Origin of the sequence: Micromonospora sp. NPDC050686, assembly GCF_040654475.1 — a bacterium.
Taxonomy (GTDB): domain Bacteria; phylum Actinomycetota; class Actinomycetes; order Mycobacteriales; family Micromonosporaceae; genus Micromonospora.
The window spans coordinates 1-56,599 of sequence record NZ_JBFAID010000042.1 but is presented as its reverse complement, the minus strand read 5'-3'; the positions used below and the strand labels follow the sequence as shown (position 1 = coordinate 56,599).

Below are 56,599 nucleotides of genomic sequence, written 5' to 3'. Positions count from 1 at the left end.
TTCCAGGTGCTCGCCGGGCGCCGGGTCGAGAAGCTGGTCCCGCCGCCGCGGCTGCGGGTGGGCGTCTCGCTGCGCTCCCCGGTCCGCGGCGTCACCCCGGACGAGCCCAACCGGGAGGCGGTGGCCGCCGCCGGGCGGCTGCTCGCCGCTGCCGGGCACGACACCGTGCCCGCCGACCCGGTCTACTCCACCGCGCTCGGCCTGCAGGGAATGGCCACCTGGTTCGCTGCGGCGGCTGCCGACGTCCGGGCCGCCGGGCTGGACCCGCGGGCGTTGCAGCGGCGCAGCCGCCGGCACGTGGCCATGGGCGAGTGGGCGCAGCGGCGCGGGTACGTCCGGGAGGCCGACCGGGCCGCCTGGCGGGAGCGGGCGGTGGGCTTCTTCGCCGACCACTCGGTGGACCTGCTGCTCACCCCGGCGCTGGCCGGCGCCCCGCCCGAGGCGGCGGCCTGGTCGGCGCGCTCCTGGCGGTCCAACGTCGCGGTCAACGTCCGGTACGCCCCGTACGCCGCCCCGTGGAACGTGGCCGGCCTCCCGGCCATCGTGGTGCCGGTCGGGCGCCGCCCGGACGGCCTGCCGGTCGCCGCGCAACTGGTCGGCCCGCCCGGCTCGGAGCTGCTGCTGCTCGGCGTGGCCGGGCAGTTCGAGATGCAGGCCCCGTGGCAGCGGCACGCCCAGGGCTACCCGCGCGTCGGCAGCGGCTCCGCGGCCACCACCTGACCGTCCGCGACGACGAACGCCGGTACCGCCTCGAACGGGGTATCCGATCGGCGGGTGATCGTCTAGCGTGTGCGCTCGCCCCTGCCGCACCCGCCTCCTGGACGGTCGCCATGCTCTGCCGGACCTGCGGGGACACCCTGTCCCCGGTCGCGCCCGAGTGCCCGCGCTGCGACGGCCCACAGGACCGGCGGGCGGTGCTCCCGGGGTTGCCGACGTACCGGGTGCGGGGCATCGGGCTGGCCGCCTCGATCGCGGTGGGCGCGACCGCCGGGGTTTTTCTGCTCACCGCCCTGCTTCCCCTGCTGGGGTGGGCACTGGCCGAGCGGGCCGCCGCCGAGCGACGCTTCGAGCCGCTGCTCGGCCAGGTGCTGGCCGAGCTGGTGGGCAGCCTGCTGTTCGTGCTGGCCTACGTCACGGCGGCCGTCCTGGTGATCATCTGGAGCTGGCGGGCGCGGAAGAACACCGACGCCTTCCCGGGCGCCCTGCCGACGCTGGGCGCGGGCTGGGCAATCGCCGGCTGGCTGGTGCCGTTCGCCAACTTCGTGGTACCGGCCCGGGTGGTGGCCGGCATCGCCCGGGACAGCCTGCCGCGCCGGCGGGCCCCCGCGCTGGTCGCCGTCTGGTGGGCGGCGTGGCTGCTGTTCAGCTTCGGCGAACGGATCGTCGCCCAGGTCGAGCAGCGGCGCAGCGCCGGGCTGGCCGAGGATCCGGTGACCAGCGCCGACTTCCAGGCGTACGCCGACCACTACCGGGACATCCTGGCCGTGCGGCTGGCACCGGCGGTCGCGGGCCTGGTCGCCGCCGTCGCGTTCGCCGTACTGGTCCGGCGGATCTCGGTGGCCCAGCAGGACCGGATCGGCCGGGGCACGCCGGCCTGGCCGGTCATCCCAGGGATGACGCTCCCGCCCGGGGCCGCCGGCCACCCGTTGCCGGTGGTCACGCCGTCGCCGCAGGTGACGGCACCGCACACCCCGGTGTCGCCGCCGGTCCCGCCGGTGGCGGGTGGCACGATCGGGGCATGACGGAACTGGTCGGCCTCGCCGACGTACGGGCCGCGCGGGAGTTGCTCGCCGGGGTCACCCGGACCACCCCGCTGGAGCCCTCCCGGCCGTTGAGCGCGGCCCTCGGCGGGCCGGTGTGGCTGAAGTGCGAGAACCTGCAGCGGGCCGGGTCGTACAAGGTGCGCGGGGCGTACGTGCGGATCTGCCGGCTGTCGGACGAGGAGCGGGGCCGCGGCGTGGTGGCGGCGAGCGCGGGCAACCACGCCCAGGGGGTGGCGCTGGCCGCCGGGCTGGTCGGCACCCACGCCACCGTGTTCATGCCGGTCAACGCGCCGCTGCCCAAGGTGGCCGCCACCAAGGGGTACGGCGCGCAGGTCGAGCTGGTCGGCAACACCGTGGACGAGTCCCTGGTGGCGGCGCAGACGTTCGCCGAGCGGACCGGGGCGGTGCTGATCCACCCGTTCGACCACCGGGACGTGATCGCCGGGCAGGGCACCGTGGCGCTGGAGATCCTCGAACAGTGCCCGGAGGTGCGCACGATCGTCACCGGGGTCGGTGGCGGTGGCCTGGTCTCGGGGATGGCGGTGGCCGCGAAGGCGCTGCGGCCGGACGTACGGGTGATCGGGGTGCAGGCGGCGACCGCGGCGGCCTTCCCGCCCTCGCTGGTGGCCGGCGAACCGGTCCGGCTGCCGGCCTTCTCGACGATCGCCGACGGCATCGCGGTGGGCCGGCCGGGCGACGTCACCTTCACCCATGTGCGGAAGCTGGTCGACGAGATCGTCACCGTCTCCGAGGAGGACATCTCGCGGGCGCTGCTGATGCTGCTGGAGCGCGGCAAGCAGGTGGTGGAGCCGGCCGGGGCGGTCGGGGTGGCCGCGCTGCTGGCCGGGGCGGTGACGGTGGACACGCCGGTGGTGGCGGTGCTCTCCGGCGGCAACATCGACCCGCTGCTCATGCTGCGGGTGATCGAGCACGGACTGGCGGCGGCCGGCCGGTACCTGCGGATCACGGTGCGCTGCTCGGACCGCCCGGGTCAGCTGGCGTCGCTGCTGACCCAGATCGCCGAGCACCGGGCCAACGTGGTCGACGTCGAGCACCAGCGGGCCAACCCGCATCTGCGGCTGGGGGAGGTGGAGGTGGCGCTCTCGGTGGAGACCCGCGGCGTGGAGCACTCCGACACGCTGATCGGTGCCCTGCGGGCCAGCGGCTACCAGGTCTTCGCCGCGCCGGACTGAGCCCGGCCGGGGGGTGTGGTCGCGGCGGTGTGCAGCAGGTGGCGGTGTCCGGGGCTCGGGAAGGCCCGACATGCCGCAAGCTGTCGGAGAGCCACCCTTGACGAAGCGGCGACCGCCCCGGCCGGGAACGGCCGGGGCGGTCGGAAGGTCGCTCAGGGGGCCGACCGGGTCGGTCGTCGGACCCGGGCCTGGGCGCGGGTCCGGGGTGGATCGTCAGCCGGCGAACGGCTCGAACTTGACGATGGTCACCTTGATGTCGGCGCCGCTCGGGGCGGTGTAGGTGCAGGTCTGGCCGGCGCGTCCACCGAGGATCGCCTTGCCCAGCGCCGATTCGGGGCTGTAGACGGTGAGGTCGGTGGTGGACGAGATCTCCCGGGAGCCGAGCAGGAACGTCTCGGTGTCCTCGGTGTCGTCGTCGAAGTAGATGGTCACCACCGTGCCGGGCGCCACCGCGTCGGCGTTCGGCGCCTCGCCCACCTGCGCCGTGCGGAGCAGCTCCTTCAGGTAGAGGATGCGGCCCTCGGCCTTGCCCTGCTCCTCCCGGGCGGCGTGGTATCCGCCGTTCTCGCGCAGGTCGCCCTCCTCGCGGCGGGCGTTGATCTCGGCGGCGATGACGGGCCGGTTGGCGATCAGCTCGTCGAGCTCGCCCTGGAGGCGGTCGTATGCGTCCTGGGACAGCCAGGTGGCGGGCGCCTCGTTGTCATTGGTGGACACCGGCGATCTCCTCGGTAGTACGGACTGGCTGACAGGTGAATCTCCAACCTTACCAGCGCGGACCAGGCCGGGGTGTCGTCGATCACCTCGGGGCGCGGCCCCGCCGGGCCGGTTCGCCGGCCTCCGGAGCGCCGGTCGGTGCGGGGGTCAGTCCGCCGGGCGGCAGCGCAGCACCTCGCCGATGAACGGGCGGGCGGTGGTGGCCACCCGGTGCCGGGTGGTGACGTGGGTGTCGCCGGGGCGGGCTGCCACCGTCACCTCGTCGCGGCCCACCTCGGCGCCGTCGCGGTCGCGGGCGCGCAGCTGGCAGGTCGCCGAGCCACCGGCCGGAACGGTCACCCGGAAGGTCACCTGCACCTGGGAGTCCGTGATGTCGGTGTACGTGATGAGCTGGGGGTCGTAGGCCGGGTCGCCGTACTTCGCGTAGAGCTGCCAGGCGGCCAGCACCAGCCCGGCCAGCAGAGCCACCGCCAGTAGCGCGACGGTCAGCGGGCGGCGGCGGCCGGGTTCCCGGCGGCGGCCGTACCGGCCGGGCGGGAACACCGGCGCGCCCGGGGCAACTGTGGCGTGCGTCTCGTTCACCGGCGGGTATCTCCTGGCGTCGTTGTCGGTGGCATCGGCAAGAATGGCAGAGTCCATCTTCCCAGCCCGGTTCCGTGCCGAGGATGGCAGGTCGGCGTCCCCGCCGACCTGTCACACCGGCAGCCGGGCACCACGGGGGGAGATTCCGGCAGGTCAGCCGGTCGACCCGTACGGGCCTGCCGGCGGGCACAGACGAGGAGCGCCGAAGGTGGCAGAGCAGCTGCGTCTCATGGCGGTGCACGCCCATCCCGACGACGAGTCGAGCAAGGGTGCGGCGACCATGGCGAAATACGTCGCCGAGGGCGTCGACGTCCTGGTCGTCACGTGCACCGGCGGCGAACGGGGCAGCGTGCTCAACCCCAAGATGGACCGGCCGGACGTCTGGGCGAACATCGCCGAGATCCGCCGGGCCGAGATGGACGCCGCCCGGGCGATCCTCGGCGTCGAGCAGGCCTGGCTGGGTTTCGTGGACTCCGGGCTGCCCGAGGGCGACCCGCTGCCGCCGCTGCCCGACGGGTGCTTCGCGCTCCAGGACGTCGAGGTGGCCGCCGCCCCGCTGGTGCGGCTGATGCGCCAGTTCCGCCCGCACGTCGTCACCACGTACGACGAGGAGGGCGGCTACCCGCACCCGGACCACATCATGACCCACAAGGTCAGCGTCGCGGCCTTCGAGGCAGCCGGCGACCCGGAGCGCCACCCCGAGCTGGGTGAGCCGTGGCAGCCGCTCAAGCTCTACTACGACATCGGCTTCTCCCGCGGCAAGATCATGGCGCTGCACGAGGCGATGCTCGCGGCCGGCGGCGAGTCGCCGTACGAAGACTGGCTCAAGCGCTGGGACGACCGCCCGGACAAGGGCCCCCGGATCACCACCCGGGTCGAGTGCGCGGAGTACTTCCCGGTCCGCGACGACGCGCTGCGCGCGCACGCCACCCAGATCGACCCGGACGGCTTCTGGTTCCACGTGCCGATGGAGTTGCAGCGGCGGGCCTGGCCCACGGAGGACTTCCAGCTCGCCCGCTCGGTGGTCGACAGCCCGCTGCCCGAGTCGGATCTCTTCGCCGGGGTGCGCGAGACGGCCCATGCCCGCTGATCCGGGCAAGGGCTACGCTGAAAGCCCACCGCACATCGGAGAACCACCATGCTGACCGCCGCCCAGGTGCTCGCGCAGAACAACTTCGGCGACACCCGTACGGGTGGTCTGGCCGGGCCGATGGGGCTGTTCCTCATCATTCTCCTGGCCACCGCCACCGTCCTGCTGATCCGCAACATGAACGCGCGGCTGCGTCGGCTGCCCGACCGGTTCCCGGCGTCGGGACGGCCGACCGGTGCCGGCGGGGCCGACCTGGAGGCCACCGATCCGACGGACGGGACGTTCACGCAGGAATCCGCGCCGAACGGGCCCAACGGCCCCCAGCAGCGCCGAAACGGGTAGTCGGCGCGTGATTCACGCTGATCCCGGTCGTTGCCCCCTGTTGCGGCCACCGGGATTGGCTTAGCCTTCCGCCGGGGGGACCAAAAGTCCTCGGGCCGTGCGCGGAAGGGGGCGCCGATGAACGGCACAGCTTCGGCCGTCCCGCGGCCGACGGGCGGAGTGGCCCGGTGACGTCCGGCAGCACGGGCGACGAGCCCGGCCCGGTGACGTCCGGCGATGCCGGCGACCCGCCCGATCGGCTCGACGAGGGCGGGGTCCAGGCGCGAGCGCACCTGCTGACCCTCGCCGTCGCCCTGACCGCCCTGGCCGCCACGGTGGTGGGGCTGACCGTGCCGGCGTCCCTCCCGCCCGACGACCCGATCCCGGCGGTCGCCCGCTTCGGCCTCGCGGTGGGGGCCTTCGCGCTGGCCCAGCTCGCCCGGCTGCGGTTCCGCACCGCCGCCGGGATGGTGAGCATCACCTGGGGCGAGGCGGCCCTGATCGTCTGCCTCTACCTGGTGCCCGCCGGCTGGCTGCCGGCGGCGGCGCTGCTCGGCACCGGCCTGGCCTGGACGGCGATGTCGGTGCTGGCCGACCGCCGACCGGCCGTGGAGATCGTGCGCATCACGGCCTCGCTCACCGCCGCCACCGCGCTGGCCGCGACGGTCGCCACCGCCCTGGGCCAACCGCTGCTGGCCGCGCCCACCCCCGGGCTGGCCCTCGCCCTGGCCGCCGGATCGGTGACGTACCTGCTGGTCACGGCGTGGCTGGGCGGGGCCCAGCTCGCGTTGCGGCACGGCGTGCCGATGGGCCCGCCGCTGCTCGTCGCGCTGCGCGGCAAGCTGCTGATGTTCGTCGGCAACGTCGCCGTCGGCCTGGTCGTGGTGGCCCTGCTGGAGATCGACCCCCGCTGGCTGCTGCTCCTGCCGCCGCCGCTGTGGCTGCTGCAGCAGACCTACCGGCACCGGCTCCGGGCGGACCAGGAACGCCGGACCTGGCGGGCCTTCGCCGACGCCACCGCCGCCCTCAACCAGCTCGACGAGCGGGGGGTGGCCGGCGCCGCGGTGGCCGGCGCGCTCGGCCTGTTCGGCGCGGAGACGGTCGACGTGGCGGTGGCCCGGGTCGACGGCAGCTGGTGGCGCTACCGGATGGACGCCAGCGGCCGGCTGCGCGACCGGGCGATCGACCCGCCCGGCCGCGCCGAGCCGGGGCCGCACGAGCTGGTCCGGGCGCTCGTCGTGGGAGACACCACGGTCGGCGCGCTGCGGGTCCGGTTCCCCCGCTCGGGGCCGCCGGGCGAGCGGGAGCGGGACGCGCTGGCCGCGTTCGGGGACGCCCTCGCCGCCGCGCTGCACGACGCCGCCACCCACGCCGAGCTGCGCCTGGTCACCGCGCAGTCGTCGTACGACGCGGTGCACGATCCGCTGACCGGGCTGGTGAACCGGCGGGCCATGCTGGAGCGGGGCGACGAGGCGCTGCGCCGGCTCGCCCACGGCCAGCCGGTGGCCCTGCTGCTGCTGGACGTGAACCAGTTCAAGGAGGTCAACGACACCCTCGGCCACGCGGCCGGCGACCAGCTGCTGCGGTTGACCGCCGCCCGGCTGGGCGCCATCGCCCGCCCCGGCGACCTGCTCGGCCGGCTCGGCGGCGACGAGTTCGCCCTGCTGGTGACCTCGGTGCCGGCGGTCGGGGACCGGGCCGCCCCGCTGACGTACGCGCTGCGCACGGCCCGCGAGATCGCCGAGCGACTGGCCGCGCCGACCGAGGTGGCCGGGCTGCGGATGTCGGTCGAGGTCGCCGTCGGGGTGGTGGTCGCCGACGCCGGCGCCGCCGACCTGACCGAGCTGCTGCGCCGGGCCGACATCGCCATGTACCAGGCCAAGGAGGGCGGTGGCAGCGTCGCCGCGTACGACAGCGCCCGGGACGACGCCAGCACCGACCAGCTCGCGCTGCTGGCCGAGCTGCGCGAGGCGCTGGCGGCCGACGACCAGCTGGTGCTGGCCCTGCAACCCGCCGTCGACCTGGCCACCGGCGCGCCGACCGGGGTGGAGGCGCTGATCCGGTGGCGGCATCCCAGGCGGGGCCTGCTCAACCCGGCCGACTTCATCCGGCCGGTGGAGAACAGCGAACAGCTCGGCGCCTTCACCCGGTACGTGCTGGACAAGGCGCTGTCGGTGGCCGCCGAGTGGGCCCGGCAGGGGCTCGACGTGCCGATCTCGGTGAACCTGTCGGCGCGCAGCCTGCTCGACCGGTCCCTGCCCGCCGAGATCGCCGACGCGCTGCGCCGGCACCAGGTGCCGCCGCGCCGGCTGGTCCTGGAGATCACCGAGACGGTGGTGATGAGCGAGCTGGAGGTCATCGACGAGGTGCTGGCCACGCTCCGGTCGATGGGCGTGCAACTGGCCGTGGACGACTTCGGGACCGGCTTCTCGTCGTTGACGTTCCTCACCCGGATCGCGGTCGACGAGTTGAAGGTCGACCGCTCCTTCGTGATCCGGATGGCCGACTCGCCGGAGGCGGCGGCGATCGTCCGGACCACCGTGGGCCTCGCCCACGAGCTGGGGTTGCGGGTGGTGGCCGAGGGGGTGGAGACGGCCGAGCAGCGGCTCACCCTGGCCGAGCTGGGCTGCACGGCGGCCCAGGGGTACCACTTCTTCAAGCCGATGCCGGCCGACAAGATCGGCGCGGTGCTGGGCACGCTGCGCGACTCGGCGGCGTCCAACGTGTTTCCGCTGCGCGCAGACGGCGCCTGAGCCGGGTCCGGTCCCACCGGCGGCGGGCCGCCCGCCTGGATATGGTCGTCGGGTGAACCGACTCGCCGACGCCACCTCGCCGTACCTCCTTCAGCACGCGGACAACCCGGTCGACTGGTGGCCGTGGTGCGCGGAGGCGTTCGCCGAGGCGAAGCGCCGGGACGTGCCGGTGCTCATCTCGGTCGGCTACGCCGCCTGCCACTGGTGCCACGTGATGGCCCACGAGTCGTTCGAGCACGAGCAGGTCGGCGCGGTGCTGAACGACAACTTCGTCTCGATCAAGGTGGACCGGGAGGAGCGGCCGGACGTCGACGCGGTGTACATGACCGCGACCCAGGCGATGACCGGGCAGGGCGGCTGGCCGATGACGGTCTTCGCCACCCCGGACGGCACCCCGTTCTTCTGCGGCACGTACTTTCCCCGGCCGAACTTCCTGCGGCTGCTGGAGTCGGTCACCGCCGCCTGGCGGGACCAGCGGGAGGCGGTGCTGCGCCAGGGCGCCGCGGTGGTCGAGGCGATCGGCGGCGCGCAGGCCGTGGGCGGCCCCACCGCCCCGCTCACCGCCGAACTGCTCGATGCCGCCGCCGACCAGCTCGCCGGGGAGTACGACGAGACGAACGGCGGCTTCGGCGGCGACCCGAAGTTCCCACCGCACATGAACCTGCTGTTCCTGCTGCGCCACCACCGGCGCACCGGTTCGGCGCGCAGCCTGGAGATCGTCCGGCACACCGCCGAGGCGATGGCCCGCGGCGGCATCTACGACCAGCTGGCCAGCGGTTTCGCCCGCTACTCCGTGGACGGGCACTGGACCGTGCCGCACTTCGAGAAGATGCTCTACGACAACGCCCTGCTGCTGCGGGTCTACACCCAGCTGTGGCGGCTCACCGGCGACCGGCTGGCCCGCCGGGTGGCCCGGGACGTCGTCCGGTTCCTCGCCGACGAGCTGCACCGGGCGGGGGAGGGCTTCGCCTCGGCGTTGGACGCCGACACCGAGGGCGTGGAGGGGCTCACCTACTCGTGGACCCCGGCGCAGCTGGTCGAGGCGCTCGGCGAGGAGGACGGCCGCTGGGCCGCCGACCTGTTCGGGGTGACCGACCAGGGCACCTTTGAGCACGGCACCAGCGTGCTCCGGCTGGCCCGGGACGTCGACGACGCCGACCCGGCGGTCCGGGCCCGCTGGCAGGACGTGGTCGGCCGGCTGCTGGCCGCCCGGGACGCCCGCCCCCAGCCGGCCCGCGACGACAAGGTGGTGGCCGCCTGGAACGGCCTGGCGATCACCGCGATCGCCGAGTTCCTCCAGGTCGCCGCGCTCTACGAGGATCCGGCGGCGGAGGACGCCAACCTGATGGACGGGGTCGCCATCGTCGCCGACGGGGCGATGCGGGACGCCGCCGAGCACCTGGCCCGGGTGCACCTGGTGGACGGGCGGCTGCGCCGGGCCTCCCGGGACGGGCAGGTCGGCGAGCCGGCCGGGGTGCTGGAGGACCACGGGGACGTGGCGGAGGCGTTCTGCGCCCTGCACCAGCTCACCGGCGAGGGGCGCTGGCTGGAGCTGGCCGGGCAGCTGCTGGACACCGCGCTGGCCCGGTTCGCCGCCCCGGGCGGCGGCTTCTACGACACCGCCGACGACGCGGAGCAACTGGTGGCCCGGCCGGCCGACCCGACGGACAACGCCACCCCGTCCGGCCGGTCGGCGATCGCGGCGGCGCTGGTGGCGTACGCGGCGCTGACCGGTGAGACGCGCTACCGGGAGGCTGCGGAGGCCGCCCTGTCGACCGTCGCGCCGATCGTCGGGCGGCACGCCCGGTTCACCGGGTACGCGGCCATGGTCGGCGAGGCGCTGCTCTCCGGGCCGTACGAGATCGCGGTGGCCACCGACGGCGACCCGGCGGCGGATCCGCTGGTCGCCGCCGCGCACCGGCACGCCCCGCCCGGCGCGGTGGTGGTGGCCGGCCGCCCGGACCAGCCCGGCGTGCCGCTGCTGGCCGACCGGCCGCTGGTCGACGGGCGGCCCACCGCGTACGTCTGCCGGGGTTTCGTCTGCCAGCGGCCGGTGACCTCGGTCGACGACCTGGTGGCCCAGTTGCGCTGACCGCCCGCGGCCGCGTCCCGGGGCGTGGACCTCGCGGCCGGGCCGGCCCGCGGCCCGGATAGGCTGGCGGCGCTATGGATTCCCGTACCGGTCTGCCCGTCGTCGGCATGGTGGGCGGGGGCCAGCTGGCCCGGATGACCCACCAGGCCGCCATCGCCCTCGGCCAGTCACTGCGCGTGCTGGCGCTCGCCCCCGACGACGGCGCCGCCCTGGTCGCCGCCGACGTGCAGTACGGCGACCACACCGACCTGGCCGCCCTGCGCACCTTCGCCAAGGGCTGTGACGTGGTCACCTTCGACCACGAGCAGGTGCCGAACGCGCACATCCGAGCGCTCGCCGAGGAGGGCGTGCGGCTCTTCCCACCGGCCGAGGCGCTGGTGCACGCGCAGGACAAGCGGGTCATGCGGGAGCGGCTGGGCGAGCTGGGCGCGCCGATCCCGGCCTGGCGTCCGGTGGAGCGCCCCGCCGACCTGGTCGCCTTCGGTGACGAGACCGGCTGGCCGGTGGTGCTCAAGGCGGCCCGGGGTGGCTACGACGGCCGGGGTGTGTGGCTGGTTGGCGACGCGGGGCAGGCCGCCGAGCTGGCCGGCACGCTGCTCGCCGGCGGCAGCTCGCTGATCGTCGAGGAGCGGGTGGCGCTGCGCCGGGAGCTGGCCGTGCAGGTGGCCCGCTCGCCGTTCGGGCAGGTCGCGGCGTACCCGGTGGTGGAGACCGTGCAGCGGGACGGCATCTGCGTCGAGGTGCTGGCCCCCGCGCCCGACCTGCCGGAGGAGTTGGCGGTCGCCGCCCAGCAGCTCGCCATCGACCTGGCCACCGGGCTCGGCGTGGTCGGCCTGCTGGCCGTGGAGCTGTTCGAGACGCCAGCCGGGCTGGTGGTGAACGAGCTGGCCATGCGCCCGCACAACTCCGGGCACTGGACCATCGAGGGGGCCCGGACCTCGCAGTTCGAGCAGCACCTGCGGGCGGTGCTCGACTACCCGATGGGGGACACCGCGCTGACCGCGCCGGTGGTGGTGATGGCGAACGTCCTCGGCGGCGAGCCCGGCGGGATGTCCATCGACGAGCGGCTGCACCACCTGTTCGCCGCCGAGCCGGGCGCCAAGGTCCACCTGTACGGCAAGCAGGTGCGCCCCGGCCGGAAGATCGGGCACGTGACGGTGCTCGGTGACGACCTGGACGACGTACGGGCGCGGGCCGCGCGGGCCGCCCGCTGGCTGCGTGAGGGGCACGAGTGACGGACCGGGCTGGCACGGACGGGCGGCGGGCCGGCACGGCCACCGTCGGGCTGATCATGGGCAGCGACTCGGACTGGCCGACCATGCGGGCGGCCGCCGGGGCGCTCGACGAGTTCGACGTCTCCTACGAGGTCCAGGTGATCTCCGCGCACCGGACCCCGGTCAAGATGATCGAGTACGGTCGGGCCGCCGCCGGCCGAGGCCTGAAGGTGATCATTGCCGGCGCCGGTGGCGCCGCCGCGCTGCCCGGCATGGTCGCCTCGGTCACGCCACTGCCGGTGATCGGCGTACCGGTGCCGCTGAAGCACCTGGATGGCATGGATTCGCTGCTGTCCATCGTGCAGATGCCGGCCGGGGTGCCGGTGGCCACCGTCTCCATCGGCAACGCCCGCAACGCCGGGCTGCTGGCGGTCCGGATCCTGGCCGCCGCCGACCCGGAACTGCTGGACCGGATGACGGCCTACCAGGCCGACCTGGAGGAACTCGTCGCCGAAAAGGATGCCGCCCTCCGCGCCTCCCTGACGTGACCGGTCCGGCGCGCCCGAGCGGCGCGGTGACCACGCGGCGCGGTGACCACGCGGCGCGGTGACCAAGGGGCACGGCGGCACGGCGCCGCGATGACCAGGCGGTCCGCTGATTGCGGTGAGTGAAGGTGGCAGCCCGCCATCGCCGCCAGCACTGAATGTAATCACGCTCCGGCGTAGCGGTCCTGCATTGCTTCCCTTTGCTCTGCTTCCCCCGGCGCAACACCGGCTTGAACTGCTATTCCTGTAGAGGCGGGCGCCCCGGCCGGCACCGGCTCCGCAACCTTCCGTAACTGTTGCGTGGGTTGTAGCAGAGCAAAGCGGCGGAGGGGCCTCGTCGGTCGGTGCCGCCCCACCACGGAGAGTGGCCACGATGGGCCGTTCCGCCGCGTGGTTTGCCCCCGCCGACCGGAAGCGGAGCGGCGTGGCGTCGGGGCGGAGTCGGGGGCGGAGCGGGGCGGATCAGCGCATGCCGCGCAGTGCCGTCTGGAGCCGCTCCTGCGCCCGGCGGCGGCGCTCGTTGCTCGCGCCGAGCACCAGCAGCACGAACCCGACGGGGATCATGACCAGCCACGGGCCGAGGCTGAACAGCGCGTGTACCGCGGCGATCGCGGTCACCGCGGCGCCCACGATCACCGGCGCCTGCTGCCGGCTGACCGATCCGAAGATCAGCACGGCGACGGCGCCGAGCAGCAGCAGCACCTGCCGCAGCATGCTGGAGTCGGTGGCCAGCACGATCGCCAGCGTGGGCACGAACGCGGTGACCAGGGCCGGGCCGTACGCCGCCCAGCTGCTCAGGTCGGGGCGGTGCCGCAGCTCGAGCACGCCGACCAGCAGGGCGAGCGCCGCGAACGGCAGGGTGTACGCCTCCGGCAGCGCCACGTCGGCGACCCGCATCAGGATCCACCACGCGCTGATCTCGCAGAACACCACCGACCAGAAGAGGACCCGCCGCTCCACGGGCCGGCGGCCGGGCCGGGTCGCCGCCACCCCGAGCACCGCACCCCAGGCGGCGAGCAGGGCGGCGATGTGCCGGGGTGAGTCGAAGGCCAACGCCAGCGCGATGAGCGCGGCGGCGTACCCGCTCCACTCGACGGTGGCGGCCTCCCGCTGCGCCTCGGGACGCCGCAGCCGGGGCAGGGTCGCCGCGAAGACCTGGAGTACGGCGCCGACCGCCAGCACCCCGAACGCCGACCAGACGGCCGCCAGGCCGGCGACCAGGCCGAGGGTGAGCACGAACAGTTGGGCCATCAGCGAGGCGAACAGCCAGCCCAGGATGCGGGCCCGCTGGGTGGTGCCGAAGAGCGCGGCGACGGTGCCGACGCCGACCGCGCCGCCGAGGGTGAACAGGGTCAGCTCCCGGGTGGCGAGGCTGCCGGCCAGACCGGCGCCCCCGGCGGCCAGCCCGATCCCGAAGACCAGCACCCGGGCCAGCCGTACCGCCCGGGCCGGTTCCACCAGGGGCGGCGGGAAGGTCAGCGCCAGCCCCAGCATCGCGATGGTGAAGACGGCGAGCCCGGCCAGCGCGCTGTCCGGCCAGCCGTGGCCCAACGCGATCGGGGTGATCAGCAGCGTCACCGCCGCCCCGGGCAGCACCACCGGCACGGCCCGGGACCGCCGGCCGCCGCTGAACCCGGTGGCCGCCAGCGCGGCGGTGACCGTCAACAGCAGAGCGGTCAGCACATGGGTGGCGTCCACCGCCCCGGCCGGCGGGGTGAGCAGCTGCGGGGGTGGCCCCTGCCAGACCCGGGTCAGGCACCGGTACGGGTCGACCAGCGCGACGACCAGCGCCGGCGCGATCGAGGCCAGGGCGAGCGCGGTCGGCGCCACGGCCGCGGCGAGCGCGCCGGCGGCGGGGCTGACCCGCCAGCGCCGCCCGGAGCCGTCGTCGGGCAGCCGGCGCAGCGCCCCGTCCCACAGCACCGACCAGCGGCGGACCGGTTGCGCCGAGCCGACCGGTGGTTCGGTGGCGCCGCGGACCAGCTCGGCGAGCACCCCGAGCAGCGCGGCGGCGGCCGCGTAGACGCCGGCGGGCAGGCCGGTGAAGATCGCGGCGACCGCGCTGATCGTCGCGGCGCCCACCACGCCGACGCTGGCGTACCCCAGGTATTGCGGGACCCGCTGGCGGACCGCGGCGATCCCGGCCAGGCCCAGGCTGGAGGCGGCGAGCGCGGCGGTCAGCAGCACCGACGGTGGGTGGCCGAACTGGGCCGCCAGGGCCGCCACCGCGCCCGGGAAGGCGAGGATCGCGGCGCCGGTGGCCGCCCCGCCGATCTGCACGAGGTGCGGCGGCATTCCGTCGGTCTCCACGTCCTCGACCAGCGGGACGGCCAGGGACCGGGCCAGCGCGGCGACCGCCGCGCCGATCAGGGCGATGCTGCCGAGCGCCAGCGCGGTGGTCCACGGCCGGACCAGGCCGGCTCCGGCCGCGTGCAGGGCGACCGCGCCGGCCACCACGGCCCGGGAGAGCCCGGCCCGGGCGTCGACCGAGGCCGCCGCGGCCGTACCGAAGGCGGTGGCCACCGCCGCGCCCAGCAGCACCGGCGACCACCAGGGCAGGTCGAACGCGGCCGGCGCGCCGATGGTGGCGAGCACCACGGCCACCCCGGCGACGTCGTACCGCCAGGGCGCGGGCAGCAGGATGCCCGCGGTGAGCGCGAGCAACGCCAGCGCGACCGGCGCCTGCCAGGTCGACCCGCCGGTCGGCGCGGACGGCCAGCCGCTGAGGTCGCCGCCCCAGATCGGGCCGGGGGTGGCCAGCACCCCGAGACCGCCGCGCAGCGCCGGCCAGGCGGCCAGCAGGCCGATCAGCACGCCACCGGCGGCGATGCCGAGGGTCGGCCCGCGCCGCCACTCCTCCGGCAGCGCGCGGGCGGCCACCCCCACCACGAGGACCAGCGCGGCGGCCACCGCCAGCTGCCCGCCGGGGGTGAGCACGGCGGCGACTCGGGCCAGGGTGGCGATGAGGGCGGCGGTGGCCGCCGCGGCAGCCAGGTCGGAGCCGTCGAGGGTCAGGTCCGAGCGGCGGCCCGCGTCGATCGACGGGGCGAAGACGAGCAGTACCGCCGCGACCAGGATCAGCGCGCCCACCCAGGCGTCGGCGACTGTGGCTCCCGGGGCGCCGAAGGCGGCGGCGGTGACGGCCAGCGCGCCGAGGGCGGTGCCCGTGGTCAGCGGCGGGCTGACGTGCCGCTGCGACACCTGCACGAGCGTCGTGTAGCCGAGGGTGGCGCAGACGGCCAGGAAGCTGGCCGCCAGGATCGGGACGGTCAGCTCGCGGAGGCCGGCCGGCGTCGACGCCGGACCGGCCGGCATGGTCGCGGCCACGAACGCGGCGACGGCGCCGGGGAGCGCGAACGCGGCGCCGCCGGCCGCCCAGGCGGCCAGGGTGTCCGCCCCGGCCGGGGCGAGGCGGATCCGCGGGGCGACCGCCACCAGCATCCCGGCGGCGCAGAGGACCAGCAGCACCGCGCAGGCCAGCGCCGGGCGGGCGGCGGCCGCGCCGGCGCCGATCAGCCCCACCGCGGTGGCGCTGAGCGCGTGCGCCCGAGCGGCCCGGACGGTCGGCGCGGAGAGCCCGGCCGCGCCGATGCCGACCGCGGCCAGCACCATGGGCCACGGCGCCGCCGCCCAGCCGAGCGCGAACGACGCCGGTACGGCCAGCGCCGTCAACGCGGCGCCCACCACCGCGAACTCGCGCCGCATCTCGGCCGGCAGGGCCAGCACCGCGGCGACGGTGAGCAGGAAGGCGCTGGCGGCTAGCTGCCACGCGGCGGGGCCCACCGCGGCGGCCAGCTCGGCCGGGTAGCGGTCCAGGTCCGCCGTCCACGCCGGCAGCGCGGCCCGGGCCGGGGCGAGGCCGGCGCGCAGCGCCCCACCGGCCACCACCAGGCCGCTGACCGTCAGCGCGGCGGCCGAGGCGAGCTGGGGCCCGCGCCGGGCCGCCGGCGGCACCGCCCGCACGGCCAGGCCGACGACGGTGATCACCGCGGCGATGAGCACCAGGGCGCGGCCGGGGAAGGCCACCGAGGCGACCCGGCCCAGCGCGCCGATCACGGCGAGGGTGAGGATGCCGGCGCCGACGTCCGGCAGTGGCGGCTGGCGCAGCGTCAGCGTGCCGGCCAGGGTCACCCCGGCGGCCAGCAGCAGGACCGCGCCGGCGCCGGTCGCGTCGGGGACGGTGGCCGCGCGGAGCAGCGCGGTGACCGCGTACGCGAGGGCGACGGCCACCGCGACGCCGTGCAGCAGGAAGGTCAGCTCGCGCAGCCAGGGCACCGGGCGGGGCGACTGGCCAGCCGCCGGCCTGGCGGCCTGCCCGGCGAGGACCTCGCCGGCCTCCTCCGGGGCGCTCTCCGGGCGGCCCGCGTCGTCTCGCCGGGGCGCGGGCCGCGCTGCGGCGGGCGGGCCGTCCGGCAGGTCCCGCCGGACCGGTCGCTCGACCATGAGACCGGTACGGGCCAGCGCGAGGTCCAGCACGGCCACCGCGGTCAGCACCAGGGCCCAGCCGGTCGGGCCGGTGATCCGGTCGTGGGCGAGCAGGGGCAGCACCGGCTGGGCGGCGAGCACGGCGGCGAACCGGGGTGCCCGCAGCCCGGTGAACAGGGCGTATCCGACGGCGACCACGGCGGTGACGGCGAAGATGGAGCCGGCGAACACGGCGCCGGAGGCGCCACCCCCGCCGATCCGGTCCACCGCCCAGAGCGCGTACCCGGCCAGCGGCACCAGCAGCAGGCCGACCGCGGCGATCGTCTCGGCGGTGGAGGTCAGCCCCCGGCGGGCCAGCGCCGGTGGGACGACCAGCATCAGCGCCGTGGCGACGAGCAGCACCGCGAGCCGGGCCAGCGCGTCCAGCGAGCTGGTGGCGACGGCGGCGAACACCACGGCCGCCACGGCCAGCAGCAGCGCGCCGAGCCCGAGCGGGATGTTCTGCACCTCGCGGGACGAGGCCTCCGGCGGGTGCTCGGGGTCGTCCGCGTCGAGCCAGGTCGCCGACCGCGGCGGCGGGGGTGGTGGCTGCGGCGGGGTGTTCTGCCGGGGGACCCGGGGCGGCGCGCCGGTGGCGGCGGTCGGCGGGCGCCGGCCGGGCCTACGGCGCAGCACCCGGCGGGGCCGGGTGGCCTGCCCGACCCGTTCCTCGCCGGCGTGCGCGAGGATGTCCCGCTGGAAGAGCGCGGCCTGCATCTTGGCGGCGATCTGCCGCTGCTCCTTGGCGATGGCGGCGTCGCGCGCCTTCATCTCCGCGATCGAGCGCTCGATCTCCGCCAGTTGCTCGGCCCACTGTGGCTGCGCGGCGCCGCAGTGTGGGCACGTGGGGGCGGGGTTGATGCCCCGGCCGCACGAGGAGCAATGAAAGCTCTCCACCAAACCCCTCCACCCGGCTGGACCGCACTGTGGACTTCCACTGTCGAAGCATGCCCAATGCCGGCGCGGATTTCGACCGTTGGCACTCTCCGGACACCGACCAATAGGAAACGGCCGGCCGCGGAGCAGTTCCGCGGCCGGCCGTCGCCGGTGGTTCGCCGGGGTCAGGGGCGGCCCATGCCGCGGAACTCCCAGCCGGCCTGGGCCCAGAGGGTGGCGTCGAGGCAGTTGCGGCCGTCGACCACCCGGCGTCCGGCGACCAGTTCGCCGAGGGCGACCGGGTCGGCGTTGCGGAAGTCGGCCCACTCGGTCAGCACGCAGACCAGGTCGGCGCCGGTGACCGCGTCGGTCATGCTCTCCTCGTAGGTCAGCTCCGGCATCGCCCGCCGCGCGTTCCCGGTGCCCTCCGGGTCGAAGACGTGGACGTCGGCGCCGGCCTTGTGCAGCAGGCCGGCGACGGCGAGGGCCGGGGCGTCGCGTACGTCGTCGGTGTTCGGCTTGAAGGTGGCGCCCAGCACGGCGATCCGGGTGCCGGAGAAGTCCGGGCCGGCCGGGCCGGCGCGGCGGCCGAGCAGGTCGGCGGCGAGCTGGACCACCCGGGTACGCCGGCGGAGGTTGATCAGGTCGACCTCGTGCAGGAAGCGCAGCGCCTCGCCGGCGCCCAGCTCCTGGGCGCGGGCCTGGAAGGCGCGGATGTCCTTGGGCAGGCAGGCGCCGCCGAAGCCGAGGCCGGCCTGGAGGAACCGGTTGCCGATGCGCGGGTCGTAGCCGATGGCCCGGGCGAGCTGGGTGACGTCGCCCCCGGCGGCCTCGCAGACCTCGGCCATCGCGTTGATGAACGAGATCTTGGTGGCCAGGAAGGCGTTCGCGGCGACCTTGACCAGTTCGGCGGTGGCGAAGTCGGTCACCACGAGCGGGACCTCGCGGTCCTCGGTGGCGGCGAGGTCGAACACGCCCTTGTGGGCGGCGTACAGCATGCCGTTGGCCCACTCGCTCTTGACGCCGACGACGATGCGGTTCGGCCGCAGCACGTCGTCGACGGCGAAGCCCTCCTGGAGGAACTCCGGGCTCCAGGCCACCTCGACGCCCAGGTCGGCCGGGGTGTGCTTGCCGACCAGCTGCTCGACCCACTCGGCGGTGCCGACCGGCACGGTGGACTTACCGACGATCAGGGCCTTGCGGGTCAGGTGCTGGGCCAGCCCGGTGACGGACGCCTCGACGTACGACAGGTCGGCGCCCATCCCGTCGGCCCGCTGGGGGGTGCCGACGCAGATGAAGTGCACGTCACCGAAGTCGGCGGTCTCCTTGATGTCGGTGCTGAACCGCAGCCGGCCGGCGGCCAGGTTGCGCCGCAGCAGCTCGTCCAGGCCCGGCTCGTGGATCGGCACCTCGCCGGCGTTCAGCTTGGCGATCTTCTCGGCGTCGACGTCGAAACCGAGGACGTCGTAGCCGAGCTCGGCGTAGCAGATGGCGTACGTCGCGCCAAGGTATCCGGTGCCGAGGAAGGTCACCCGGGGCCGTTGCGCGCCCGAAGGCGGGCTCACCGCGGCGATGGCCGGTACCGGCTGGCTGTTCGGGTACGGGATCGTCACGCCTGTTTTCTCCGCTCGCGCTGGCGGCGCCTCGTCGCGTCGCAATCGGCCCCGTCGTCTGGCTGGACGCCGAGGGGGGATTCCTGTCCTTCTGATGATCGCCGGTCGGCTTCGACGCTTATCATGCACGAGCCTACGCGGCGGTAAGGGCCGCCTGAACGCTGGTCGCTATCCTTCATCTGCGCGGTCAGCGGTCAGGTGACGCCTTCAGACTGCGCATGATAGCGGTGAAGGGGAGGGGCCAGATGCCCGCAGAGGAGTCGTTCGACGTCTACCGACTGCCGGAGGAGCACGAAGCGATCCGGGAGGCGGTCCGGGAGGTCTGCACGGCGAAGGTTGCCCCGAACGCCGCCGAGGCGGACGAGACCGGTGAGTTCCCCAAGGCGTCGTACGACGCCCTGCGGGCCGCCGACTTCCACGCCCCGCACGTTCCCGTCGAGTACGGCGGCGCGGGCGCGGACGCCCTGGCCACGGCCATCGTGATCGAGGAGGTGGCCCGGGCCTGCGCCTCGTCCTCGCTGATCCCGGCGGTGAACAAGCTGGGCACGATGCCGCTGATCCTGGCCGGCTCGGCGGAGCTCAAGCGCCGGTACCTGACCCCGGTGGCGTCCGGCGACGCGATGTTCTCGTACTGCCTGTCGGAGCCCGAGGCGGGCAGCGACGCCGCCTCGATGACCACCCGGGCGGTGCGGGACGGCGACCACTGGGTGCTCAACGGCGTCAAACGGTGGATCACAAATGCCGGGGTGTCGGAGTACTACACGGTTTTCGCTGTGACCGATTCCACAGCCCGGTCCCGGGGGATCTCGGCTTTCGTGGTGGAGAAGTCCGACCCGGGGGTCAGCTTCGGCGCGCCGGAGAAGAAGCTCGGCATCAAGGGCTCACCGACCCGCGAGGTCTACCTCGACAACGTGCGGATCCCGGCCGACCGGATGATCGGCGCCGAGGGCAGCGGCTTCGCCACCGCGATGCGGACCCTGGACCACACCCGGGTCACCATCGCCGCGCAGGCGATCGGCATCGCGCAGGGCGCGCTGGACTACGCCAAGGGGTACATCCAGGAGCGCAAGCAGTTCGGCAAGCCGGTCGCCGAGTTCCAGGGCGTGCAGTTCATGCTGGCCGACATGGGCATGAAGCTGGAGGCGGCCCGGCAGCTGACGTACGCGGCGGCCGGGAAGTCCGAGCGCGGCGACGCCGACCTGACCTACTTCGGCGCCGCGGCGAAGTGCTTCGCCTCGGACGCCGCGATGGAGATCACCACCGACGCCGTGCAGTTGCTCGGTGGCTACGGCTACACCCGGGACTACCCGGTCGAGCGGATGATGCGGGACGCGAAGATCACCCAGATCTACGAGGGCACCAACCAGGTGCAGCGCATCGTGATGGCGCGTCAGTTGCTCAAGGGCTGACCCGGTAGGGGGCGGGCCGGTCGGTCCGGCCCGCCCGCGGGGCAACCGGATCTAGAGGGTGCCGTCCGACCTGGTCGTGGAGCGTGGGGGCGCGGTCCACGGCGACTCGCCGGTGCGGCGGGGCAGGGGCTCGGTGGGGGTCGTCGGGTCCGGGTAGCCGAGGGTCGGCGGCGGGGTCTCCCGGTCGGCCGTGCCGGTGGACGGCGGCCAGTCGCTCAGCGAGAAGGTGTTCTCGATCGGCTCGTCGTTCGCCGGGGTCAGCTCCGCCCCGGCGGTCGCCGCCGGCCACTGCCGCCACCGCTGCCCGCTGAACGCGGCGAGCAGCAGCAGGACGCCGATCAGGAACAGGGTGCCGTTCTCGACCGGCAGGAGCAGCGGCAGGGGGTCGCCGAGCACCTTCCAGCCCTCCGGGACGCGGTCGCGCACGGTGAACGGCGCGAGGAACATCCCGACGTACGGAACGATGAGCAGCAGCCCGGCGACGACCGGCCCGGCGGGGGAGACCCGCAGGCTGGCGATCAGACCGAGCAGGAGGCCGGCGACGGCGAGGTACACGGCCGGCTCGATGAGATTGGCCGTGTTGAACGTGCCGATCTCCACCCAGCGGGTGATGGTGTGGCTCGACCCATCCTGTCCGAGGGTGATCAGCACCCACGTGAGCGGCGCCACCACCAACCCGGTGAGGAAGCTCCAGAGATGTCGCATCCGCGCACCGTACCGTTTTCCTCATGACCGAGCACCCCTCGACCTCGCTCCCCGGCAAGCCGACGTCCTACTCGCGCGTCACGTTGAGCCGCATCATGACCGCTGTTGACGTCAATCTGTACGGCACCGTGCACGGCGGGGTGTTGATGAAGTTCGTCGACGACGTGGCGGGCGCCGCGGCGGCCCGGCACAGTGGCGGTACGGCGGTCACCGCGTCGATCGACGAGATCGTCTTTTCCGAGCCCGTCCGGGTCGGCGACCTGGTGCACGCGCACGCGCAGGTGAACTGGACCGGCCGGACCTCGATGGAGGTCGGGGTGCGGGTGGTCGCCGAGCGCTGGGACTCGGCGGAGGACGAGCCGGTCGGGGTGGCCACCGCCTACCTGGTCTTCGTCGGGGTGGACGTGGGCGGCTCCCCGCGGGCGGTCCGGCCGGTGCTGCCGGAGACCGCGGAGGACGAGCGCCGCTACCGGGAGGCGGAGATCCGCCGCGCCCACCGGCTCGCCAGGCGCCGCGCCATCCAGGCCCACCGCGCGGCCTGAGCCGATCCCACACCAGGAGGGGGTGGGGGGTGTGGGGTGGGCACGCCCCTTCCCCGGGCCCGGCTGCGGAGAATGGCGTCGCGAGGTAGGGCAAGATGGCGCCACGGCCCATTTCACAGTGCGTGCGCGGGCCGGGGGGAGGGTGGAACTGTGGGTGACGTGCTGTGGACGCCGCCGGCGGACGTGCGCGAGCGGTCCCGCATCGGCGACTACCTGCGCTGGCTGGCCGAGCACCGGGGGCTGGAGTTCGCCGACTACGACGCGCTGTGGCGCTGGTCGGTGACGGACCTGGACGGGTTCTGGCGGTCGATCTGGGACCACTTCGGGGTGGTGGCGCACACCCCGCCGACGGCGACCCTGGCGGATCCCGCCATGCCGGGCACCCGGTGGTTCCCCGGCGCCACCCTCAACTACGCCGAGAACGTGCTGCGGATGCCGGGGTTGGGTGACGACGATCCGGCGGTGATCGCGCACGGGCAGACCCGCGCGCCGCAGACGCTGTCCGCGGCCGAGCTGCGCGAGCAGGTCCGCCGGGTGGCGGCCGGGCTGCGCCGGCTCGGCGTCGGCGCCGGCGACCGGGTGGCCGCGTACGCGCCGAACATCCCCGAGACGTACGTGCTGCTGCTGGCCACCGCCAGCCTCGGCGCGATCTTCTCCTCCTGCGCGCCCGAGTTCGGCACCCGTAGCGTCACCGACCGTTGGCGGCAGACCGAGCCGAAGGTGCTGGTCGCCGTGGACGGCTACCGGTACGGCGACAAGCCGGTGGACCGGCGTGGTGAGGTGGCCGCGATCCGGGCCGCCCTGCCGTCGCTGGCCCACACCGTCGGCATCGGCTACCTGGACCCGGTGGGCGGGCCAGCGGAGGGCGGGATCTCCTGGGCGGAGTTGGCGGCGGAGACCGACGAGCCGCTCACCTTCACCCCGGTGCCGTTCGACCACCCGCTCTACGTGCTCTACTCCTCCGGCACCACCGGCCTGCCCAAGCCGATCGTGCACGGCCACGGCGGCATCCTGCTGGAGCACCTGAAGATGCTGGCCCTGCACCACGACCTGGGCCCGGCGGACCGGTTCTTCTGGTTCACCACCACCGGCTGGATGATGTGGAACTTCCTGGTCTCCGGGCCGGCGGTGGGCGCGGCGATCGTGCTCTTCGACGGCAACCCGGGTCATCCGGACCTGGGCGCGCTGTGGCGGCTGGCGGCGGAGACCGGCACCACGTACTTCGGCACCTCGGCGCCGTTCCTGCTGGCCTGCCGCAAGGCCGGCCTGGTGCCGCGCGAGATCGCCGACCTGTCCGCGCTGCGCGGGCTCGGCTCGACCGGCGCGCCGCTGCCCGTCGAGGGCTTCACCTGGGTTTACGAGAACGTCAGCGACAGCGTCCAGCTCCAGTCGCTCTCCGGCGGCACGGACGTCTGCACGGGTTTCGTCGGCGGGGTCCCGCTGCTGCCGGTGTACGCCGGTGAGATCGCGTGCCGGGCGCTCGGCGCGAAGGTCGAGGCCCGCTCGGCCGACGGCACCCCGGTCATCGGCCAGCTCGGCGAGCTGGTGATCACCGAACCGATGCCGAGCATGCCGGTCGGCTTCTGGAACGACCCGGAGGGCGCCCGCTACCGGGAGGCGTACTTCGAGGTCTACCCGGGGGTGTGGCGACACGGTGACTGGATCACGATCAACGAGCGGGGCGGCTGCGTGATCACCGGCCGGTCCGACGCCACCCTCAACCGGGGCGGGGTGCGGCTGGGCACCGCCGAGTTCTACTCGGTGGTGGAGGGGCTCGACGAGGTGGTCGACTCGGTGGTGGTGCACCTGGAGGACGACGAGGGCGGGGCCGGCGAGCTGCTGCTCTTCGTGGTGCTCGCCGACGGCCTGGAGCTGGACGACGAGCTGCGGCGCAAGATCTGCCGGGAGCTGCGTACCGCGCTGTCCCCGCGGCACGTGCCCGACGAGATCCACCAGGTCCGGTCGGTGCCCCGCACGCTGTCGGCGAAGAAGCTCGAGGTCCCGGTCAAGAAGATCCTCACCGGCACCCCGGTCGACTCGGCCGCCGCCAAGGGCGCCCTGGCCAACCCCGAATCCCTCACGGCCTTCGCCGCCTTCGCCCACCGCCGCACCGCCGCCACAACTCCCACGACCTGACCCCCCACGGCCCTGCCGATCATGGAGTTGTGGCCCCTCGCGGATCGGGCTAAACGCCTTCTTCCGGGTGCCACAACTCCATGATCGACGCTAGGTCAGGGTGCGGGTGACCTTCTCCGTCTCGGTGCGGGCGGGCAGGCGGGAGTGGTCGAGGTTGCCGCAGGCGACGATGCTGGCTCGGGCGGCCAGCGGGGCGAGCAGCCAGTCGACCGGGTCCGGGTAGGCCGCGACATCGACCAGAAGCCGGTCGCCGGGCTCGATGCCCGCGGCCCGGGACTCCGCGCGGGCCAGCAGGGCCGCGTCCGCCTCGCCACCCGCCGGGTACGGGGTGAAGTGGTCGCCGTGCCCACGTACCGCCGACACGAAGTCGGTGCACCCGGCCGGCACCTGCCGCATCGGCAAGGCGAACGGGTCCAGCGCCAGGGCGTACCGCTCGCCGGCCGGCCACTCGGCCGCCTCGTCGACCCGGTCGACGGCGGTGAACAGCACGTCCACCGGAGCCGGGGCGTCGACCACGGTCAGTTTCGCCGACCAGCAGCCGAGCAGGACCGCGGCGGTCTGCCAGTGCGGCGGCAGCAGCACCCCAACCGGGTCGCCGGGCGCGCAGCCGGCCTCGTCCACGAGCAGGTTGGCCGTCTTGGCCACCCAGTTTCCGAGTGTCGCGCCGGAGAGCTCGGTGCGTTCGCCGGTGGCGTCGTCGTACCAGGTCAGCAGCGGTCGGGTGGGATCGGCGGCGGACGCGTCGGCGAACACCCGGGCAATGTTGTCGGCCATCGGCGCGAACGATACGCGCTCGAGTCCCGTACTCGATGCCGAGGACAAGTCGGCGTACCGTCGGGTCGCAGTCAGCGACCGGAGCGGGGTCCGGCGTAGGCTTGCCCCCGGAGTGTTCCTGACCACAAACCCGCCACCCTTCCTGACCACAAACCCGCCACCGCAAGGAGTCGCCCCGTGACCGCCGGTCGCCCGCCCCGCGTGCTCATCGACGCCACGAGTGTCCCCGCCGACCGTGGCGGCGTCGGTAGATACGTCGACGGCCTGCTCGGCGCTCTCGGCAAGGTGTGCGGCGAGGGGTTGGACCTCGCCGTGGTCAGCCTGCGCACCGACCTGGAGCGCTACACCCGGATGCTGCCCGGCGCCGAGATCATCCCGGCCCCCGCGGCGGTCGCCCACCGGCCGGCCCGGCTCGCCTGGGAGCAGACCGGCCTGCCGCTGCTCGCCCAGCAGACGGGCGCGGAGGTCCTGCACTCACCGTTCTACACCTGTCCGCTTCGGGCGGGTTGCCCGGTGACGGTGACCGTGCACGACGCGACCTTCTTCACCGAGCCGGAGCACTACGACAAGTCCCGACGGACGTTCTTCCGCAGCGCGATCAAGACCTCGCTGCGCCGTGCCGACCGGGTGATCGTGCCGAGCAAGGCCACCCGGGACGAGCTGATTCGGCTGCTCGACGCCGACCCGACCCGGATCGACGTGGCGTACCACGGCGTCGACCAGGCCGCCTTCCACGCGCCAGGCGAGGAGGAGAAGGCCCGCGTCCGGGCCCGGCTCGGCCTGGGTTCGAGCACCTACATCGCCTTCCTCGGCGCCAAGGAGCCGCGCAAGAACGTGCCCAACCTGATCCGGGGCTGGGCGCGGGCGGTCGCCGACCGGGAGAACCCGCCGGCCCTGGTGATCGCCGGGGGCCAGGGGCACGACGACGACATCGACCGGGCGGTGGCCGAGGTGCCCCCGCACCTGCGGCTGCTGCGTCCCGGCTACCTGCGCTACGCCGACCTGCCCGGCTTCCTCGGCGGTGCGCTGGTCGCCGCCTACCCGTCGTACGGTGAAGGCTTCGGCCTGCCGATCCTGGAGGCGATGGCCTGCGCCGCGCCGGTGCTCACCACGCCCCGGCTCTCGCTGCCCGAGGTGGGCGGTGACGCGGTGGCGTACACCAGCGAGGACCCGGACCAGATCGCGGCCGACCTGGCCGCGCTGCTGGACGACGAGGGACGCCGCAACGCCCTGGCCGAGGCGGGCTTCGCCCGGGCCAAGGAGTTCACCTGGGAGTCCAGCGCCGAGGTGCACATCGCCGCGTGGAGCCGGGCCCGGTCCTGACCGGCCGCGCGGGCCGACCGGGCGTCCGGGCGGGGACGGGTCGGGCATGATGTCCTGATGCTCTACGCCGTCATCCCGGCGGGTGGCAGTGGCACGAGGTTGTGGCCGCTGTCCCGTGCCGGCCACCCCAAGTTCCTGCACCCGCTCACCGGCACCAGTTCCTCACTGTTGCAGGCCACGGTCGAGCGGTTGGCGCCGCTGACCACCCCGGAGCACATCCTGGTGGTCACCGGCGCCGCGCACGTCGCGGCGGTGGCGCGGCAGCTGACCGGTCTGCCCGAGGAGAACATCCTCGTCGAGCCGTCGCCGCGCGACTCCTGCGCGGCGATCGCGCTGGCCGCCGCGGTCATCGCGCTGCGCGAGCCGGACGCCGTGATGGGCTCCTTCGCCGCCGACCACCTGATCGGCGACCCGGACCGGTGGGTGGCGACCGTACGGGAGGCGGTCCACGGCGCCGAGCAGGGGCTGCTGATGACGGTGGGCATCACGCCCACCCGGCCGGAGACCGGCTACGGATACCTGGAGACCGGCCAGCCGGCCGGCGACGGGCCGCTGCGACCGGTCGCCGAGTTCAAGGAGAAGCCGGCGGCCGACGTGGCCGAGGCGTACGTCCGTTCGGGCCGGTACCTGTGGAACGCCAGCATGTTCGTCTGGCGGGTCGACGTCTTCCTCGCCGAGCTGGCCCGGCAGCAGCCGGCGCTGCACGCGGGGATCACCGCGATCGCGGCGGCGTGGGGCACCGCCGAGCAGGACGACGTGCTGGGCACGGTGTGGCCGACGCTGCCGAAGATCTCGGTCGACTATGCGGTGATGGAGGGCGCGGCGCAGGCCGGCCGGGTGGCCACCGTTCCCGGCGACTTCGGCTGGAACGACGTCGGCGACTTCCACACCCTCGGCGACGTGTTGCCCGCCGACCCGGCCGGGAACGTGGTGCTCGGCGGCGCCAAGCCGGCGGTGCTGCTGCACGACAGCACCGGGCTGGTGGTGGTGCCGCAGTCGGGCCGGCTGGTCGCCACCGTCGGGGTGCACGACCTGATCGTGGTCGACACCCCGGACGCCGTGCTGGTCTGCCCCCGGGACCGGGCGCAGGACGTGAAGAAGCTGGTCGACCAGCTCAAGGAGCGAGGCGAAGAGGGCTACGTCTGAGCGCGGCGAGGCCCGGCGCGACGAGGCGGGCGGTCCCGGAGGCCAACGGATCCGGCAACCGGTCCGGCGGGAACCAGCCCAGGGCCTCTGACTCGTCGCTGACCCGCTCGACCGCGCCGGCCGGGGCGAGCACGGCGAACCGTACGTCGTGGTGCCGCGAGCCGCCGCCGCAGGCGACCGGGTGCACGTCCACGTCGATCGGGACGGGGTCGATGCGCAGGCCGGTGATGCCGGACTCCTCGCCGGCCTCGCGCAGCGCCACCCCGGCGAGCGTCCGGTCGGCCGGCTCGCAGTGCCCGCCGAGCTGTACCCAGCGGTGGAGCTTGCCGTGCAGGCAGAACAGCAACCGGGCGCCGGTCGCGTCGAACACCAGCGCGCTGGCGGTCAGGTGACCGACGCGGTGGGCCCGGCTCATCGCCGCCGGCCCGTCGGCGAGCAGGCGCAGCGTGTGGTCCCGGGCGTGCGCCGCGCTGGGGCTGGTCGGCGTCCAGTCGGTCAGCAGCGCGGTCGCGTCGGCGTGCAGCGCGGCGTGGACGCCGGCCGCGCTGGCGTCGGGGTGCGGCGTGGCCGGAACGGCGGCCGGGATCGCGTCGGCGGGCGGCGCGGCCGGGACCCCGATGGCGGGCGGCGCGGCGGGCGGAACCGCGATGGCGTCGGACATCCCGACACTCTACGAGCGCCGGGCGGCCGGTGGGCGCGACGCCCGGGTGCACCTTCTGCGGACTGACGGCCGCAGACCCTCGTGGTGCCGCCCGGACGTCGGGCCACCTGCCTCGAGCACCCGCGGCGCCGCGAACGTGAAACGCGCGGGCCGTCGTCGAGGCAGGGACGAGCATGCGCCCCGGGAGCCGGGACCGTCGAGGACTTTCAGTTGACGCTTAAAGATGGCAACAAGTGCCGGCCGGGTAGAGTCGGGTGGTGGCGGGAACTCCCTCGGCCCGCCCGGGAGAGCGCTCCAGATGCTGAAGATCCGCTTCTCCGGCGAGGACATCCTCCGGACCCGGCTGGCTCCCGCCGCGGACGCCGTCTGGGAGGTCGTTCTCAGCCTGCACGTGCTGTCCGGCGGGGCCGGCGACCCGTTGCTGTCGCCCTGGCGGCACAGCGTCGCGCGCGTGCTGCGCCGCGAGGCCGCCGCCCGCCCGCTGGGGCTGCTCCTCTCGCTGAACCCGCCGCGCGGCTACTTCCCGGACTTCCTCACCCCCTACGCGAGCCGGGACGGGTTCGAGGCGGGGCTGGAGGCGCTGCGCGGCACGCCGGTCGCCCAGCTGAGCCGGGACGTGGGCCTGGTGGGCGGGCGACGGACGCCGCTGCCCGCGTCGGCCGCGGCGCTGGCCCGGGGAGAGCCGGAGGTGCTGCGCCACCTCACCGACTCGATGGCGCGCTACCGGGCGGTGGCGCTGGGGCCGTACTGGGCCCGGATCCAGGCCGCCGTCGACGCCGATCGGGCGCGGCGGGCCCGGGCCCTGCTGGACGGCGGTGTCGAGGGGCTGCTGGAGAGCCTGCGGCCCGCGGTGCGGTGGGCGGCGGGCGTGCTGTCGGTGCCCGGCTACCCGAACGACCGCGAGTTGCACCTGGACGGGCGAGGGTTGCTGCTGGTCCCGTCGTTCTTCTGCGCGCCGACGCCGGTCGCCCTGCTCGACCCGGCGCTGCCGCCGGTGCTGGTCTATCCGGTGGACCGGCTGGGCGGCCTGGCTCCGGCGCCACGCGCGGAGGCCGGCGCGGCCCCGGCCGGCGGCGCGTCCCCGGCGGCGGACCGGGAGGCGCTGGCCGCCCTGCTCGGCCGGACCCGGGCGGCGGTGCTGGCGGCCAGCGACGCCGGCTGCACCACCGGCGAGGTCGCCCGCCGGCTGAACATCTCGCCGGCCGCGGCCAGCCAGCACACCACCGTGCTGCGCAACGCGGGCCTGCTGGTCAGCACCCGGGATCGCAACACCGTCCTGCACACCCTGACCCCCCTCGGCCGCGCCGTCCTCAACCCGTGACCCCACCCGACCCGCACCCCTCGCTTTGTTGATCAAGGGGTTTGGGTCGGCATCCGCGCTCGGGCCGACGCGAACTCCTTGATCAACAAGGTGGGTCGGGGGCCGGCCACGGCGGCCGTGGGGTGGGGTGGGTTGGAGGTGGGGGCTAGAGGGCCAGGGTGGCTAGGGCGGTGCTGCCGGTGGGGGGCGGGAGGAGGGTCGTGGGAACGCCCTCGGCGGCCAGGGCGGCGCGCAGGCGGTGCAGGTCGGCCCCGAAGCGGACCAGGTCGGGGCGGTCGACCGGGGTCGGGGCGGCGCCCAGGATCAGCCCGGTGGCCCGCACCGGCCAGCCGGGCACGGTGGCGACGGTGCTGGTGCGTACCTCGTCGTCGGTCACGTGGGTGAAGACCGTGCCGGGCGCGATCAGCCCGGCCACCGCGTCGATCGCCCGCCGGACCGCGGCCGGATCCGGCCCCGGGCCGATCGCGTCGGCGAGGAGCGCGGCCGAGCGCAACCCGTCCGCCCGGGCCTCGGCGGTGCCCAGCGAGAACAGGTCCAGCGCGCTCTCCCGGACCAGCGCGGCGGCCCCGGCGCCGTCGTCGGGGCGGGCCGCCGTCGGGTAGCCGCGCACCACCGCGACCGGCACCTGGTCCCGCTTGCCCTTGATCAGTTCACCGGCGCCGGCCAGCTCGTCGACCACCGCGACCTGGGTCAGCTGGAGCTCGTTGCCGTACGGGTCGACCTCGCCCCGATGGTCCCGGATGGCGGGCATCCCGGCCACGCCGAGCGCCACGTCGGTGAGCCCGTTGCGCCAGGGCCGGCCCATCGTGTCGCTGATGATCACTGCGACGTCCACCTCGTACCGCTCGCGCAGCGCGGCGCGCAGCGCGCGGGCCGAGGCGTCCGGGTCCTTCGGCAGCAGCACCAGGCGGCCGGCGTCCACGTTCGAGGCGTCGATGCCGGCCGAGGCCATCACGAAGCCGTGGTGGGTCTGGACGATCCGGGTCCCGCCCCGGGTGGCCACCACCCGGGCCGTCTCGGCGGCCAGCACCTCGTCCCGGGCCGCCGTCCGCTCCGGCCCCTCCTCGGCCGGCACGTCCACCAGCCGGCCCTCCGCCTTGGACACGATCTTGCTGGTGACCACCAGCACGTCGCCGTCGCGCAGCCACGGCGCCGCGGTGGCGATCAGCGCCGCCAGGTCGTCGCCCTCGGTCACGTCGCCGATGCCCAGCACCGGCAGGATCTCCAGCCTCACACCAGCTCCAACGCGGCGCGCACCATCGCGGCCGTCGCCGCCTCGTCGGTCATCCGCAGCGGCACCGCGCGGACCGTCACCCCGGGCACCTCGACGCCCGCGTCCTCCGGCGCGACCAGCCAGCCGTCCAGCAACCCGCCGTCGCGCCGCCCGCCGTAGAGCCGGCCCACGCCGGCCGCGCTGCACTCCACCCCGAGGACGGCCAGGCAGCGGTCCGCCATCCCGCGCACCGGCGCGCCGCCGATGATCGGCGAGACACCGACCACCGGGGCCGGCCCCTCGACCACCGCCTCGCGCAGCCCGGGCACGGCGAGCACCGGGGCGATGCTGACCACCGGGTTGCTCGGCGCGACCAGGACGACGTCGGCCGCCGCGATCGCCTCGCGTACCCCGGGCGCCGGCTCGGCGGCGTCCGCGCCGACGAAGACGAACCGGTCGGTGGGGACGTCCGCCCGGTACCGCACCCACCACTCCTGGAAGTGGATGGCCCGCCGGCCGCCGTCCAGGTCGACCACCGCGTGGGTCTCCAGCCGGTCGTCGGTGGCCGGCAGGAGGCGTACGCCGGGCTGCCACCGGGCGGCCATCGCCTCGGTCACCTGCGACAACGGGTAGCCGGCGGTGAGCATGGTGGTGCGCACCAGATGGGTGGCGAGATCCTTGTCGCCCAGCCCGAACCAGGTCGGCTCGGCCCCGTACGCGGCCAGCTCCGCCTTGACCGTCCAGCTCTCGCCGGCCCGGCCCCAGCCCCGCTCCGGGTCGGCCCCGCCGCCCAGCGTGTACAGCACGCTGTCCAGGTCGGGGCAGACCTTCAACCCGTGCAGCAGCAGGTCGTCGCCGACGTTCACCACGGCGGTCACCTCGGCGCCCACCTCCCGGGCGTACGACCGCACGCCGAGCAGGAACCGGGCACCCCCGATGCCGCCGGCCAGAACCACGATGCGCATGACGTCCATCCTTCCGCACGGGACGTCGCCGGTGCCCCGCCGGCCCGGGAGACTAGGCTCACGTCGCATTCGTCCGCCACAGCCCGCGAGGGGGAGCACGTGACCAGCCCCGACGAGCAAGCGTCGACCGCACCGACCCCGGCCCGCGCCCTGACCGCCCCGCTGCGCGAGCCGGCCGCCCTGGTGCTGCTCGCCGCGAACGCGCTCTTCCTCTTCGTCGGCCTGCTGCGCTGGCTGGTGCCGACGGACTTCGGCGACGCCACCAGCCGGGCCGGGATGGCCTTCGAGCACTTCGCCGGACTGACGGCGGTCCTGCTGCCGGTGCTGGCCGTGCTGCTGGCCACCCACCTGGCGCCGGTGTCGCCGCGGGCCGCGCTGATCACCAAGGTCGCCCTCGCCGAGTACGCGGCCGGCGGCGTGCTCGGCGCGCTGACCTTCCTGGTCTGGACGATCGGGCGGCTGGCCGAGGGCGAGGTGCTCGACGCCTTCCTCGGCCTGCTGACCCGGGCCGGCTGGCTCGCCCTGCTGGCGGCCGGCGCGTTCGTGGTGTGGCGGATCTGGAGCAACCTGTACCAGGCGCCGAAGCCGCAGCCCGGCGTCTACGGCCAGCCCCGGCCGCAGCAGCCCGGCGGCTGGTCCGCCCCGGGCCAGCCAGGTGGCCAGTTCGGCCCGCCCACGCCGGGCCAGCCGGCCGGCCCCTTCGGCCCGCCCGCCCCGGGGCAGCCGGCCCCGCCGTACGGTCCGCCCGGTCAGCCCGCCCCGCAGTACGGCCAGCCCTACCCGGGCCAGCCGGGGGCCGACCCGTACGGTCAGCCGCACCCGGGGCAGTCGGGCCCGCCGTACGCCCCCGGGCCGGCCTCCGCGCCGCCGTTCCCGGTCGCCGGGGGACCGCAGCCGCCGTACCCGGCCCCGCCGTTCGGGCCGCCGCCGTCGGCCGACCCGACCCAGGCGATCCCCCGCCAGTCCGGGGAGCCGGGCACGCCGTCCGCCGGCGACAGCGACCGCACCCAGCAGTTCCGCCGGGACGAGCAGAACCCGCCCCGCTGAGGGGCGGGACGGATCTCACCTCCGGCCCCGCACCGACCGCACCGGCCCTAGGGTGGACTGATGTCTGACCGCATCGATCCCGGCCCGACCGAGGCGAGCGTCCGGCGCGCCCTGCGCCGAGCCGCCGCCGGGCGGGCGCTCGACGCCGACGAGGCCACCACCCTGCTCGCCGCGCGGGGGCCGGAGCTGGACGAGCTGCTCCGGCTCGCCGGGGCGGTCCGCGACGCCGGCCTGCGCGACGCGGGGCGGCCGGGCGTGGTCACGTACTCGAAGAAGGTCTTCATCCCGCTGACCCGGCTCTGCCGGGACCGCTGCCACTACTGCACCTTCGCCACCGTGCCGCACCGGCTGCCGGCGGCCTACCTGGAGCGGGACGAGGTCCTCGCGATCGCCCGGGAGGGCGCGGCGCTGGGCTGCAAGGAGGCGCTGTTCACCCTCGGTGACCGGCCGGAGGAGCGCTGGCCGGCGGCGCGCGCGTGGCTGGACGAGCGGGGCTACGACTCCACGCTGGACTACCTGCGGGCCTGCGCGGTGGCGGTGCTGGAGGAGACCGGCCTGCTGCCGCACCTGAACCCGGGGGTGCTCTCCTGGTCGGAGCTGCACCGGCTCAAGCCGGTCGCGCCGAGCATGGGGATGATGCTGGAGACCACCGCGACGCGGCTCTGGGCGGAGCCGGGCGGCCCGCACTTCGGTTCGCCGGACAAGGAGCCGGCGGTGCGGCTGCGGGTGCTGGACGACGCCGGCCGGGTCGGGGTGCCGTTCACCACCGGCGTCCTGATCGGCATCGGGGAGACCCCGGCCGAGCGGGTCGACGCGCTCTTCGCGATCCGCCGGGCCATGCGGGAGTACGGCCACCTCCAGGAGGTGATCGTGCAGAACTTCCGCGCCAAGCCGGACACCGCGATGCGCGGCATGCCGGACGCCGAGCTGCACGACCTGGCCGCCACGGTGGCGGTGGCCCGGCTGCTGCTCGGCCCGAAGGCGCGGCTGCAGGCCCCGCCGAACCTGATCTCCGGCGAGTACGGGCTGCTGCTGCGGGCCGGCATCGACGACTGGGGCGGGGTCTCCCCGCTCACCCCGGACCACGTCAACCCGGAACGCCCCTGGCCGCAGATCGAGGAGCTGGCCCGGCACAGCGCGGCGGCCGGCTTCGCCCTGCGCGAGCGGCTCACCGTCTACCCGGAGTACGTCCGGGCCGGCGACCCGTGGCTCGATCCGCGGCTGCTGCCGCACGTCGGCGCGCTGGCCGACCCGGCGACCGGGCTGGCGGTCGAGGAGGCCCGGCCGGTGGGCCGGCCCTGGCAGGAGCCGGAGGAGGTCTTCGGCGGGCGGACCGACCTGCACGTCACCATCGACACCACCGGGCGCAGCGGGGACCGCCGGGGCGACTTCGACAGCGTCTACGGCGACTGGTCCGAGGTGGCCGGCCGGGTCACCGCGCCGGCCGGCGGCGTCGCCGTGGGCCCGGCCGTCGACGCCGGGCTGCGGGCCGGGCTGCGGCTGGCCGCCGACGACCCGGCCGCGCTGCTCGACCCGGCGCACGAGGCGACGGCGCTGGCGCTGTTCGGCGCGGACGGGCCGGCGCTGGACGAGTTGTGCCGGATCGCCGACGAGGTGCGCCGGGACGCCGTCGGCGACGACGTGACGTACGTGGTCAACCGCAACATCAACTTCAGTAACGTCTGCTACGTCGGCTGTCGGTTCTGCGCCTTCGCCCAGCGAGAGCGGGACGCCGACGCGTACCGGCTCTCGGTGGAGCAGGTGGCCGACCGGGCGGCGCAGGCGTGGGCGGTGGGGGCGACCGAGGTGTGCCTCCAGGGCGGCATCGACCCGAAGATGCCGGTCACCGGGTACGCCGACATCGTCCGGGCGATCAAGGCGCGGGTGCCCGGGATGCACGTGCACGCGTTCTCCCCGATGGAGATCGTCACCGCCGCGGCGAAGGCCGGGGTGCCGGTGCGGGAGTGGCTGGTCCAGCTCCGCGAGGCCGGGCTGGACACCATCCCGGGCACCGCCGCGGAGATCCTCGACGACGACGTGCGCTGGGTGCTCACCAAGGGCAAGCTGCCGGCCGCCGCCTGGGTCGAGGTGGTCAGCACGGCCCACGAGCTGGGCCTGCGGTCCAGCTCCACGATGATGTACGGCCACGTCGACCATCCCGGCCAGTGGCTGGCGCACTTCCGGGTGCTGGCCGGCGTGCAGGATCGCACGGGCGGGTTCACCGAGTTCGTGGCGCTGCCGTTCGTGCACACCAACGCGCCGATCTACCTCGCCGGCATCGCCCGTCCGGGCCCGACCTGGCGGGAGAACCGGGTGGTGCACGCGATGGCCCGGCTGCTGCTGCACGGGCGGATCGCCAACATCCAGTGCTCGTGGGTGAAGCTCGGCGACGAGGGCACGGTGGCGATGCTCCGGGGCGGTTGCAACGACCTGGGCGGCACGCTGATGGAGGAGACCATCTCCCGGATGGCCGGGTCGGGCAACGGTTCGGCGCGTACCGAGGAGCAGTTGACGGCGATCGCGGCGGCGGCGGGGCGGCCGGCCCGCAAGCGGACGACCGCGTACGGTCACGCCCGCGCCTGAGGTCGAACCTTTTCCCGGCGCCGGCCGTACCCGATGTCGCCGGCGGCGGTAGCGGCGAGGACCGCCCCCGGCGCCCCCTCACCGGGCCTGGCGGCGCCGCCCCGGGCGGCGTCCCGGCCCTCGTCGTCGGGCGGGCGCTGCGGCGCCGCCGTGGGAAGGTTGCCCATGACCAGTGAAGAGCGGAAGTGGCGCTGGCCGCGACTGACCCGCCGGCAGACGTTGACCGCGGCGGCGAGTGCCACCCTCGGGGCCGCCGCCCTCACCGTGCCGGGCCTGTCGGCGGCGCAGAACGGCCCCGCGTGGCGGGACGCCGACGGGCCGATCGTCGTGCACCTGCGCGACGCCGCCTCCGGGCGGATGGACGTCTTCGTCGGCGCCACCCGGGTCGAGGTGCAGGACTGGGCGCTGGCCGACCGGCTGCGCCGCGCCGTCGGTCGTGGCTGATCGCCCGTAGTCCCCGACCCACCCACCCCCGAAGGTTGGTCCGCCATGTCTTCCCACCGTGAGGCGCCGGAGATCGCCAAGGATCCGGTCGCCGACAGTTCCGACCTGTACGCCTTCGTCACCCCCGGCCGCCCCGACTCGGTGACGTTGCTGGCGAACTACGTGCCGATGCAACTGCCCTCGGGCGGTCCGAACTTCTTCGAGTTCGGCGACGACGTGCGGTACGAGATTCACGTCGACAACGACGGCGACGGTCAGCCCGATGTCACCTATCGTTTCGAATTCACCACCGAGATAACGAACCCGAACAGTTTTCTCTACAACACCGGGCCGATCGAGTCGCTGGACAGCCGGAACTGGAACCGGCGGCAGTTCTACCGGCTGACCCGGATCGCCGACGGCCGGGAGCGCGTGCTGGCCCCCCGGCTGCCGTGCCCGCCGTGCAACGTCGGCCCGCTCTCCACCCCGAAGTACCAGGACCTGGTCCGGCAGGCGACCTACCGACTCTCCACCGGGGAGCGGGTCTTCGCCGGCCAGCGGGCGGACGGGTTCTTCGTCGACCTGGGCGCGGTCTTCGAGCTGGGTACGCTGCGCCCGTTCCAGCAGCTGCACGTGGCCGGCCGCAGGATGTTCCGGGTTGAGGGCGAGCCGGTCAACGCGTTGGACCGGATGAACGTGCACACCATCGCCCTGCAGGTGCCGCTGGCCCGGGTGCGCCGCCGGGCCAACCGGTACGGCGCCGCCGACCGGGCGTCGGTGATCGGCGTCTGGACCACCGCGTCCCGGCAGCAGGTGCGGGTGCTGGGCGACCGGGTGGCGGCGGACACCGCGGCCGGACCGTTCACACAGGTGTCCCGGCTCGGTAACCCACTGTTCAATGAGGTCGTGGTGCCGATGTCCAGAAAGGACCTGTGGAACACGCTGCCGCCGGCCGAGGACAAGCGGTTCGCGCAGTTCGTCGAGCGACCGGAGTTGGCCGCCCTGCTGCCGGCGCTGTATCCGGGCGTCTTCCCCCGGCTGGAGGCGCTGAACAAGGCGAAGAAGCCCCGGGCGGACCTGGTGGCCATCCTGCTGACCGGGATCCCGGCCGGGCTGGTCGACGGCTTCACCAACCACACCGGCGACGTCCAGGCGGACATGCTGCGGTTGAACACCGCGATCCCGCCGGCCCGCAAACCGGACCGGTTCGGTGTGCTCGGCGGCGACCTCGCCGGCTTCCCGAACGGGCGCCGGGTCGGCGACGACGTGGTGAGCACCTCGTTGCGGGCCATCGCCGGCCTCACCGTGCCGCTGGTGGACCGGGCGTTCACCCCCGACCCGGCCGCCGCCACGGTCACCCCGGGGCTGAGCGCCGCCGACGTGACGGCGCCCTTCCTCGGTGACTTTCCCTTCCTCGGCACGCCGTACGACGGGTTCGGCAACCCGCCCGCCGCCGGTTCGTGAGAGGAGGGGTCCATGCCGGCACACCAGCATGAGTACGGGCCGACGGAGAGCGGCACCGTCCTGCTCGACCTGGGCGGGGACACCGGGGCGCTGATCGTCTACACCGGACCGGACCTGCTCGGCCGGGAGATCGAGATCAGCCGGGCGGACCGGCCCCGAGGCGTCCGGACCCACGCGGCGGTACGGGAGCGGCGCATTCCCGACGGCTCGTTCCACAGTGCACTCTACCCGGACCTGCCCGCCGGCCTCTATACCGTGTGGTGGGACATCGAGACGCCGGCCGGAGCGGTCACCGTGAGCGGCGGCGGAATCGCCGAGTTCGCCTGGCCGACCAGCAGGCCCGCCGGCACCGGCTGACCGGGCGCCCGCGCGCCCCCCGTCGCGCCCTGTCCACATGGTGGGCAGGGCGCTGTCGGCGTTGGGCGCTCGGCGGGCGGTTCCGGGCCCGGCGGGTTAACCTGTGCCCCATCAAGATCCAGTTCTTGATGGGGTGAGCGGGGCGGAGTGGGGCGGCCGGGTGGGCGGCGGGGGCGCCACGGCAGAAAACTTGGGCAACTCGCCGGGGAGGGCGTTACTCGTCCGGGGTCTGAATCGATAGGGCAGGTTGCGGGGCCGGGCGGCTCAGGTGGTCGACCGGGACGTGTCGGGAGGGCGACTCCATTATCAAGTTTGGCTTGACGGCGCACGCATTACACGCGTGTAATTTGAATGGGGTTGTTCGCACGGATCGCAACAAATGGGACCGGACGGACAGGCACGCCTTTTCGCGTGGGGGGTCGCAGCGGCGTTGGCGCCGGTGCGCGACAAGGAGGCAATCTATGGACGGCCAGCTCGAGGTGGCCGACCTGCTCGGGAACGCGCCGGAGTGGCAGGAGCGGGCGCTCTGCTCGCAGACCGACCCGGAGGCGTTCTTTCCCGAGAAGGGCGGCTCGACCCGCGAGGCGAAGCGGATCTGCTCGCGGTGCGAGGTGAAGACGGAGTGCCTCGAATACGCTCTCGGCCACGACGAGCGGTTCGGGATCTGGGGTGGGCTCTCCGAGCGGGAGCGGCGCAAGCTCAAGCGACGGGCCGCCTGAGGCGAGGGTGCGGGGCCGGGGCGGTGGGGGCCGCCCGGCTCGGCCCGAGGCGCGGCGGTCGTCGGCGCGGCGCGAGGTCGCCGGCGTGGCCCGGGAAGGCCGGAGCGACGCGGGGGCGCGGCGCCGGTCAGGCCAGTTCGTCGGGGTCGACCCCGAGCAGGTTCGCCACCTGCTCGATGATCACGTCGTGCACCAGGTCGGCGAGATCCTCCCGGTCCATCGCCCGGAACTCCAGCGGCCGGCGGTAGAGCACGATCCGGGGCGGCACCTCCTGCCGGCCCGGGCGGCCCGGTAGCAGGCGGGCGAGCGGCACCTCGCCGTCCTCCAGCACGTCGGAGTCGTAGACGTTGAGGTCCGGCGGGACGTCCTCGACCGCGAACTCGACGCCGGCCAGCTCCTTGGCGAACCGCCGCTCCAGCGTCTCCACCGTGTCCAGCACCAGGTCGTCGAAGACCTCGGCCTTGGTACGGGCCAGCGGGACGGTCGCCGGCACCAGCCGACCCCGCAGACCGCGTCCGTGCCGGTCGCGGTGGGCGCGCCGCCCCGGGCGGCGGTGCTGCGGACTCGTCATGAGGCACAGGGTAGCCCCCGACCCGGGCCGCCCGGTGGTGACGTCACCGGCGTGCCGCCGGGGTGTCGGAGAGCCGGACGACGGGTGCGAATTGTGATCACGGTGACGGGCGTGTCGTAACGCGAACCGGTGCGCCGAACCCGGTATTGGGGATACCCTGCCGCCGTGAGGTCACCACGGCGCTGCTCCCGTAACGGCTGCCCCCGGCAAGCGGTCGCCACACTGACCTATGTCTACAACGAGTCGACGGCGGTGGTGGGGCCGCTGGCCGCCTTCGCCGAGCCACACACGTACGACCTGTGCGAGCCGCACGCCCGCAGCCTGACCGCGCCGCGCGGCTGGGACGTGGTCCGGCACGAGGGCGAGTTCGAGCCGCCGCCGCCCACCACCGACGACCTGGTGGCGCTCGCCGAGGCGGTCCGCGAGGCGGCCCGCCCCGCCCCGCCGCGCCCCCCGGAGGGCGACCAGAACCCGGTCCCGGGCACCCCGCACACCGGCCGACGCGGCCACCTCCGGGTAATCCCCCCCCACCACTGACCCCCGCCTCGACTCGGCGAGTTGACCAAGGAGTTTGCCTCCGGGCCCGCACGGGTTTCCGACGCAAACTCCTTGATCAACGCTTCCGACCGGGTGGGTCACTGGCCGAGGAGGCGGGAGAAGGCGGCGGCGCGGCGGGACGGGCGGCCGGTGCGCAGTTCCGCCTCGTCGGCGGCGGCCATCAGTCGTAGGCCGGCGTTGACGGCCAGCCAGCGCAGCGGCTCCGGCTCCCAGCGGCGGGAACGGTGGTTGACCCAGGGCAGGGCGGTCAGGTCACTCTCCGCACCCCGGATCAGGTCGGCGAGCGTACGCCCGGCCAGGTTGCTGGTGCCCACGCCGTCGCCGACGTACCCGCCGGCCCAGGCGAGGCCGCTGGACCGGTCCAGCCCCACCGAGGCGGCCCAGTCCCGGGCCACCCCCAGCGGGCCACCCCAGGTGTGGCTGATCGGCACGTCCGGCCCGAGCACCGGGAACAGCTCGCCCAGCGCCCGGCGCAGCGCGGCGAAGACCCGGGGCTCCCGGTCGTAGCGTGGGGCTACCCGGGAGCCGAAGTGGTACGGGGCGCCCCGCCCGCCGAAGGCCAGCCGGCCGTCGGCGGTGCGCTGGCCGTAGACGATGACGTGCCGGTGGTCGGAGAAGGTCTCCCGCTCGGCCAGCCCGATCCGGGCCCAGGTCCGCTCGGGCAGCGGCTCGGTGGCCACCATCAGTGAGTAGACCGGCGCCACCGTGCGGCGCTGCCCCGGCAGCCCGGGCGTGTAACCCTCGGTCGCCCGCACCACCACCGGCGCGCGGACGGTGCCGTACGGGGTCACCGCCGCGCCGGCCCGCAGCGCAGTCACCGGCGTGCGCTCGTGGATGGTCACTCCGCGCCGCCGCACCGCCCGGGCCAGCCCGCGGACCAGTTTCGCCGGGTGCACCGCGGCGCAGTGCGGCGTGTACGTCCCGCCGCGTACCCCCTCGGCGGCGCACCTGGCGGCGGCCTCGGCGGCGTCCAGGAGCACCAGGTCGTCCGGGTCGAGCCCGTGCTCGCGGGCGGTGGCCACCTCGGCCCGGGCCCGGTCGAGCTGGGCCTCGGTGCGGGCCAGCACGACCGTGCCGCCCTGGCGCCAGTCGCAGTCGATCCCCTCGGCGGCGACCACCCGGCCCACCTCGCCGACGGTCGCCCGCATGGCCCGCTGCATCGCCAGCGCCCGGTCCCGTCCGTGCCGCCGGGTCAGCGCCGGCAGTGAGGTGGGGAAGAGCGCCGAGCACCAGCCGCCGTTGCGCCCGGAGGCCCCGTACCCGGCGATCTCGGCCTCCAGCACCACGATCCGCAGCGACGGGTCGGCGCCGGCCAGGTAGTACGCCGTCCACAGCCCGGTGTAGCCGGCGCCCACGATCACCACGTCGGCCTCGGCGTCGCCGGGCAGCGCGGGCCCGGGGGCCAGCGGTTCGTCCACACTCGACAGCCAGTACGACAGGTCCTGGTAGCGGGTCGCGGGGCCGAAGGGGCGGGGCCGGGACCCGTCGCCATGGTTCCCGGCCCCGCCCGATCCCGCCGCCCCGCTCAGAGGCGTGCCCATGCCTCGGTCAGCACCGCACGTAGGATCTGTTCCATCTCGTCGAACTGCTGTTGCTCGGCGATCAGCGGCGGGGCGAGCTGCACCACCGGGTCGCCGCGGTCGTCGGCGCGGCAGTAGAGCCCGGCCTGGAACAGCGCGGTGGAGAGGAAACCGCGCAGCAGCCGCTCCGACTCGGCCTCGTCGAAGGTGGCCCGGGTCGCCTTGTCCTTGACCAGTTCGATGCCGTAGAAGTAGCCGTCGCCCCGGACGTCGCCGACGATCGGCAGGTCGGTGAGCTTTTCCAGGGTGGACCGGAACGCGTCCTCATTGGCCCGGACGTGCCCGACCAGGTCCTCGCGGGCGAAGACCTCCAGGTTGGCCAGCGCCACCGCGCAGGAGACCGGGTGGCCGCCGAAGGTCACCCCGTGCGCGAACATGCCGGTCTCGGTGAGGAACGGCTCCATCAGCCGCTCGCTGGCGATCATCGCCCCGAGCGGGGCGTAGCCGGAGGTGATGCCCTTGGCGGTGGTGATGATGTCCGGCTGGTAGCCGTACCGGGTGGCGCCGAAGTACTCGCCGAGCCGGCCCCACGAGCAGATCACCTCGTCGCTGACCAGCAGCACGTCGTACGCGTCGCAGATCTCGCGGACCCGCTCGAAGTAGCCGGGCGGCGGGGGGAAGCAGCCGCCGGAGTTCTGCACCGGCTCCAGGAAGACCGCGGCGACCGTGTCCGGCCCCTCCCGCTCGATGGCGCGGCCGATCTCCTCGGCGGCCCACCGGCCGAACGCCTCGATGTCGTCGCCGTGCTCCGGGGCCCGGTAGAAGTTGGTGTTCGGCACCTTGATGCCGCCGGGCACCAGCGGCTCGAAATCGCTCTTGATGCCGGGCAGGCCGGTGATGGACAGCGCGCCCATCGAGGTGCCGTGGTAGGCGATGTACCGGCTGACCACCTTGTGCTTGTTCGGCTGGCCGGTGCGCTTGAAGTATGCCCGGGCCAGCTTCCAGGCGGCCTCGACGGCCTCGGAGCCGCCGGTGGTGAAGAAGACCCGGTTCAGGTCGCCGGGGGCGAGCTCGGCGATCTTCTCGGCCAGCTCGACGGCCTTCGGGTGGGCGTAGGACCAGAGCGGGAAGTAGGCCAGCTCGGCGCCCTGCTTGGCGGCCGCCTCGGCCAGCTCGGTGCGGCCGTGTCCGGCGTTGACGACGAAGAGTCCGGCGAGACCGTCCAGGTATCGGCGGCCGTGGGAGTCCCAGACGTACGCGCCCTCGCCGCGCACGATGGTCGGCACCTCGCCGGCGGAGTAGCTCGCCATCCGGGTGAAGTGCATCCAGAGGTGGTCGGTGGCGTTGGCCATGTCAGCCCCATCGGGTATCGGGCCGGTCAGGGGTGACACCGGCCGCTCTGCTGACGGTTATCGCACAGTCGATGCTGATCACGCAAGTGTCAGCGACCTCCAGCAACGAATTCAGCAAGAGCCCATGACTGTGGCAACGGAATTCGTATCAGGCGGTGCCCCAGCTGTAGGTCTGCTTGCGCAGCTTGAGGTACACGAACGCCTCGGTGGCCAGCACGCCGGGGACCGCGCGCAGTCGCTGGAGGATCTCCAGCAGGTGGGCGTCGTTGCGGCAGACCACCTCGGCCAGCAGGTCGAAGGAGCCGGCGGTTATCACCACGTAGTCGATCTCGTCGAGGTCGGCCAGCCGGTCGGCGACCGCCTCCAGGTCCCCGTCGGTGCGCAGGCCGATCATGGCCTGGCGGGGAAAGCCCAGTTGGAGCGGGTCGGTGACCGCGACGATCTGCATCACCCCGGCGTCCAGCAGTCGCTGCACCCGTTGCCGTACGGCGGCCTCGGAGAGCCCGACCGCCTTGCCGATCGTCGCGTACGGCCGGCGGCCGTCCTCCTGCAACTGCTCGATGATCTGCTTCGCCACGTCGTCGAGCAGAGCGTGAGCGGAGCCGTCACGGACGGTGACGCGGCGGGCTGTGTTGCCGTTCTCCTGTTGCCGTATGACCATGGTTCGCTCCTGGGTTCCGAAACTCGGTGCTGAGCGTACGCCCCGCCGCAGTCTGGCGTATTTCGTCGCCTAGGGCGACGTCCGCAACGGAATCCCTTGTAAGCAAGGTCACGCCATGTCAGGATCAGTCGTCCATCGCCTGAAGGCTCTCCCGCCGGCGCGGCCGCCCCCGTCCCGCCGCCGACGATGACCCCCCCTAGGAGTCGTCACATGCGTAGTCCCCTTCGACCCCTCACTCGGCGTGGTCTGCTCACCGGCACGCTCGGCACGGCGGCGATGTTCGCCGCCGGCGGCGCGCTCGCCGGCTGCGGCACCAAAGGTGCCCAGCAGACCGAGGCCGGTTGCAGGAGCGACGACCTCTCCGCGACGGAGAAGAAGCTGGCGTTCTCGAACTGGCCGCAGTACGTCGACGTCGACGAGAAGGACGAGTCCAAGCGGCCCACCGTGGACGCGTTCATCGCCAAGTCCGGCATCCAGGTGACCTACACCGAGGACATCAACGACAACAACGAGTTCTTCGGCAAGGTGCAGAACCAGCTCGCCGGCTGTCAGAGCACCGGGCGGGACCTCATGGTCCTCACCGACTGGATGGCGGCCCGGATGATCCGGCTCGGCTGGATCCAGAAGCTGGACAAGGCCAGGATGCCCAACGTCGAGGCCAACCTGCTGCCCTCGCTGCGCAACGCGTCCTTCGACGCGGACCGCCAGCTCTCCGCCCCGTGGCAGTCCGGCCTGACCGCGCTGGCGTACAACGCCAAGGTCACCAAGGAGATCCGCACCGTCGACGAGCTGCTCACCCGCCCGGACCTCAAGGGCAAGGTGACCGCGCTGTCCGAGATGCGGGACACCATGGGCCTGCTGATCCAGGCCAACGGCCACGACCCGGCGAACTTCACCACGGCGCAGTTCGACGACGCGCTGAACAAGCTCAAGAGGGCCGTCGACTCGGGGCAGATTCGCAAGTTCACCGGAAACGACTACTCCCAGGACCTCAACAAGGGCGACATCGCGGCCTGCATGGCCTGGTCCGGCGACGTCATCCAGCTCGGCTTCGACAACGAGGACATCAAGTTCGTCGCGCCGGAGTCCGGCGTGATGCTCTGGTCGGACAACATGCTGGTGCCGAACAAGGCCAGCCACAAGGCGAACGCCGAAGAGTTGATCAACTACTACTACGACCCGGCCGTGGCGGCCCAGCTCGCCGCGTACGTCAACTACATCTGCCCGGTCAAGGGCGCGCAGGCCGAGATGGAGAAGATCGACCCGGACCTGGCCAAGAACCCGCTCATCTTCCCCGACGAGGCGCTGCTGTCGAAGGCCAAGGGCTTCATGGCCCTGGACGAGAAGCAGGAGAAGGAGTACGAGGCCAAGTTCCAGCAGGTCATCGGGGCGTGAGAACGATGGGACACGAGACACCGGCCGGCGACCTGAGGCTGGCCAACCTGACCAAGCGGTTCGGCATCTTCACCGCGGTCGACGACCTCAGCCTCACCATTCCGCAGGGCTCGTTCTTCGCCCTGCTCGGCGCCTCGGGCTGCGGCAAGACCACCACCCTGCGGATGATCGCCGGGCTGGAGGAGCCGAGCAGCGGGCAGGTGCTGCTGGGGGACCGGGACATCGCCCGGCTCCGGCCGTACAAGCGGCCGGTGAACACGGTGTTCCAGAGCTACGCCCTCTTCCCGCACCTGGACATCCACGAGAACGTCGCCTTCGGGCTGCGCCGGCGCGGCATCCGCAACGTCGGCGACCAGGTCGACCGGATGCTCGCGCTGGTGCAGCTCGAAGGGTACGGCCGCCGCAAGCCCGCCCAGCTCTCCGGCGGCCAGCAGCAGCGAGTCGCGCTGGCCCGGGCGCTCATCAACCACCCGCAGGTGCTGCTGCTGGACGAGCCGCTCGGCGCGCTCGACCTGAAGCTGCGCCGGCAGATGCAGATCGAGCTGAAGCGGATCCAGACCGAGGTGGGCATCACCTTCGTGCACGTCACCCACGACCAGGAGGAAGCCATGACCATGGCCGACACGGTCGCGGTGATGAATGCCGGCCGGATCGAGCAGCTGGGCGCACCGGCGGACCTCTACGAGTACCCGGCCACCGCGTTCGTGGCGAACTTCCTCGGCCAGTCCAACCTGCTCGCCGGCGAGGCCGCCGGGACCAGCGGGGACGAGGTGCTGGTTTCGGCGCACGACGCGCGGTTCTCCGTGCCGCGCGACCGGGTGCGGCTCGACCGGGGGCCGGTCTATCTCGGGGTACGCCCCGAGAAGCTGCACCTGGTCGACTCGTCCGACCAGGTACCCACCGGACACCAGTCGGTCGCCGGGGTGATCACCGACGCCGCGTACGTCGGGGTCAGCACCCAGTATCTGGTCCGGACCGGCTGGGGCAGCGAGTTGTCCGCGTTCGCCGCCAACAACGGCGCCGAGGCTCGCTTCCCGGTCGGGGCGTCGGTGGTGGCGCACTGGGACCCGCGGCACGCCTTCCTGCTGCCCCGCGAGGCGGGCGCCGACGACGACCGCACCACCCCGCTGCTCGACGAGCAGCCACCGGTGGGGGCGTTGTCGTGACTGCGCTCGCCCACGTACCGACCGCGTCGGGGCAGCCGGCGGCCCCCCAGCCGGCACCCCGGCGGAGCCGGCACCGGCTGCTGCCGTACCTGCTCCTGCTGCCCGGCGCGGCGTGGCTGTTCATCTTCTTCGCCCTGCCGCTGTTCCAGCTCGGCGCGGCCAGCCTCTACGACCCGAGCGGATCGCTCGCCACCGGATACGCGCTGACCTTTGCGGTCGAGAACTACCCCAACGCGTTGCAGGCGTACTGGCCGCAGTTCGGCCGATCGCTGCTGTACTCGGCGATCGCGCTGGCGCTGGCCCTGCTGATGGGCTACCCGCTGGCGTACGCGATCGCCCAGAAGGCCGGCCGGTTCAAGAACCTGCTGCTGGTCTGCGTGGTGGCCCCGATGTTCACCAGCTTCCTGGTCCGCACGCTGGCCTGGAAGACCATCCTGTCGGACAACGGGTGGCTGGTCGGACTGCTGCGCGACGTGCACCTGCTCGGTCCCGACGGCCGGCTGCTCGCCACCCCGATCGCGGTGGTGCTCGGCCTGACGTACAACTTCCTGCCGTTCCTGGTGCTGCCGCTGTACGCGAGCCTGGAGCGGTTGGATCCCCGCCTGCTGGAGGCGGCCAGTGACCTGTACGCCGGCGGATGGCAGGCGTTCCGCCGGGTCACCCTGCCGCTGTCGATGCCCGGCCTGATCGCCGGCACACTACTTTTTTTCATCCCGGCCACCGGTGACTACATCAACGCCGAACTGCTCGGCACCCCGAACGAGTACATGATCGGCAACGTCATCGACTCGGCGTTCCTGGTCCGGCTGGACTACCCGCAGGGCGCCGCGCTGTCGTTCCTGCTGATGGCGGCGATCCTGGCGATCGTCTTCGGCTACCTGCGCAAGGCCGGCACCGAGGAGATGTTGTGATGAGCGCGAGGAGTGCAGCGAAGCGGAGCCCCGCAGTCGCGGATGAGGGTGGGCTCTGATGCGGATCTCGCGTTGGCTCACCGACCGCTGGGTGATGATCGTGGCCCTGCTGGTGCTCGGCTACCTGTCGCTGCCGATCCTCGTGGTGGCCGCGCTGTCCTTCAACCGACCGGCCAACCGACTGTCGTACGACTTCCACGAGTTCACCTTCGACAACTGGCGCCAGCCGTGCGCGACCTCGGACATGTGCGACGCGGTGGTGCGCAGCATGCAGATCGGCTTCATCGCCACCGTGGTCTCCACGGTGCTCGGCACCCTGATGGCGTTCGCCCTGGTCCGGCAGCGGTTCCGCGGCCGGTCCGGGATCAACGTGCTGATCTTCCTGCCGATGGCGACCCCGGAGTTGGTGATGGGCACCTCGCTGCTCGCCCTCTTCGTCGCCGCCGGGGTGCCGCAGGGCTTCTGGACCATCGTCATCGCGCACGTGATGTTCTGCGTGTCGTTCGTGGTGGTCACCGTGAAGGCCCGACTCGCCGGCATGGACCACCGGCTGGAAGAGGCCGCGATGGACCTGTACGCCAGCGAGTGGCAGACCTTCCGGCGGATCACCCTGCCCCTGGTGCTGCCCGGCATCGTGGCCGCCGCGCTGCTCGCCTTCTCGCTCAGCTTCGACGACTTCATCATCACGAACTTCAACGCCGGCACCACGGTCACCTTCCCCATGTACGTCTGGGGTGCCGCCCAGCGGGGCATCCCGCCGCAGGTCAACGTCATCGGCACGGCGATGTTCGGGATCGCGCTGCTGCTGGTCGGGGCGAGTTCGCTGCGCGGCCGGCGGACCCGGCGCGCCGCGCTCACCGCACCCGCCCCGGCCGCCGCCCCGCCGACGAGCCGGTCATGACCGGACCGCATACCGGCCGGGCGCTGGCCGACGCGGCGCCCGTGCCGTACTGGCTGGACCGCCCGGAGCGACCCGACCCGCTGCCGCCGCTGTCCGGCGACCAGTCGGCCGATCTGCTGGTGATCGGCGGAGGCTACAGCGGGTTGTGGGCCGCGCTGCTCGCCAAGCGGGACGATCCCGGCCGGGACGTGCTGCTGGTCGAGGCCGGCACCTGCGGCTGGGCGGCGTCCGGACGCAACGGCGGCTTCTGCGCCGCCTCGCTGACCCACGGCCTGGCCAACGGGGTGGACCGGTTCCCCGGCGAGATCGACGAGCTGGAGTGGCTGGGACGGCAGAACCTGGCGGCCGTCGTCGCCACCGTCGCGGCATACGGGATCGACTGCGACCTCGAACGCACCGGCGAGCTGGCGGTGGCCGTCGAGCCGTACCAGCTGGCCGGACTGGCCGAGGACGCCGAGCTGGCCCGGCGGTACGGCCACGACGTCCGGCTGCTCGACCGCGACGAGGTCCGCGCCGAGGTGGACTCGCCGACGTACCTCGGTGGGCTGTGGGACCGGGACCGGGTGGCCATGCTCGACCCGGCGAAGCTGGCCTGGGGCCTGCGCCGGGCCTGCCTGGCCGAGGGGGTGCGGATCGCCGAGCACACCCGGGTCACCGGGCTGCGCCGCGACGGCGCCGCGTTGCGGGCCGGCACTGCCGGTGGCCCGCACGCCGCGCCCGGCTCCGTCCGGGCCGGGCAGGTGGTGCTCGCCACCAACGCCTTCCCGCCGCTGCTGCGCCGGCTGCGGGCCTGGATCGTGCCGGTCTACGACTACGCGCTGATGACCGAGCCGCTGTCGGCGGCGCAGCGCAAGGCGGTGGGCTGGGCAAACCGGCAAGGGCTGGCCGACAGCGGCAACCAGTTCCACTACTACCGGATCACCGCCGACGACCGGATCCTGTTCGGTGGCTACGACGCGGTCTACCACTACGGCAACCGGGTGGCCCCGCAGCTGGAGCAGCGGCCAGCCACCTTCACCGCGCTCGCCGAACACTTCTTCACCACCTTTCCCCAGCTCGACGGCCTGCGATTCAGCCACCGCTGGGGCGGGGTGATCGACACCTGCACCCGGTTCTGCCCCTTCTTCGGCACCGCGTACGAGGGGCGGCTGGCGTACGCGGCCGGCTTCACCGGGCTCGGCGTCGGCGCCACCCGGTTCGGCGCCCGGGTGATGCTGGACCTGCTCGGCGGGGCGGAGACCCCGCTGACCCGGCTGGACCTGGTGCGCCGCAAGCCGTTGCCGTTTCCGCCGGAGCCCGTCCGGGCCACCGGCATCAACCTCACCCGCTGGTCGCTCGCCCGCGCTGACGCGCGCGAGGGCCGGCGCAACCTCTGGCTCCGTACGCTCGATCGTCTTGGTTTGGGGTTCGATTCCTGATGCGCATCCTGCTCGTCGGCGCCGGCGGGGTCGGCTCCGCCGCCGTCGCCATCGCGGCCCGCCGTACCTTCTTCGAGACCATGGTGGTCGCCGACTACGACCCGGCCCGCGCGGAGCGGGCGGTGGCCGGGCACGGTGACCGGTTCACCGCCGCCCGGGTCGACGCCTCCTCGGCGGACGCGGTGGCCGCGCTCTGCCGCGAGCACCGGATCACACACGTGCTCAACGCGGTCGACCCGCGTTTCGTCATGCCGATCTTCGACGGGGCGTTCGCGGCCGGGGCGGACTACCTGGACATGGCGATGTCACTGTCCCGGCCGCACGCCGTCCGCCCCTACGCGGAGCCGGGGGTGAAGCTGGGCGACGAGCAGTTCGCGGTGGCCGACGACTGGGCGGAGGCCGGCCGGCTGGCGCTCTGCGGCATCGGCGTCGAGCCGGGCCTGTCCGACGTCTTCGCCCGCTACGCCGCCGACGAGCTGTTCGCCGAGATCGACGAGATCGGGGTACGCGACGGCGCGAACCTCACCGTCGACGGCTACGACTTCGCCCCGTCGTTCTCCATCTGGACCACCATCGAGGAGTGCCTGAACCCGCCGGTGGTCTGGGAGTCGTCGCGCGGCTGGTTCACCACCGAGCCGTTCAGCGAGCCGGAGGTCTTCGACTTCCCGGCGGGCATCGGGCCGGTGGAGTGCGTCAACGTGGAGCACGAGGAGGTGCTGCTGATCCCGCGCTGGGTGCGGGCGAAGCGGGTCACCTTCAAGTACGGCCTCGGCGACGAGTTCATCGAGGTGCTGAAGACGCTGCACAAGCTCGGGCTGGACTCGACGAAGCCGGTGCGGGTCGGTGGCGTCGACGTGTCACCGCGCGACGTGGTGGCCGCCTGCCTGCCCGACCCGGCCACGCTGGGCGAGAAGATGCGCGGCAAGACCTGCGCCGGGACGTACGTGACCGGCACCGGCGTCGACGGGCGCCCGCGCCGGGTCTACCTCTACCACGTGGTCGACAACGAGTGGTCGATGCGGGAGTACGGCCACCAGGCGGTGGTCTGGCAGACCGCGGTCAACCCGGTGGTGGCGCTGGAGCTGCTGGCCACCGGCGCCTGGTCCGGCACCGGGGTGCTCGGCCCCGAGGCGCTGCCGCCGAAGCCCTTCCTGGACCTGCTGACCGGCTACGGCTCGCCCTGGGGGATGGAGGAGCGGTGACCCGTTACGGCCCGATGTACGGCCCGGACGTGACCTTCCTCGGCGTGCCGCCGTGCACCATCGAGGAGCCGGTGACGTACGCCGACGCCGACGTGGTGATCGTCGGTGCCCCGTTCGACGGGGGCACCTCGCACCGCCCCGGTACCCGGTTCGGGCCGTCGGCCATCCGGCAGGCCTGCTACCTGCCGCACGACGGGTCCCGCCCGTCGCTCGCCCTGCGCACCGACGGGCTGCGGGACCTGTGCGTCTACGACGCCGGGGACGTGGAGATGTTCTCCGGCGACATCGAGCGCTCGCTGCACGCCCTGGAACAGGCCGTGTACGCGGTGGCCGCCGCCGGGGCGATCCCGGTCGTGCTCGGCGGGGACCACTCCATCGCCCTGCCGGACGCCACCGGGGTGGCCCGGCACCACGGGCTGGGCCGGGTGTCGCTGGTGCACTTCGACGCGCACGCCGACACCGGGGACGTCGAGTTCGGTTCCCTGCACGGGCACGGTCAGCCGATGCGCCGGCTCATCGAGTCCGGCGCGGTACGCGGCGACCGGTTCCTCCAGATCGGCCTGCGCGGCTACTGGCCGGACCCGCCGACCCTGGCCTGGATGGCGCAACAGCGGATGCGGTCGTACGAGATGACCGAGCTGGTGGCCCGCGGCCTGGACGCCTGTCTGACCGAGGCGTTCGGGATCGCCACGGACGAGTGCGAGGGGGTGTTCCTCTCCGTCGACGTGGACGTCGTCGACCCGGGCATGGCGCCCGGCACCGGCACCCCGGAACCGGGCGGCCTGACCTCACGGCAGCTGCTCGACGCGGTCCGCCGGGTCTGTTACGAGCTGCCGGTGGTCGGGGTCGACGTGGTCGAGGTCGCCCCGCCGTACGACCACGCCGACATCACCGCGTATCTCGGCAACCGGGTGGTGTTGGAGGCGCTGTCCGCGATCGCCCGCCGACGCCGCGACGCGGCCGGCGGAACGCCGTGGGACCCCCGCCAGCCGCTGCTCGACGGCCGCTGACCCGCCGACGGTTGCCGGCTCAACAGTCGACCCGGTGGTCGCGACCCGAACGAGACGGAGACCCGGCGGATCGCCCACGGCACCCGGACCGTGCGGGACTCCTCGCTGGCGAAGGGCAAGCGGGTGGTGCCCACCCGGGCCGTCGACGGGGTACGCACGCTGACCTACCGGGTGACGCTGACCGATGGGAAGCGCACCGGCCGGACGCTGGTCCGCTCGGTGGTCACCCGCCAGCCGAGGCGGAGGGAAGGAGGGGCCCCCGCTTAACGCATTCGGTAGCGGAGGGGCTCCCGGTTAACCCTCGTGCTGCGGGCGGCTAGCGGGGAGGATGGCTTCGGCGGTGCTTACGGAACCCTTAACTCCTGCGTGGGACCGTATACGCGACGAGGAAGCCGGGGGAGCGGATAGCGGTGCGGGTGCTGGTGGCGGACGACGAGCGGCTGTTGGCGGACACGGTCGCCGAGGGGCTGCGCCGGTTCTCGATGGCGGTCGACGTCTGCTACGACGGCGACGGCGCGCTGGAGCGGATCGGGATCAACCGGTACGACGTGGCCGTGCTGGACCGGGACATGCCCGGGGCCACCGGCGACGAGGTGTGCCGCAGCCTCGCCCGATCCGACGCCGGCACCCGGGTGCTGCTGCTCACCGCCGCCGCCGGCATCCGGGACCGGGTGGCGGGCCTCGGACTGGGCGCGGACGACTACCTGACCAAGCCGTTCGCCTTCGCCGAGCTGGTGGCCCGGGTGCAGGCGCTCGGCCGGCGCTCCGCCCCGGCGGTGCCGCCCGTGCTGGAGCAGCACGGATTGGTGCTCGACGTGGCCCGGCACACCGCCACCCGGGACGGCCGGCCGCTCGGCCTGAGCCCCAAGGAGTACGCCGTCCTGCACGTGCTGATGCGCGCCCGCGGCGGCGTGGTCAGCGCGGAGGACCTGCTGGAGCAGGCCTGGGACGAGTTCGCGGACCCGTTCACCAACGCCGTCCGGGTCACCGTGATGACGCTGCGCAGGAAGCTCGGCCAGCCGGCCGTCCTGCACACCGTGCCGAAGGCCGGCTACCGGATCGGTGAGCCGGGTTGAGCCCCCGCCGTCGGGTCCTGCTGGTCGGGGTACTCGCCCTGCTCGCCGGCTACCTGCTGCCCGGCCTGGTCAACTGGCTGCTCGGCCTGGTGTGGTGGCGGGCCCAGCAGTTCTGCGGCCTGGCCACGGTCGGGGTGGTGTGCGAACCGGCCCGCCCGTTCGTCCCGCTGCTTCCCGTGCTGGCCGAGTTTGTCGTGGTGCTGGCCGGTGTGCTCGCGCTCTGGGGCGCGGCACGGTGGTGCCTGCGCCCGGTATGGGACCTCGCCGACCCGATCGCCGACCTGGGGCCGCAGAACCTGAGTCACCGGACGCGCCGCCCGGGCACCGACGAGCTGGCCCGGCTCGCCCGCGCCATCGACGGCATGCTGGACCGGGTCGCGGCCGGCTATGAGGGGCAACGGAGGTTCGCCGCGAACGCCTCGCACGAGCTGCGTACGCCGTTGGCGGTGCAGCGGACGCTGATCGAGGTCGGCATGGCCCAGTCGCTCACCGGTGAGCAGTTGGACCTGCTCACCGCCCAGCTGCTGGCCACCAACGAGCGCAACGAGCGGCTCATCGAGGGGCTGCTCGCGCTGAGCGAGAGCGACCAGGGGCTGCGCTCGTCCACCCCGCAACGCCTCGACGAGATCGTCGGCGGCGTGCTGGCCGCGTACGGGGACCGGGCCGCCGAGGCCGGGGTGACGGTGGAGAGTCGGCTGGCGCCCCGGGTCGTGCCCGGCGAGCGGGTGTTGCTGGAGCGCCTGGTCGCCAACCTGGTGGAAAACGGGATCAAGTACAACCGGCCGGGCGGCCGGCTCACCGTCGCCGTCGGCGACGAACCGGCGCTGACCGTCACGAACACCGGCCAGGCCGTGCCGGGTGAGGCGGTCGCCGGGCTCTTCGAACCCTTCCGGCGGCTGGCCCGCGACCGCACGAACCAGGGCGGCGGGGCGGGGCTCGGCCTGGCCATCGCCCGCTCGATCACCCAGGCGCACGGGGGCATCATCGCCGCCCGGCCGGGCGAGGACGGCGGCCTCCGGGTCGACGTCCGGCTGCCCGACGCGCCCTGACAGCCGCGGTCGGTAACGGATCAGCTGCGTTCGGTGGTGGCATCGGGTTGCGGCTGAACGGTCCCGCCGTCCCGTCCGTACCAGGCGTCAGACGGCACCACCGGACGACGGGAGACATCGTGAGGGCGCAGCGCAAGCATGTACTGGCGGCGACCGTGGCAGTGGCCGCCTCGGCGGCCCTCGCGGTGGGCACCGGGCTGGGGTTCGCGGAGACCGCCCCGATCGAGGGGTCGCTCTGCGCGGGTTCGGTGACCTTCTCGGCGGAGGGTGGGGCGCCGGCGGCCACCAGCGACCGGTTCCCGGCGGGCACCCGGCTGCGGGTGACCAACCTCGACAACGGCAAGGCGGCGACGGTGACGGTGACCGGCCCGTCCGGCAGCTGCGTACTGCTCAACGCGGCGGCGATGGACCTGGTCCGGGAGCCGGGAAAGAACGTGATCCGCAACAACCGGGTCGAACGTCTGGCGGAGGCCGCTCCGGCCGGGGAGACCAGGCCGGGCAGCGCGCGGCCCGCCATGACCCCGCTGGGCGGGGCGACCGGCGCCGGCGGGGCCCCGCCGGCGCGCAGCGTCTGCTCCGGGGCGATCACGTTCTTCGCGGAGGACGCCCCGCCGGCCGCCACCAGCGACCGGTTCCCGGTGGGTGCCCGGCTGCGGGTGACCAACCTGGACAACGGCAAGGCGGTGACGGTGACGGTGACCGGGCGGTCGGGCAGCTGCGTACTGCTCAACGCAGCGGCCATGGACCTGATCCGCGCGCCGGGCAAGAACCTGGTCCGCCGCAACGTGGTGGAGCGGGTCGGCTGACCCGGCTCGGCAGGGTGGGCGGCACGCCCACCCTGCCGTGGAGGCTCAGGCGATCCGGCGGATCTGGCGCAGGGTGAGGTAGAGCAGGAGCGCGGCGAGTGCGACGAAGATGCCGGTCTCGATGCCCTGGAACAGCCAGAACCGGTCGGCGGGCTGGTAGAGCTGCCAGTTGTAGGCGCCGGGCTGGACACCGAGTTCGGAGCCGCACGGCCCGCCGGCGGGCCCCTGGACGCCCGGCGGGCATCTGATCTGCGCGTCCGGGGCCACCATGGTCCCGTCGGCGTTGCGTACGCCGCTGGAGAGGATCCAGTCGCCGCGGTTGGTCGGCAACGGGCCTTCCCCGATCACCGCAAACTCGGCCGTACGGGCCGGCTGGTAGTGGGGCCGGGCCAGCACCGCGACGGCGGCCCGGATCCCGATGAACCCGACGAGGGTGATGGTCATGGCCGGCAGCATCCGCCGCCCGAGGGTGCCGGCGAAGATGCCGAGCGCCACGGCGAAGACGGTGTAGCCGATCGGTGCGACGCCCTGCAGGTCGAAGACGATGAAGCCGAACCGGCCCTCGCGCGCGGCCTCGGTCAGTGGGCTGACCCACCACGACATGCCCAGGCCGTAGCAGACGGCGGCGGTGGTCGTCACCGCGACGACCAGCCCGAACTTCACCAGCGCCCAGCGCCGCCGGCTGATGCCCTGGGTCCAGGCGAACCGGTGGGTGCCCTGCTCCACCTCCCGGGCGATCAGCGGCGCGCCCCAGAACAGGCCGAGCAGCATCGGCAGCACGAGCAGCAGGACGGCGACCAGGTTCAAATTGCCGTACCGGTTGCTGAACTGGTGGAACGCCCCCTGGCAGGTCTCGGCGGTGGCCGGCGGCAGGTCGCCGCGGGCCAGTTGGCGGACGCAGTCGGGCAGGCCGAGGTCGGTGAACGTGTGGCGCATCGAGATGCCGATCGGGACCATGAGCGCGGCGAGCGCCGCGAACCCGAGGAGGGTGAACAGCAGCTGCCTGCGATGCTGCCGCCAGGCCAGGGTGATCATGCGGGCACCTCCCATTCCGTGTGGCTGGATCTGGTCTCGCCCTCGTCGAGGTAGGCCAGGATGACCTCCTCCAGGGTCACGTCGTGCACCGTCCACTCCGGGTCGACCACCCCGTCGACCCGGGCCAGCAGGGTCGACTGGCGACCGGTGTGGCTGGCCCGCAGGACCGTCCCGACCCCGGTGATCGGCTCGCCGCGGTGCCGGGGGCCGACCAGTTGCCGGTGCCCGGCGACTAGCTCGTCGACCGCGCCGACGAGGCGTACCCGGGAGGCGTTCAGCAGGACGAGGTGGTCGCAGACCCGCTCCAGGTCGGCGAGCAGGTGCGAGGAGAGCAGCACGGTCGTGCCGGATTCGGCGACGCTGCCCATCAGCGACTGGAGGAACTCGCGCCGGGCCAGCGGATCGAGGCTGGCGACCGGTTCGTCCAGGAGCAGCAGCCGGGGTCGCTTGGCCAGGGCGAGCGCGAGGGCCACCTGGGCACGTTGCCCGCCGGAGAGCCGGCCGACCGGCAGGTTCGGCGGGATGCCGAGCTGCGCCAGGCGCTCGCGGGCCAGCGTGCCGTCCCAGCGGCGGTTCATCCGCCCGGTGATGCTCACCAGCTCGGCGGCGGTGAAGTCGCGGTAGAGCGGGGTGTCCTGGGCGACGAAGCCGACCTCGGGGAGCACGGCTGGATTGTCGTAGGGCGTGTGGCCGAAGACCCGCACCGTCCCGGCGTCCGGCCCGAGCAGGCCGACGGCGAGGTGCAGCAGGGTGCTCTTGCCGGCGCCGTTCGGACCGACGAGGCCGGCGATCCGTCCGGCGGGCAGCTGGAACGAGCAGTCCTGCAACGCCCAGCGTCGTCCGTAGCGCTTGCCGAGCCGCTCGGCCTCCAGCGCGATCTCCATCTGGTCTCCTCTCATCGGGCCGTGGCGGGCCGGGTGCGGGCCGCCTCGGCGGCGAGGGTGGCGCGCAGGGTGGTCTCGACCAGGGCGGTGACGTCCTCGGACGTGAGGCCGGCCGTCCGCGCCCGGCGCAGCCAGGCCACCAGCTCCGCGCGCAGCTCGGCCTGGTCGGCCAGGGGAGGGCCGCCGAGGGTACGGCGGACGAACGTGCCCACCCCGGGGCGGCCCTCCACCAGGCCCTCGATCTCCAGCTCCCGGTACGCCTTGAGCACCGTGTTGGGGTTGATGGCCAGCGACTGCGCGACGTCGCGGACCTTCGGCAACTGGTCCCCGGGGTTCAGCAGGCCCACCCGGAGGGACTGCTTCACCTGCTGGATCAGCTGCACGTACGTGTTCACCTTGGACCGTCCGTCCAGCACGAACTCGATCACACAGCACCCGCCCTTCTATTGTCCTACGACAGTAGGACTATAGGACAGGAAGTCGGTCCGCGGTGTCCCATCGGGAGCCGGATGTGTCAGGGGTCGGACGTAGCGTCCGTGGCGTGGGCATCCTGACCGACTACTTCGCCGCCACCCCGGAGCAGGCGCTGGCCGCGATCGACCGTGGGCCGGGCGACGAGTTGACGCCGCTGCGGGCCAAGTTCCTCGAACCGTTCGTGCTGGGCGGTCAGCTGTGGGCGGCGGTCCGACACGGGGCGCTCGACGCGTCCGACGACGATCTGTCGGCCGGCGGCGAGCGGGTCGACGGCAACGACGACGAGGGGCCGTACCTGATCCGGCTGGTGGACGACTTCGTCGCCGAGCTGGCGGCGCTCCCCGACGACCGGGTCGACGAGGTCGCCACGGTGTGGGCCGGCGCCGGGGAATGGATGGGGGAGCCGGAGCCGGGGTTCCTCGTCGAACTCGTCCACGAGCTGCGGCGGGTGGCCCGGCGCGCCGAGACGGACGGCGTCGGGGCGTACTGCTGGATGTGCCTGTGAAAGGTCGGCCGGCGGGCGGGGGCCGCCCGCCGGCCGACGGACGCTCCTATGCCGCGTCAAGTGGCTGGGGTGGGTTTTCGAGGCGTCGGTAGAGGTG

The 56,599-nt window shown here is 74.0% G+C and carries 51 protein-coding genes (1 of these 51 cut by a window edge); 34 read left to right on the top strand and 17 right to left on the bottom strand.

Features of this window, described 5'->3' with window-relative positions; translation table 11 throughout:
• The 3 genes from AB0H57_RS23685 to ilvA all read left to right on the top strand — a co-directional run.
• Window positions 1–720, top strand: the 3' portion of a protein-coding gene (locus tag AB0H57_RS23685) for an amidase family protein (protein ID WP_357509869.1). 690 nt of this gene lie to the left of the window's left edge; the window shows 720 of its 1,410 coding nt (coding positions 691–1,410); the start codon falls outside the window, past its left edge; the stop codon is at window positions 718–720.
• Window positions 721–830: 110 nt separating this feature from the next.
• A complete protein-coding gene (locus AB0H57_RS23680) occupies window positions 831–1,742 on the top strand; it encodes a DUF4328 domain-containing protein (RefSeq protein ID WP_357509867.1) in 912 nt (303 codons plus the stop codon).
• Complete coding sequence (gene ilvA / locus AB0H57_RS23675) at window positions 1,739–2,956, top strand: threonine ammonia-lyase (RefSeq protein ID WP_357509865.1); 1,218 nt, start codon at window positions 1,739–1,741, stop codon at window positions 2,954–2,956. The genes AB0H57_RS23680 and ilvA overlap by 4 nt, the downstream gene beginning before the upstream one ends.
• A 213-nt stretch (window positions 2,957–3,169) precedes the next feature.
• Here the strand turns inward: ilvA and greA are convergent, their stop codons facing one another.
• Entirely contained in the window at window positions 3,170–3,670 is a 501-nt protein-coding gene (gene greA, locus AB0H57_RS23670) for a transcription elongation factor GreA (RefSeq protein WP_357509863.1), read from the bottom strand.
• Window positions 3,671–3,817: 147 nt separating this feature from the next.
• A complete protein-coding gene (locus tag AB0H57_RS23665; protein ID WP_357509860.1) occupies window positions 3,818–4,252 on the bottom strand; it encodes a DUF4307 domain-containing protein in 435 nt (144 codons plus the stop codon).
• A 208-nt stretch (window positions 4,253–4,460) separates the two neighbouring features.
• Between AB0H57_RS23665 and mca the strand changes: the two genes are divergently transcribed.
• From mca to purE, 6 genes are all read left to right on the top strand, one after another.
• Window positions 4,461–5,342 (top strand): mycothiol conjugate amidase Mca, encoded by an 882-nt coding sequence (gene mca, locus AB0H57_RS23660; RefSeq protein WP_357509858.1) that lies wholly within the window; start codon window positions 4,461–4,463, stop codon window positions 5,340–5,342.
• Window positions 5,343–5,390: 48 nt separating this feature from the next.
• A complete protein-coding gene (locus AB0H57_RS23655; RefSeq protein ID WP_357509856.1) occupies window positions 5,391–5,684 on the top strand; it encodes a hypothetical protein in 294 nt (97 codons plus the stop codon).
• Window positions 5,685–5,956: 272 nt separating this feature from the next.
• Window positions 5,957–8,416, top strand: coding sequence for a bifunctional diguanylate cyclase/phosphodiesterase (locus AB0H57_RS23650; protein WP_357509885.1), 2,460 nt, complete (start codon window positions 5,957–5,959; stop codon window positions 8,414–8,416).
• 52 nt (window positions 8,417–8,468) lie between these two features.
• Window positions 8,469–10,508 (top strand): thioredoxin domain-containing protein, encoded by a 2,040-nt coding sequence (locus AB0H57_RS23645; RefSeq protein ID WP_357509854.1) that lies wholly within the window; start codon window positions 8,469–8,471, stop codon window positions 10,506–10,508.
• Window positions 10,509–10,582: 74 nt separating this feature from the next.
• On the top strand, window positions 10,583–11,743 hold the full coding sequence (locus AB0H57_RS23640) for a 5-(carboxyamino)imidazole ribonucleotide synthase (RefSeq protein ID WP_357509852.1): 1,161 nt from the start codon (window positions 10,583–10,585) through the stop codon (window positions 11,741–11,743).
• A gap of 56 nt (window positions 11,744–11,799) precedes the next feature.
• Window positions 11,800–12,270: a 5-(carboxyamino)imidazole ribonucleotide mutase gene (gene purE, locus AB0H57_RS23635; protein WP_357509883.1), complete on the top strand. Its 471-nt coding sequence runs from the start codon at window positions 11,800–11,802 to the stop codon at window positions 12,268–12,270.
• Between the two features lie 459 nt (window positions 12,271–12,729).
• Here purE and AB0H57_RS23630 read toward each other — a convergent pair whose 3' ends face one another.
• Together AB0H57_RS23630 and AB0H57_RS23625 are read right to left on the bottom strand one after the other, a co-directional pair.
• Window positions 12,730–17,628 (bottom strand): permease, encoded by a 4,899-nt coding sequence (locus AB0H57_RS23630; protein WP_357509850.1) that lies wholly within the window; start codon window positions 17,626–17,628, stop codon window positions 12,730–12,732.
• A 164-nt stretch (window positions 17,629–17,792) separates the two neighbouring features.
• Complete coding sequence (locus tag AB0H57_RS23625) at window positions 17,793–19,220, bottom strand: UDP-glucose/GDP-mannose dehydrogenase family protein (protein WP_357509848.1); 1,428 nt, start codon at window positions 19,218–19,220, stop codon at window positions 17,793–17,795.
• Window positions 19,221–19,465: 245 nt separating this feature from the next.
• Between AB0H57_RS23625 and AB0H57_RS23620 the strand changes: the two genes are divergently transcribed.
• Window positions 19,466–20,629: an acyl-CoA dehydrogenase family protein gene (locus tag AB0H57_RS23620; protein WP_357509846.1), complete on the top strand. Its 1,164-nt coding sequence runs from the start codon at window positions 19,466–19,468 to the stop codon at window positions 20,627–20,629.
• A gap of 51 nt (window positions 20,630–20,680) precedes the next feature.
• On the opposite strand, the gene AB0H57_RS23615 is transcribed toward AB0H57_RS23620, so the two are convergent.
• A complete protein-coding gene (locus tag AB0H57_RS23615; protein WP_357509844.1) occupies window positions 20,681–21,334 on the bottom strand; it encodes a hypothetical protein in 654 nt (217 codons plus the stop codon).
• A gap of 23 nt (window positions 21,335–21,357) precedes the next feature.
• Here AB0H57_RS23615 and AB0H57_RS23610 point away from each other — a divergent pair, with 23 nt between their 5' ends.
• Complete coding sequence (locus tag AB0H57_RS23610; RefSeq protein ID WP_357509842.1) at window positions 21,358–21,876, top strand: acyl-CoA thioesterase; 519 nt, start codon at window positions 21,358–21,360, stop codon at window positions 21,874–21,876.
• Window positions 21,877–22,026: 150 nt separating this feature from the next.
• Window positions 22,027–24,012 (top strand): acetoacetate--CoA ligase, encoded by a 1,986-nt coding sequence (locus tag AB0H57_RS23605; RefSeq protein ID WP_357509840.1) that lies wholly within the window; start codon window positions 22,027–22,029, stop codon window positions 24,010–24,012.
• 90 nt (window positions 24,013–24,102) lie between these two features.
• On the opposite strand, the gene AB0H57_RS23600 is transcribed toward AB0H57_RS23605, so the two are convergent.
• Window positions 24,103–24,786, bottom strand: a complete 684-nt coding sequence (locus AB0H57_RS23600) for a TIGR03089 family protein (RefSeq protein WP_357509838.1) — start codon at window positions 24,784–24,786, stop codon at window positions 24,103–24,105.
• A 177-nt stretch (window positions 24,787–24,963) separates the two neighbouring features.
• Here AB0H57_RS23600 and AB0H57_RS23595 point away from each other — a divergent pair, with 177 nt between their 5' ends.
• Together AB0H57_RS23595 and AB0H57_RS23590 are read left to right on the top strand one after the other, a co-directional pair.
• Window positions 24,964–26,109 carry a glycosyltransferase family 1 protein gene (locus AB0H57_RS23595; protein ID WP_357509836.1) on the top strand — a complete coding sequence of 382 codons (1,146 nt, stop codon included), beginning with the start codon at window positions 24,964–24,966 and terminating at the stop codon, window positions 26,107–26,109.
• Window positions 26,110–26,166: 57 nt separating this feature from the next.
• Entirely contained in the window at window positions 26,167–27,255 is a 1,089-nt protein-coding gene (locus tag AB0H57_RS23590) for a sugar phosphate nucleotidyltransferase (protein WP_357509834.1), read from the top strand.
• Here AB0H57_RS23590 and AB0H57_RS23585 read toward each other — a convergent pair.
• The gene (locus AB0H57_RS23585) at window positions 27,224–27,916 is read right to left on the bottom strand and encodes an NUDIX domain-containing protein (protein ID WP_357509832.1); all 693 of its coding nucleotides are present in this window, start codon (window positions 27,914–27,916) and stop codon (window positions 27,224–27,226) included. The genes AB0H57_RS23590 and AB0H57_RS23585 overlap by 32 nt on opposite strands.
• Before the next feature lie 298 nt (window positions 27,917–28,214).
• On the opposite strand from AB0H57_RS23585, the gene AB0H57_RS23580 reads away from it, so the two are divergent.
• On the top strand, window positions 28,215–29,237 hold the full coding sequence (locus tag AB0H57_RS23580; protein WP_357509830.1) for a winged helix-turn-helix domain-containing protein: 1,023 nt from the start codon (window positions 28,215–28,217) through the stop codon (window positions 29,235–29,237).
• A 145-nt stretch (window positions 29,238–29,382) separates the two neighbouring features.
• Here the strand turns inward: AB0H57_RS23580 and AB0H57_RS23575 are convergent, their stop codons facing one another.
• Together AB0H57_RS23575 and cofD are read right to left on the bottom strand one after the other, a co-directional pair.
• Entirely contained in the window at window positions 29,383–30,471 is a 1,089-nt protein-coding gene (locus AB0H57_RS23575) for a coenzyme F420-0:L-glutamate ligase (RefSeq protein ID WP_357509828.1), read from the bottom strand.
• Window positions 30,468–31,415 (bottom strand): 2-phospho-L-lactate transferase, encoded by a 948-nt coding sequence (gene cofD, locus AB0H57_RS23570; protein WP_357509826.1) that lies wholly within the window; start codon window positions 31,413–31,415, stop codon window positions 30,468–30,470. The genes AB0H57_RS23575 and cofD overlap by 4 nt, the downstream gene beginning before the upstream one ends.
• 99 nt (window positions 31,416–31,514) lie before the next feature.
• Here cofD and AB0H57_RS23565 point away from each other — a divergent pair, with 99 nt between their 5' ends.
• Both AB0H57_RS23565 and AB0H57_RS23560 read left to right on the top strand, forming a co-directional pair.
• Window positions 31,515–32,462 (top strand): hypothetical protein, encoded by a 948-nt coding sequence (locus AB0H57_RS23565; protein WP_357509824.1) that lies wholly within the window; start codon window positions 31,515–31,517, stop codon window positions 32,460–32,462.
• A 60-nt stretch (window positions 32,463–32,522) separates the two neighbouring features.
• The gene (locus AB0H57_RS23560; protein ID WP_357509822.1) at window positions 32,523–35,045 is read left to right on the top strand and encodes a bifunctional FO biosynthesis protein CofGH; all 2,523 of its coding nucleotides are present in this window, start codon (window positions 32,523–32,525) and stop codon (window positions 35,043–35,045) included.
• On the opposite strand, the gene AB0H57_RS23555 is transcribed toward AB0H57_RS23560, so the two are convergent.
• Window positions 35,030–35,212, bottom strand: coding sequence for a hypothetical protein (locus AB0H57_RS23555; RefSeq protein WP_357509820.1), 183 nt, complete (start codon window positions 35,210–35,212; stop codon window positions 35,030–35,032). The genes AB0H57_RS23560 and AB0H57_RS23555 overlap by 16 nt on opposite strands.
• On the opposite strand from AB0H57_RS23555, the gene AB0H57_RS23550 reads away from it, so the two are divergent.
• The 4 genes from AB0H57_RS23550 to AB0H57_RS23535 all read left to right on the top strand — a co-directional run bounded on the left by AB0H57_RS23550 (window position 35,211) and on the right by AB0H57_RS23535 (window position 38,008).
• Entirely contained in the window at window positions 35,211–35,489 is a 279-nt protein-coding gene (locus AB0H57_RS23550; protein ID WP_357509818.1) for a hypothetical protein, read from the top strand. The genes AB0H57_RS23555 and AB0H57_RS23550 overlap by 2 nt on opposite strands.
• Before the next feature lie 45 nt (window positions 35,490–35,534).
• Window positions 35,535–36,932 (top strand): DUF4331 domain-containing protein, encoded by a 1,398-nt coding sequence (locus AB0H57_RS23545; RefSeq protein WP_357509816.1) that lies wholly within the window; start codon window positions 35,535–35,537, stop codon window positions 36,930–36,932.
• A 12-nt stretch (window positions 36,933–36,944) separates the two neighbouring features.
• A complete protein-coding gene (locus AB0H57_RS23540; protein WP_357509814.1) occupies window positions 36,945–37,289 on the top strand; it encodes a phospholipase in 345 nt (114 codons plus the stop codon).
• Between the two features lie 461 nt (window positions 37,290–37,750).
• Window positions 37,751–38,008, top strand: coding sequence for a WhiB family transcriptional regulator (locus tag AB0H57_RS23535; RefSeq protein ID WP_007455784.1), 258 nt, complete (start codon window positions 37,751–37,753; stop codon window positions 38,006–38,008).
• A 127-nt stretch (window positions 38,009–38,135) separates the two neighbouring features.
• Here the strand turns inward: AB0H57_RS23535 and AB0H57_RS23530 are convergent, their stop codons facing one another.
• Window positions 38,136–38,579: a metallopeptidase family protein gene (locus tag AB0H57_RS23530; RefSeq protein WP_222954476.1), complete on the bottom strand. Its 444-nt coding sequence runs from the start codon at window positions 38,577–38,579 to the stop codon at window positions 38,136–38,138.
• Between the two features lie 165 nt (window positions 38,580–38,744).
• On the opposite strand from AB0H57_RS23530, the gene AB0H57_RS23525 reads away from it, so the two are divergent.
• Window positions 38,745–39,116 (top strand): DUF3499 domain-containing protein, encoded by a 372-nt coding sequence (locus AB0H57_RS23525; RefSeq protein WP_357509811.1) that lies wholly within the window; start codon window positions 38,745–38,747, stop codon window positions 39,114–39,116.
• Between the two features lie 98 nt (window positions 39,117–39,214).
• Here the strand turns inward: AB0H57_RS23525 and AB0H57_RS23520 are convergent, their stop codons facing one another.
• The 3 genes from AB0H57_RS23520 to AB0H57_RS23510 form a co-directional block, all read right to left on the bottom strand.
• Window positions 39,215–40,678 (bottom strand): FAD-dependent oxidoreductase, encoded by a 1,464-nt coding sequence (locus AB0H57_RS23520; protein ID WP_357509809.1) that lies wholly within the window; start codon window positions 40,676–40,678, stop codon window positions 39,215–39,217.
• Window positions 40,663–42,009, bottom strand: a complete 1,347-nt coding sequence (locus AB0H57_RS23515; RefSeq protein ID WP_357509807.1) for an aspartate aminotransferase family protein — start codon at window positions 42,007–42,009, stop codon at window positions 40,663–40,665. The genes AB0H57_RS23520 and AB0H57_RS23515 overlap by 16 nt, the downstream gene beginning before the upstream one ends.
• Window positions 42,010–42,157: 148 nt before the next feature.
• Window positions 42,158–42,670 (bottom strand): Lrp/AsnC family transcriptional regulator, encoded by a 513-nt coding sequence (locus AB0H57_RS23510; RefSeq protein WP_357509805.1) that lies wholly within the window; start codon window positions 42,668–42,670, stop codon window positions 42,158–42,160.
• A 210-nt stretch (window positions 42,671–42,880) separates the two neighbouring features.
• On the opposite strand from AB0H57_RS23510, the gene AB0H57_RS23505 reads away from it, so the two are divergent.
• The 11 genes from AB0H57_RS23505 (at window position 42,881) to AB0H57_RS23455 (ending at window position 53,604) form a co-directional block, all read left to right on the top strand.
• Complete coding sequence (locus AB0H57_RS23505; protein ID WP_357509803.1) at window positions 42,881–44,065, top strand: spermidine/putrescine ABC transporter substrate-binding protein; 1,185 nt, start codon at window positions 42,881–42,883, stop codon at window positions 44,063–44,065.
• Between the two features lie 5 nt (window positions 44,066–44,070).
• On the top strand, window positions 44,071–45,231 hold the full coding sequence (locus tag AB0H57_RS23500) for an ABC transporter ATP-binding protein (protein WP_357509801.1): 1,161 nt from the start codon (window positions 44,071–44,073) through the stop codon (window positions 45,229–45,231).
• Complete coding sequence (locus tag AB0H57_RS23495) at window positions 45,228–46,142, top strand: ABC transporter permease (protein ID WP_357509799.1); 915 nt, start codon at window positions 45,228–45,230, stop codon at window positions 46,140–46,142. Before AB0H57_RS23500 ends, AB0H57_RS23495 begins: the two co-directional genes overlap by 4 nt.
• A gap of 58 nt (window positions 46,143–46,200) precedes the next feature.
• Window positions 46,201–47,043, top strand: a complete 843-nt coding sequence (locus AB0H57_RS23490; protein WP_357509797.1) for an ABC transporter permease — start codon at window positions 46,201–46,203, stop codon at window positions 47,041–47,043.
• Window positions 47,040–48,461: an FAD-dependent oxidoreductase gene (locus AB0H57_RS23485; protein WP_357509795.1), complete on the top strand. Its 1,422-nt coding sequence runs from the start codon at window positions 47,040–47,042 to the stop codon at window positions 48,459–48,461. Before AB0H57_RS23490 ends, AB0H57_RS23485 begins: the two co-directional genes overlap by 4 nt.
• Window positions 48,461–49,663, top strand: a complete 1,203-nt coding sequence (locus AB0H57_RS23480; protein ID WP_357509793.1) for a saccharopine dehydrogenase C-terminal domain-containing protein — start codon at window positions 48,461–48,463, stop codon at window positions 49,661–49,663. Before AB0H57_RS23485 ends, AB0H57_RS23480 begins: the two co-directional genes overlap by 1 nt.
• On the top strand, window positions 49,660–50,673 hold the full coding sequence (gene speB, locus AB0H57_RS23475; RefSeq protein WP_357509791.1) for an agmatinase: 1,014 nt from the start codon (window positions 49,660–49,662) through the stop codon (window positions 50,671–50,673). Before AB0H57_RS23480 ends, speB begins: the two co-directional genes overlap by 4 nt.
• Before the next feature lie 90 nt (window positions 50,674–50,763).
• Window positions 50,764–50,940, top strand: a complete 177-nt coding sequence (locus AB0H57_RS23470; protein WP_357509789.1) for a G5 domain-containing protein — start codon at window positions 50,764–50,766, stop codon at window positions 50,938–50,940.
• A gap of 143 nt (window positions 50,941–51,083) precedes the next feature.
• Window positions 51,084–51,749 carry a response regulator transcription factor gene (locus AB0H57_RS23465; protein ID WP_357509787.1) on the top strand — a complete coding sequence of 222 codons (666 nt, stop codon included), beginning with the start codon at window positions 51,084–51,086 and terminating at the stop codon, window positions 51,747–51,749.
• Window positions 51,746–52,798: a HAMP domain-containing sensor histidine kinase gene (locus AB0H57_RS23460; RefSeq protein WP_357509785.1), complete on the top strand. Its 1,053-nt coding sequence runs from the start codon at window positions 51,746–51,748 to the stop codon at window positions 52,796–52,798. The genes AB0H57_RS23465 and AB0H57_RS23460 overlap by 4 nt, the downstream gene beginning before the upstream one ends.
• 119 nt (window positions 52,799–52,917) lie before the next feature.
• Window positions 52,918–53,604, top strand: a complete 687-nt coding sequence (locus AB0H57_RS23455) for a hypothetical protein (RefSeq protein ID WP_357509783.1) — start codon at window positions 52,918–52,920, stop codon at window positions 53,602–53,604.
• 45 nt (window positions 53,605–53,649) lie between these two features.
• On the opposite strand, the gene AB0H57_RS23450 is transcribed toward AB0H57_RS23455, so the two are convergent.
• The 3 genes from AB0H57_RS23450 to AB0H57_RS23440 are packed head-to-tail and all read right to left on the bottom strand — an operon-like array spanning window position 53,650 to window position 55,951.
• The gene (locus AB0H57_RS23450; protein WP_357509781.1) at window positions 53,650–54,639 is read right to left on the bottom strand and encodes a transporter; all 990 of its coding nucleotides are present in this window, start codon (window positions 54,637–54,639) and stop codon (window positions 53,650–53,652) included.
• Window positions 54,636–55,523 (bottom strand): ABC transporter ATP-binding protein, encoded by an 888-nt coding sequence (locus AB0H57_RS23445; RefSeq protein ID WP_357509779.1) that lies wholly within the window; start codon window positions 55,521–55,523, stop codon window positions 54,636–54,638. The genes AB0H57_RS23450 and AB0H57_RS23445 overlap by 4 nt, the downstream gene beginning before the upstream one ends.
• A gap of 11 nt (window positions 55,524–55,534) precedes the next feature.
• Window positions 55,535–55,951 (bottom strand): GntR family transcriptional regulator, encoded by a 417-nt coding sequence (locus AB0H57_RS23440; protein WP_357509777.1) that lies wholly within the window; start codon window positions 55,949–55,951, stop codon window positions 55,535–55,537.
• 113 nt (window positions 55,952–56,064) lie between these two features.
• Here AB0H57_RS23440 and AB0H57_RS23435 point away from each other — a divergent pair, with 113 nt between their 5' ends.
• Window positions 56,065–56,502, top strand: coding sequence for a hypothetical protein (locus tag AB0H57_RS23435; RefSeq protein WP_357509775.1), 438 nt, complete (start codon window positions 56,065–56,067; stop codon window positions 56,500–56,502).
• Window positions 56,503–56,599: the final 97 nt, after the last annotated feature.

Excerpts from the sequence above, each read along its gene's own strand:
- AB0H57_RS23680 (WP_357509867.1), top strand. The coding sequence starts at position 831 with ATGCTCTGCCGGACCTGCGGGGACACCCTGTCCCCGGTCGCGCCCGAG.
- ilvA (WP_357509865.1), top strand. The coding sequence starts at position 1,739 with ATGACGGAACTGGTCGGCCTCGCCGACGTACGGGCCGCGCGGGAGTTG.
- AB0H57_RS23655 (WP_357509856.1), top strand. The coding sequence starts at position 5,391 with ATGCTGACCGCCGCCCAGGTGCTCGCGCAGAACAACTTCGGCGACACC.
- AB0H57_RS23640 (WP_357509852.1), top strand. The coding sequence starts at position 10,583 with ATGGATTCCCGTACCGGTCTGCCCGTCGTCGGCATGGTGGGCGGGGGC.
- purE (WP_357509883.1), top strand. The coding sequence starts at position 11,800 with ATGGGCAGCGACTCGGACTGGCCGACCATGCGGGCGGCCGCCGGGGCG.
- AB0H57_RS23620 (WP_357509846.1), top strand. The coding sequence starts at position 19,466 with ATGCCCGCAGAGGAGTCGTTCGACGTCTACCGACTGCCGGAGGAGCAC.
- AB0H57_RS23615 (WP_357509844.1), bottom strand. The coding sequence starts at position 21,334 with ATGCGACATCTCTGGAGCTTCCTCACCGGGTTGGTGGTGGCGCCGCTC.
- AB0H57_RS23610 (WP_357509842.1), top strand. The coding sequence starts at position 21,358 with ATGACCGAGCACCCCTCGACCTCGCTCCCCGGCAAGCCGACGTCCTAC.
- AB0H57_RS23600 (WP_357509838.1), bottom strand. The coding sequence starts at position 24,786 with ATGGCCGACAACATTGCCCGGGTGTTCGCCGACGCGTCCGCCGCCGAT.
- AB0H57_RS23590 (WP_357509834.1), top strand. The coding sequence starts at position 26,167 with ATGCTCTACGCCGTCATCCCGGCGGGTGGCAGTGGCACGAGGTTGTGG.
- AB0H57_RS23585 (WP_357509832.1), bottom strand. The coding sequence starts at position 27,916 with ATGTCCGACGCCATCGCGGTTCCGCCCGCCGCGCCGCCCGCCATCGGG.
- AB0H57_RS23580 (WP_357509830.1), top strand. The coding sequence starts at position 28,215 with ATGCTGAAGATCCGCTTCTCCGGCGAGGACATCCTCCGGACCCGGCTG.
- cofD (WP_357509826.1), bottom strand. The coding sequence starts at position 31,415 with ATGCGCATCGTGGTTCTGGCCGGCGGCATCGGGGGTGCCCGGTTCCTG.
- AB0H57_RS23560 (WP_357509822.1), top strand. The coding sequence starts at position 32,523 with ATGTCTGACCGCATCGATCCCGGCCCGACCGAGGCGAGCGTCCGGCGC.
- AB0H57_RS23550 (WP_357509818.1), top strand. The coding sequence starts at position 35,211 with ATGACCAGTGAAGAGCGGAAGTGGCGCTGGCCGCGACTGACCCGCCGG.
- AB0H57_RS23555 (WP_357509820.1), bottom strand. The coding sequence starts at position 35,212 with ATGGGCAACCTTCCCACGGCGGCGCCGCAGCGCCCGCCCGACGACGAG.
- AB0H57_RS23545 (WP_357509816.1), top strand. The coding sequence starts at position 35,535 with ATGTCTTCCCACCGTGAGGCGCCGGAGATCGCCAAGGATCCGGTCGCC.
- AB0H57_RS23540 (WP_357509814.1), top strand. The coding sequence starts at position 36,945 with ATGCCGGCACACCAGCATGAGTACGGGCCGACGGAGAGCGGCACCGTC.
- AB0H57_RS23535 (WP_007455784.1), top strand. The coding sequence starts at position 37,751 with ATGGACGGCCAGCTCGAGGTGGCCGACCTGCTCGGGAACGCGCCGGAG.
- AB0H57_RS23530 (WP_222954476.1), bottom strand. The coding sequence starts at position 38,579 with ATGACGAGTCCGCAGCACCGCCGCCCGGGGCGGCGCGCCCACCGCGAC.
- AB0H57_RS23520 (WP_357509809.1), bottom strand. The coding sequence starts at position 40,678 with ATGGGCACGCCTCTGAGCGGGGCGGCGGGATCGGGCGGGGCCGGGAAC.
- AB0H57_RS23515 (WP_357509807.1), bottom strand. The coding sequence starts at position 42,009 with ATGGCCAACGCCACCGACCACCTCTGGATGCACTTCACCCGGATGGCG.
- AB0H57_RS23510 (WP_357509805.1), bottom strand. The coding sequence starts at position 42,670 with ATGGTCATACGGCAACAGGAGAACGGCAACACAGCCCGCCGCGTCACC.
- AB0H57_RS23505 (WP_357509803.1), top strand. The coding sequence starts at position 42,881 with ATGCGTAGTCCCCTTCGACCCCTCACTCGGCGTGGTCTGCTCACCGGC.
- AB0H57_RS23500 (WP_357509801.1), top strand. The coding sequence starts at position 44,071 with ATGGGACACGAGACACCGGCCGGCGACCTGAGGCTGGCCAACCTGACC.
- AB0H57_RS23490 (WP_357509797.1), top strand. The coding sequence starts at position 46,201 with ATGCGGATCTCGCGTTGGCTCACCGACCGCTGGGTGATGATCGTGGCC.
- AB0H57_RS23485 (WP_357509795.1), top strand. The coding sequence starts at position 47,040 with ATGACCGGACCGCATACCGGCCGGGCGCTGGCCGACGCGGCGCCCGTG.
- AB0H57_RS23480 (WP_357509793.1), top strand. The coding sequence starts at position 48,461 with ATGCGCATCCTGCTCGTCGGCGCCGGCGGGGTCGGCTCCGCCGCCGTC.
- AB0H57_RS23450 (WP_357509781.1), bottom strand. The coding sequence starts at position 54,639 with ATGATCACCCTGGCCTGGCGGCAGCATCGCAGGCAGCTGCTGTTCACC.
- AB0H57_RS23445 (WP_357509779.1), bottom strand. The coding sequence starts at position 55,523 with ATGGAGATCGCGCTGGAGGCCGAGCGGCTCGGCAAGCGCTACGGACGA.